This window comes from Pedobacter terrae (assembly GCF_036946585.1).
In the GTDB taxonomy this organism is placed as follows: domain Bacteria; phylum Bacteroidota; class Bacteroidia; order Sphingobacteriales; family Sphingobacteriaceae; genus Pedobacter; species Pedobacter terrae_C.
Window position 1 is genome coordinate 173,014 of sequence record NZ_JAQIIV010000005.1, and the last position, 57,671, is coordinate 230,684.

The window sequence follows — 57,671 nt, forward strand, 5'->3', positions numbered from 1 at the left end:
TCTTAATCATAAAAGGTTGATTACGCTTGAGCAGTTGGATATTTTTCGCAACAGGCAATATGCCCTTGATGATTTTGACGGATATAGTGGAGATTATACCGGCATTGTTCCGCCCATGGTGCCTAAGACATATTTAAATTATAGACTGTTATCTGATGAAGCATTTCAGACCTTTTTGGCACAATATAAAAGGGAAAGTTTTGATGATGGCAGATCAAAAATGGTAAATGTAGTGATCAAAAACTCATCACTACTAAGTACACTGGTAAAAATCCTTTTAAAATCTTTCGCCTTTGATGATGAGCGCCTAAAAGTAGCCAGAAACCTTTACAAAAACGTTGCTGATCCTCAGGACTATTTTACCCTGTCTGATATCAAAGTTTTCCGATCTAATAAAGATGAATTTTTAAAATATTTGGAGAAAGAGTAATTCAACCTATCTTTATTAGATGACGGCTGCAAAAATTAAGGCATCGATACATCAAGTGGTTGATGCCTATAAATCGAAATTATCGAATTACCCTGAAGATATTTTCCAGATAACGCCACCAATTTCTGGTTGGAGTTATGGCGAAGTATATTCACATATTTTTGATTCAAGCCTACTTTCGTTAATTGCCTTTGAACATGCCGCAAACGGCAAAGGCGAAAGCAAACCGACTCATTTGATAGTAAAACTGATATTGTTACTGGGTGCATTACCTCCTGCACAAAAATATAAAGTCCCCAAACGGTTGGCAGAGCGGGTAAAGAAAATCAGTAAAACAGAAGCCCTTAGTTTTATTCAGGCATTTGAAAAATCTTTAGCCGATAATTACCTCTTGCTTGCGAATACGAAATCCAAAAGCAAAACAAAACACCCCAGGTTGGGCTATTTAAATGCTAAACAATGGCTTAGGTTTATAGAAATACATTTAAAACATCACCTAAAACAGTTAGAAAGGATAGAGAAGAGCTTTCAGGCGTAAATTAATTTTGGCACATAGTTGGATAATTCTAAATTCTTTGTGGATGAAATGCGCTTGTTACCTCTCCATCCATATTGTACTTTGTGCCTCTAATCCCAATGAAAAGAAAGAGAGTGACTAGTTGCTATCCTAGGGCCTTAAGTTGAAACTGCCTAGTCAAAAGTACGGGAAATAAAAAGTAAAGCTGAGTCCTATTAAGACAATAAAATATTTTGAATTTAGTGTTCCGTACTTAACGCACATTTTTTTACATCTTTGCGTTGATGAAATTACCCGCCATAAAAGGTTTTGATGAAGAAGCATTTAACAAGTATTTAAAGAATACGGGGTGGTTAATGCTGGCTAGAGTTGGAAGTTTAGTGATTAAAATCTTGGTAGGATTTGCTATTACCAATTATTTGGGAAAGACGTTAAATGGCATCTTAAATTACCCTACAGCATTCACTACTTTTTTTATAGCTGCTGCAGCTCTTGGTCTTGATGGTTTTACTACTCGAGAACTTCTTCGCAATCCTGAAAATAGAGATCGTTTACTTGGAACTGCGTTTTGGCTTAAGATCGTCGGTGGACTTTGTATTATTCCGCTCATATATATATCATATATCCTTTGGAATATACATAAGCCTGTTGAAACACCACTCAGTTATATTCTAATTGTAGGACTTACAGGAATCACTCAAGCTTTCTATATTACTGACAGTTATTTCCAATCTAAAGTACAGGCCAAATACGTAATGCGAGTACAAGTATTCGGTAATATTATTTCTGCATTAATAAAATTAGTATTTATCTTCTTAAAATTAAATGTTAAATGGTTTGTTTTTGCTTTATTGCTTGATACCATTATTTTAGCGATAGGATATATCTATTTTTACAAAATAAAAGTAGGAAGCATTTTTAACTGGATATTTGATTCAGTGTTGGCGAAATATCTAATTAAACATTCATGGCCACTCGCTTTATCTGCTGTTTTAGTTTCAATATACATGAAAATTGACCAGCTGATGGTTGAAAATTATCTCGGAAATGGGGCTTTAGGGATTTATTCAACAGTTGTACAGTTAAGTGAAAGTTGGTATTTTATTCCAGTAGCAATAGTAACTTCCGTATTTCCTGCAATTATGAATGCGAAAAGAGATAATCCGGAGCGATATAATAAGCGTTTACAAAACATGTATGATATTATGGTTTGGATAAGCCTGAGCGTAGCACTCTTCATGACTTTCGCCTCGCCTATCATATATCATATAGTTTATAAGCCAGAATTTTGGGATGGCGCTCATGTATTAACCGTTCATGTATGGGCAGGTATATTTGTTTTCTTAGGTAGTGCAAGTGGACAGTATCTTATAGCAGAAGGATATACTAAGTTATCAATGCTCCGAACAGGAATGGGGGCTGTGGTGAATATCACTTTAAATATAATATGGATACCAAAATTTGGTATAATGGGAGCTGCGCTAGCCACTCTCATTGCTTACTTTATAGCTACCTTTTTCATTTTATTAATCCCGAAAACACGTCAACAAGGTATAATGATGTTAAAATCGTTATTTTTGGTCACCGCATTTCAAAAAATATTTAAACGTTGAGTACTCTTAAAGCATTAAGCACATTAATTGCAAAGCCAAGCAGGCTTAAGGCACTATTATCATACGGGCACAAAGGCTACCTAAACAGCATTGGTTGGTTTACTGCCTTTGATAAGAAACAGGCCGTAGACGGACAAGGGAAAGCTTTGCCTTGGGTAACCTATTCATTTATTGATTTCATTAAAGAGCGGATAGATAAATCACAGCGCATTTTTGAATACGGCTCTGGCAGTTCGACTATTTTTTACGCAGAAAGAGCTGGCTCGGTAACTTCTGTGGAACACGATAAAGGCTGGTTTGATAAAGTAAAAAACACAAGTCCGGACAATGCCGAAATGATATTCTGCCAGTTAGAGCAAGATGGAGAATACGCAAAAAAAAGCAATGCTGCTTGGTAAAAAATTCGATATTATCATCGTTGATGGCCGCGACCGTGTAAACTGTTGTAAGTATAGCGTTGCTGCTTTATCAGAAAACGGTGTACTGGTTTTGGATGATAGTGAACGTGAGGTTTATCAGCCCGCACGCACGCTATTAAAAGCCCAAGGTTTTAAAGAAATTAGCTTTAGTGGTATATCTCCTGGCCTTTTCTATGAAAAAGCGACTTCGGTTTTTTATAAACAGGATAATTGTTTAGGTATTTAACCCATCAGGATCATGTTAAGCGAAGAAGTAAAAACGGCCTACGATAATTTTTATACCAATAGTGATGTGGCATGGAGAATGCTCGGTGCCAAATATAAAGCCCAGAACATTGTTGAGGTATGCAAAGGGCTAAAACCCCAAAAAGTGCTTGAAGTTGGCGCTGGCGATGGCAGCATTTTACATTTTTTAAATGAATGGCATTTCGCCACAGCGCTTTATGCTTTAGAAATTGCACAAAGTGGTGTCGACCTGATAAATGACCGCAAGCTACCCAACTTAAAAGAGGCCCAAACTTTTGATGGTTATAAAATTCCGTATGATGATAATACATTTGACTTGGTTATCCTGGCGCATGTTTTAGAGCACGTAGAGCACGAAAGGTTACTTATCAGGGAGTTAAAACGCGTAGCTAAATATATTGTAGTAGAAGTGCCGAAAGATTATCGTTTTGATGTGGATAAGCGCATAAAGCACTTCCTGGATTATGGGCACATCAACATGTATACCCCAACTTCGCTCAGGTTTTTACTGCAAAGTGAAGGATTGGAAATTTTAGCCGATAAAATTTCGATGACTGCAACTGAAACTGTAAAATTTAATGAGTTTATCAATAAAAAAACACCCAAAACATTTTCTAAAAACCTAAAAATAGAGCTGGAATACAGGATAAAGAAAACCTTGGGTAATTTATTTGGAAGGAAAAAACAGGAACAGTACGCGAATGCGTATACTGTACTAACCCAAAAATCAGATCAAGATCTGCAGATATTTTAGGTGGTAAAAGGGAATATATAGGGTAAGAATACCAAACTTATATGTCCTTAAACTTCTTCAATAGTAAGGCTCTAACTGAATATACCGTTATTTTAAGCTGAGTTTTACCGAGCCATTTGTTAACCGTCCCAATAGATTATAAAGGGTTAATAATTGATTCAGAACTAAGGTGTGACTTACTAGTTGAGGATTCGCTATTTGTTGAATTTAAAGCTGTTGAAAGTGTAGCACCAATCCATGTAGCCCAACTGTTGACTTGTATGAAGTTATTAAAATTACCCCTTGGATTAATGATAAACTTTAATTGTTTACATATCTTTTCAGAAGGCCAAAAAACATACGCAAACGAAAGATATGAATCAATTTATTAGTATATTTTTACCTGAACTTATATGTGCCTTCAATTTCTTTTATGGTGAAAGATGTGGCCAACTTAGTATTATGGTTAACTCTATAAATCTTAACTTGTAAAACAAAAATGCAAAACCTTGCCCCTATAGCACTTTTCGTATACAACCGTCCGCAGCACACTGCGCGAACGTTACAATTTCTGCAACAGAACGAGCTGGCAGCTCAAAGCCACTTGTATATTTTTTCTGACGGGGCTAAGACTGCTGCAGATAGGGAAAAAGTTACCGAAGTAAGAAAAATCATTAAAAAAGTAGAAGGCTTTAAGTCAGTTCAAGTGGTTGAAAGCAAGGCAAATGCAGGCTTAGCGAATGCGGTAATTACAGGAGTTACCCAATTGATTGAAGAATACGATCAGGTAATTGTGTTTGAAGATGATCTTATTACCTCACCACATACTTTAGCCTATTTCAATAATGCCTTAAATCACTACCGCGAGGAGGAAAAGGTAATGCACATTGGCGCTTACATGTATCCTTTAATAGCCGATGATCTTCCTCAGTCCTTTTTCTATAGGGCAGCCACCAGTTGGGGCTGGGCAACATGGGGAAGGGCATGGAAAAATTTCGAACCAGATATAGATGTTCTTCTTAAACAGTTTGATAAAAAGAAAAGAGCTGCTTTTTCCATTGATCATAAAATGAACTTCTGGAAACAGATGCAGGAGTTTAAAAAGGGGAAAAACAACAGCTGGGCCATAAGATGGTATGCTTCTATATTTTTAAAAGGCGGTATCACACTTAACCCATCACAATCACTCGTGAACAACATTGGCCACGATGGCACGGGCGTACATTCAGGAATAAATGATATTTATAATGTCATTATCAACCCCAAACAAATTGTTGAATTTCCAACCGTAATAGCTGAAGATCCCATTGCCTATCAAGCCATCAAACGCTTCCTCACAAAGCGAAAAGGTAATATGGTTACACGGGTGAGGCGTTTTGTAAAAGAAAAACTCACACAATATTTTTCCAAAAAATAATAACAGCTTCAATACTCCATCTTATAAGCTATAGCGTAGTGTTGTAGGCAATTAAAAAAATGACAAACTTTTTCTGATTGCCCATGTTGATTTTATACATCGAAACTATAAAAATAAAAAACATGAAAACGACAACAGAAACAGCAGAAGTATTAAATGATTTGATTCAAATTAATAATGATCGTATTGAAGGTTATGAAAAAGCACGTCAGGAATTAAAGGATGAAGATGCCGATTTGAGGACGTTATTTTTGAATATGATAAGCGAAAGCCAAAAATATAAAATGGCGCTGGCAACTGAAGTATCTGCTTTGGGCGAAGATATTGAAACAGGAACTACCAATTCAGGTAAAATTTATAGGGCCTGGATGGATGTAAAAGCACTATTTACCGGCCACGACCGCAAAACAGTGTTAAACAATTGTGAGTTTGGTGAAGATGCTGCACAAAATGCCTATAAAATGGCTTTAGAGTCAGATGATATCCCTTCAAATATCAGAGAGTTAATTTCAGACCAAAAAGCAGCTTTAAGACAGTCGCACGATGAGATCAAAAGATTACGTGATGCCCAGGCTTAATTAGCAAATAATTACATAATGAAAAACCTCCTTTGATCATAATCAGAGGAGGTTTTTCATTTATTATTTCGACTGGAGCATCGCGGAATGCCCGCCTGTGCGGACAGGCCTGCCCGTACAGGCGGGGAGAGATCTATCTCAACAGATTCCTCGGCTTCAATGCGTTTTCGCTCGAAATGACGATTTTTTGACGTAAAAATCAGTTAAGATACTACGATTCCAATTCCTTATCCAAATGTTCAGTAACACGTTGAATGGTATTATCAATCGTATTACTTAAAATAGTAAGGTAAGAACCTTTTTTAGCCGTATCAATGGCAATCTGCAAACAAGCAGTGCTTTTATTGTTTACAATAATCTCCTTATTAGGGTCAACTTCTTTTATCCCTTTAATCAGCAAATCAACCAGTTCCTGCTGTTGTCTGCCACGAAGATATTTTTCCTGGCAAATATAAATCTTGTCAAACATCTGTGCAGAAATACGGGCAGTTTCCAAAATATCCTCGTCTCTTCTATCTCCTGTTGCGGAAATAATCCCAACCTGTTCTGTTGCCTCAACACCCTGCAGGAAACCTTTCACACCATTAAATCCATCAGGATTGTGCGCAAAATCAACCAATACGCTAAAATCTTTGAACCTGAAGACATTCATCCTACCTGGTGTATGCGCCGCAGAAGGGATAAAGGTTTCTAATGATAAACGGATATCTTCTGGTTTATAACCCCATAGATAAGTTGCAAGCGTTGCCGCTAGTACATTCTGGATCATAAAATTTACAGAACCTCCAAAGGTTAAAGGAATGTGGGTGGCTTTATCTACCCTTAATTTCCAATCACCGGTTTTGATAGTGATGTATCCATTTTCATAAATGGCCGCGATTCCACCTTTTTTACAATGCTCTTTTACCACAGGATTATTTTCATCCATACTGAAATAAGCAACATTGCACCGTGCATCTTTAGCAATACGAACACAATAACCGTTGTCTGCATTTAGCACAGCCCAACCTTTGCGACGTACGGCTCCGATTACTACGGCTTTAACCCGGGTTAAATCGTCAAGATTGTGGATATCAGAAATACCTAAGTGATCTTCCTGGATATTGGTAACCACACCGATATCGCAGGCATTAAACCCTAAACCTGCCCTTAAAATTCCGCCACGGGCGGTTTCCAAAACGGCAAATTCTACTGTAGGGTCTTTTAAAATAAATTCCGCACTCACCGGCCCTGTGGTATCGCCTTTCATTAGCATGGTATTGTGTACATACACCCCATCACTGGTAGTGAAACCTACACGTTTGCCATTGCTACGGATAATGTGTGCAATTAATCGGGTGGTGGTGGTTTTTCCATTGGTTCCTGTTACGGCAATAATGGGGATCTGTGATAATTTACCCTGTGGATAAAGCATATCAATTACCGGTGCTGCAACGTTACGTGGCAAACCTTCGCTCGGCGCCAGGTGCATTCTAAAACCCGGAGCAGCATTAACTTCTAATACCACCCCGCCATTTTCTGTTAAAGGCTGGGTGAGGTTCTGCGCCATGATATCGATACCACAGATATCCAATCCGATTACTCTTGAAATCCTTTCGCAAATGAAAATATTCTGTGGGTGAACAATATCTGTAACATCAATGGATGTCCCTCCAGTACTTAAATTGGCGGTCGATTTTAAATAAACCACTTCCCCTTTATCCGGAATGGTTTCTAACGTATATTCTTTTTTGGCTAATAAATCCAATGTATCACGATCTACAGCTATTTCCGTTAGCACATTCTCGTGTCCATAACCACGACGTGGGTCTTCATTTTCCTGATCAATTAATTCCTGGATGGTATGAATCCCATTTCCTTTTACATGCGCCGGATCGCGTTGTGCCGCCGCGACCACTTTATGATCGATGACCAGCACACGGAAGTCAAATCCGGTAATGTATTTTTCAATAATTACTCTTCTCGAATAGGTTTTAGCATATTCAAATGCTGCCACAGCATCTTCCATTGTTTTCACATTAATGGTGGCGCCTTTACCATGGTTGCCATCAAGCGGTTTGAAAACTAAAGGAAAGCCAACTTTTTTAACGGAAGCTTCAAGATCATCAGGATTTGAAATGGTTACCCCTGAGGCTACCGGAATAGCGGCTTCCGTAAGCAAACGTTTCGTTTCCTCTTTATTACTGGCAATGTCTACGGCAATACTGCTGGTTTTTTCGGTCATGGTAGCCCTAAAACGCACCTGATTTTTACCATAGCCCAATTGTACCAACGAACTTTTGTTCAATCTTATCCAGGGAATGCTTCTTTTTACCGCTTCCTCTACAATCGAACCAGTACTTGGGCCTAAGGCTTCCAGTTCACGTATCTCCTTCATTCTTCGGATATCGTGTTCCAGATCGTATTCCTCATTATTGATCAAAGCTTCGGCAATTCTAACTGCTGCTTCTGCAGAGTAAACCCCTACTTTTTCTTCCAGATAACTGAAAACCACATTATAAATCCCTTCGGTTTTGGTCATGCGTGTTCTGCCAAAGCCAGTCTCCATACCCGCGAGTGTCTGAATTTCGAGCGCAATGTGTTCAATCACATGCCCCATCCAGGTTCCTTCTTTTACACGGGTAAAAAAGCCACCTTCAACACCTTTTGAGCAACGGTGGGTAAACATGCTCGGCAACAGTTTCTCCATCCTTTCGCTAAACCCTTCGATTACATTTGTTGGTTTTTGCTCCAAATCTTCCAGGTCCAGTCGCATCTGGATCAATTTCTTCCGGTTAATAGACCATATGTTTGGTCCTCTTAATACTTGTATATTTAATATCTTCATGTAATGTTTTGTTCGTTTATTCTGGCTAAGCGGATACTTCAGAATCGCTCTTTTTACTCCATATTAAGAATGAAATTGATGACTGTAAATTATACATTTATTTTGAAAATAGACGTTTCATTTAGCTAAATCAATTTTAAGGTGTATTTGTTTTATTTTCAAGAGCAATCCTGTTAATTTTAGGTTATAATATGTTAACTTTTGTTAATAATTTGAATATTCTTTACAAAAAAAGTCGTGTTTTTTATCTTAAGCCTATATATTTGGGTTTTTCGATACAATTATAATACACAAAGAATGATTCCGAAAGGTAAACTCATCATCATTGGTGGCGCAATAAATACAGGTAGCTTTGCAGAAACTCAATTTGGACTGCCTGAAAACATGAATTTTTTCGAGCGTGGAATTTTGAAACGGATTACTACAGAATCATTAAGAGATACGCAATCTCGTTTCGAGATCATCACCACAGCATCGTTAATGCCCGAGAAGGTGGGTGAAGAATATATTAAGGCTTACGCACAATTAGATGTACATAACGTTGGCGTTCTTAATATTACCAACCGTGAAGAAGCCAATTCTGATGAAAATTACGAGCGTATCCAAGCTGCAGAAGTAATTATATTTACCGGTGGCGATCAGCTCCGCCTTTCTTCCATCTTCGGCGGTACTAAAACCCATCAAATCCTTTTAGAAAAATATAGAAACGAACCTGTGGTTATTGCAGGTACCTCGGCTGGGGCAGCGGCAAGCTCTAAAAACATGATTTATCAAGGTAGCAGCAAAGATGCTTTACTTAAGGGAGAGGTAAAAATTACTGGAGGATTAGGCTTTATTGACGATGTTATTGTAGATACACATTTTGTTCAACGTGGCAGGATTGGCCGTTTGTTGTATGCTGCTGCCAGTAATCCTGGCATTTTAGGGATCGGACTTGGTGAAGATACCGGGCTTTTCATTTCTGATGGCCATAAAATGGAAGCCATAGGCTCTGGAATGGTAATTTTAGTGGATGGTCGCACCATGGCCGATACCAATTTAACCGATGTAGAAATGGGGCAGCCAGTTTCTATTAAAAATATGGTGGTGCATGTAATGTGCGATGGAGATATATACGATTTAACAGACCATAGCCTGGTAATCCATCATCCAAAGGTTGTTCCTGTAGCATAATTCAGTTAGCAGTTAACAATGGGCAATTTTCAGTTTGGAGTTATTCAATCTTGATACTTGCTACATAATACTACAATATTCAAAAAATGAAACTAATCATACATGGCGGTTTCTTCAGCGAATCGTCTACCAACCAGGAAATGAAAAAAGCTAAACAAGACGCTTTAGCTTCAATTGTTACGCTCGGACACGAATATTTAAAAACACATACTGCTTTAGAAACCGTTGTTTATACAGTTGCATTGTTAGAAGATAACGAACTGTTTAATGCCGGTATAGGTTCACAGATCCAAAGTGACGGAAAAGTTAGATTAAGCGCAGCCTTGATGGATGGCAAAACCGAGAAATTTAGTGGTGTAATCAATGTCGAAGATATTAAAAACCCTATAAATGTTGCAGAGAAACTGCTCACACATGATGACCGGGTGCTTAGCGGCGACGGTGCCCAGCAATTTGCCAGAACAAACGGATTTGGATATTTCGATCCGATTACCCCACAACGCCAATCAGAGTATGAAGCTAAATTAAACCAAAAGAATAATAAAGGCACGGTGGGCTGCGTAGCGCTAGATGCAAACAGAAACATAGCCGCAGCAACCTCTACTGGCGGAAAAGGATTTGAAATTCCCTGCCGGGTGAGCGATTCGGCAACCGTGGCCGGGAACTATGCCAATCCATATGCAGGTATTTCCTGTACAGGAGTAGGTGAGGATATTGTAAGTGGGGCTTTAGCTGCAAAGATTGTAACCCGCGTTACCGATGGTTTTTCTTTAAAAGAGGCATCTGATAAATCTTTTGCAGAACTTAAAGCTTTTGATGGCTTTGCAGGTATTGTAGGTATTACTGCTGCAGGTGAAGTTTACCATTGCGACTCGCACCCTTACATGGTCTGGGCAGCTTTTGATGTTAATTTACAGGTATTTAGCTAAAATTAGATTTAAAGTATTATTTTTGTTGCATGACCAAAATTGTATTGGCTTTAATTGGCCTTTTTGCAACAGTACAACTACAAGCTCAAAATCTAGATAAATCTGAGATCCAGGAACCTAACGGTAGTGCGATCAGTATAGCAGTATCTAAATTTGAGTTGGAAGATGGAAATTCCTTTTTTGAGGAAGCAGAAGATTTTGAACGAAAAGGCGATTACAACGAAGCCCTTACCCTATTCGGCAAGGCAGCTTTTGAATATAATTCCGTAAAAAATTTCAATAGGTATGGGCTTGCAGTTATCAAGATGAGCAATATGCATTATCAACTTGGCCGTTTTGCCGATGCGGAGCAAATCCTTTTAAACGTAGCGCTAAAAAATTATTCCAAAACTGGGAATAGGGCAGGAATAATGAATACTTATAACCTTTTAGGAAAAGTTTACCTGGCTAATACCAAGTATACACAATCGATGTGGTTCTATACCCAGCAAGGTATCCTGGCGAAACAATTAAAAAGCAACAATGCTTATATCGAATCTATTCTGGGCATTGTTCAGGTAAAAATTAAAAAGAAAGACTTTACGCTTGCCCTGAGAGATTTAAAATCGGCTGAATGGCTAGCTAACTCCATTAAAACCACGCAGTATAAATCACAGATTAAAGATGCGAGGGAAATGATTGCCAATAAAACCACTGGCAAAAAGGTAAATCCGAGCTAATTTAAGCAACTAATTTTTCTACAAATTCATCGTATTAAGTCATAATATGGCCCATAACAGGCTGTAATTAAACAAATTTTGCGTTTGGGTAAAACAAAAAATAATAGGCAACGTTCTACATAAGAATTGTTAAATAAAGAGCTTTTAGTTAGATTTGATCAAATTTTAACAAGAGACGGTAATAAAGCTGTCTCTTTTTTGTTTTTTTTGCTAAAATGGTATCATATTGGCTATATAGAATTGGAAATGGATTTTAAATCATTTAAAGAAATGTTAAAGAGGATATTTTTTGTAATTTTTACTGCGGCAGTACTGGCTTGTCATGCTGCCCCTAAAACTCAGCCAATGGTTGAGGGGGTTACCAATGTGAAACCTGATGAGCAGCAGCAACTTGTTATCAAAGAGGTTGTAAATTTGATTGAGAGTTACAATTATAAAAAAGTTAAGATCAATGATTCTATTTCCTCAATCGTTTTAGATAAGTATATCAAGTCTTTAGATCCAGGTAAAAATTACTTCCTGGCATCAGATATCAAAGATTTTGAGAAATACAGATATACTTTAGACGATGATTTTAAAAATGGCGACTTGAGCGGCCCATTTTTCATCTACAACGTTTACGCTAAAAGGCTTAATGAATACTTTACCTATTCGCTGGCACAGATCAAGACTAAATTTGATTTTAACCAAAATGACACTTATGTCTATGATAGGGAGAAACAACCTTGGGCAACTTCTTCTACAGCTTTAAATGACAACTGGAAAAAACGGGTAAAATACGAACTGATTAATTTAAATTTAGCCGGTACTGCCGAATCTAAAAATATCGAAACATTGACTAAACGTTATAAAAACTTACAATCGCAAACATCAAAAACCAATAACCAGGACGTTTTTCAAATTTTGATGGACGCTTTTACCGAATCCATTGATCCGCATACCAATTATTTTAACCCAACCAATGCAGCGGCATTTAACGAAGACATGTCACGCTCTTTCGAAGGTATTGGCGCCCGTTTACAATTAGAAAATGAAGTTGTTAAGATTTCTGAAATTATTGCTGGGGGACCTGCGTTTAAGGGAAAACAGCTAAGTGCGGGAGACCGTATTATCGCAGTTGCACAAGGCGATGGTGAGTTTGTTGATGTTGTAGGCTGGAGATTAGATAACACGGTTTCGAAAATCAAAGGTCCGAAAGGAACAAAAGTGCGCTTGAAAGTAATACCTGTGGGCAAAGAAATGTCGTCTAAACCGGTAATCATCGAATTGGTTCGTGATCGAATTGTTTTGGAAGAAACATCTGCCAAAAAGAAAGTTAAAACCATTAACAGCAATGGCAAGGACTACAAAATCGGGGTTATTACCCTACCTGCATTTTACGCCGATTTTAAAGCAGCAAATGCGGGCGATAAAAACTACAAAAGCACCACCCGCGATGTTAAAAAATTGATTGACTCATTAAAAACATACGATAAGGTAAATGCTATTGTAATGGATTTACGCGGAAACGGCGGAGGTTCATTGGTTGAAGCCATATCGTTAACCGGATTGTTTATCGATAAAGGACCTGTTGTACAGGTAAAAGATTTACGCGGCAAAATCGAGGTAGATGAAGATGAGAATAGTGGTGTGGCCTGGGACGGTCCGTTTGGTGTAATGGTAGATCGTTTAAGTGCATCAGCATCAGAAATTTTTGCAGGCGCTATACAAGATTACGGCCGCGGAATTATTATGGGTAGCCAAACCTATGGTAAAGGTACAGTACAATCTTCAATCGACTTAAATAAACTGGTTAACCCTGGCATGCTACAAAGATTAGCAGGATTAATTTCTAAAGATAAAACTATTGGAACCTCACCTAGTAGTGCCAACCCAGCAGATATTAATTTAGGCCAGATTAATTTAACCATGGCTAAATTTTACCGTGTGGCCGGTAGCAGTACACAGCACAAGGGTGTAACTCCTGATGTTGTTTTCCCTTCCATTTACCCAATGGATAAAATTGGAGAAGATACAGAGCCATCTGCCTTGCCATGGGATGTGATTCCAAGTTCGAACTTTAAAGCAGTTGCCAATTTGAGTGCCGTTAAAGCACAGTTGATCAAAAATAGCGAGCAACGTGTTGCAAATTCATTGGATTTTAAATACCTGAAACAAGATGTTGCAGACCTTAAAAAACGTGATAGCGAAGTTTCGGTAACTTTAAACGAGGCCAAGCTAAAAGCTGAACGCGATGCGCAGGAAGCTAAAACACTGGCAAGACAGAATGAATTAAGAGCCTTAAGAGGATTGCCAGCCCTTAAAAAGGGTGCGAAAGTTACCAAACAAGATGCGTTTGATTTCATTGAGGATGAATCGCTAAAAGTAATGGGCGATTTTATGCAACAATCTGGCAGCTATGTAATGAACCTAGGCTTAGTACAAAAGAATAATTAAGAAATATGTTTCAACATAAAGGCCGCTTTAGCAAAACTAAAGCGGCCTTTTTTGTTATCTGGTTTCAGAGTTACCGACTTTCAGGCAATGTGCTTACTAAAATTGATAACCTTCCCTGGTGTCGGATATTACGATCCGGCACTGAAATACTTATCGTTGATCTGATCAGTTGTTAGATGGTAACATCTGGCAGCACAGTTAACAACCCAATCATTAAAGTTCAGAGTTGTCAGCTTTCGAGCAAAGTGCTTATTAAAGTTGACAACCCTACCTAACGTCTAAATGCTTACTTATTAGCAGTAGGCTCGTTTTGTTTGCTTAATTGCATCGCCATCATTTCTTTCATGGTTTTGTTCATCCCTTCAGTACTTCCATCTAAAAAGATCACGTTGCCTTCGCTATATTCTGCAAACTGTTTAATGGCTTCTGTCCACATGGTAAATAAGATTACTGAAGTATCTAAATTTGCCTGTTTCATTTCATGTGCAGCATTGGTCATACCTTTTGCAACTTCTTCTCTAAACAATGCGATACCCTGCCCGCGTAATTGGGCAGCTTCACGCTCTGCTGTAGCAGCAATTTTAATCGCATTACCATCCGCTTCTGCGGCTTTGGTTTTGGTAATCAATAAAGCCTGTCCTTCGTTTTCAGCTGCGGCCTTTAAGTTGTTTGATGCAACCACGCGGCTCATGGAGCGCATAATTTCTTCATCAAAAGTAATATCGTTTAACTGAAGATCCTGAAGATGGTAACCCCATCCATCCAACACCTGATCAATCTGTTCCTTAACATGAAGCACAATTTCATTTCGCTGGGCCAATACGTTTGCCTGCTTTTGCGTAGCCACATATGCCCGGATAGATCCTTCGATGGTCCTGATCAAAGCCTGCATCAGATTGCTCGCATCAACAAATTTAAAGGCTACATTTTTGATGGTTTCTTCATCCTGATTGATTACAGAGTAAAGCAACATGGCTTTGAAGTAAACATTCGCCTGATCTTGCGTTACAGCCTGAAAAGAAAGTTCAACAGAGCGGTTTTGGATTGATATCCGAGAATAAATCTGCTCTATTAAAGGAATTTTAAAGTTTAAACCGGGTCTTAAAAGCCTTTGGTACTTACCAAACACGGTAACTACCGCAATAGTTCCTTGTTTAACGGTAACAAATGAGCTTAGCAGTATAATCACTCCAATTACTACTAAAATATAAACGGTGTATTGCATAACTAGATTTTTTCATGAAGGTATAAAAATTCATACAAACTACACCTGCATTTTGTAGCTTTAAGTTTTCTAACTAACTTATATCAATCGAAACCATCATGATTTTTTGAATTCTGCAGTGGAATAAATAAATCTGATGACTAAAAAAAAACAAAATTTATACAGATGAAAATTAAATTATTTCTTCCAGCGGCAGGCATTTTGCTATTTGCGGCGTGTCAGAATAAAAATCATCAGGAGACTGATGTGGTAAATACACGTACCGAATTTTTTGATAAGGCTGGCATGGACACTACTGTAAAGCCTGGTGACAACTTTTTCCTTTATGCCAATGGAAAATGGATGAAAAACACGGAGATTCCTAAAACCGAAACTGGTTGGGGCTCTTTTTACACCTTATATAACGATAACCTGAAAAATCTGAAAAACATTCTCGAAAATGCTTCAAAAGCTAAGGCAGCAAAAGGAAGTGCTGAACAGAAGGTTGGCGATTTTTATACCAGCGGAATGGATACGCTTACCATTGAGAAGTTAGGCATTGAACCCATAAAGCCACTTTTAAGTAAAATAGATAGGATTAAAAATGATCAGGATTTAATCAATTTTATTGCCGAAGGCTATAAAAATGGTGAAGGTGATTTATTAGGCTTTGGCGTTGAACCAGATGATAAACTAAGCGCTAAAAATGCGTTGTCATTTACACAGGCTGGCATTACTTTACCGGATCGCAGTTATTATCTCGAACAGGATGATAAAGCAAAAAAAATCAGAGCCGAGTATATTAAATACATCACCAAAATCTTTACCCTTTCTGGCGATTCTGCAAACGCAACTAAATATGCCAACGATATTCTAAAATTGGAAACAGCAATTGCACAATCTCATTCCACGCCTGTTCAACTGCGCGATCCACAGAAAAACTATCATAAAATGACGGTGGCTGATTTCCAAAAGCTGACCCCAAACATGGATTGGAAATCTGTGCTACACAAACTGGGTGCAAACACGGATACCGTTATTGTCAGACAGCCAAAATACTACCAAGCCCTTTCAGTCTTGTTAAAAAGTCAGCCTATAGCAATCTGGAAAGAAAAATTAAAATTTGATGCGCTGAACGAATCGGCAAATGCCTTCACCAAAAAATTCAGAGATGCGAGATTTGATTTTTTCTCTAAAACACTCTTTGGTCAACAAGCACCTACGGAGAGATGGAAAGCCATTGTAAATGCCACCGATCGCAATTTAGGCGAACTATTAGGCCAATTATATGCCGAAAAGTATTTCAAACCTGAGGCCAAAGAACGTATGTTAACCCTTGTAAACAACTTACAGAAAGTATATGAAGAAAGAATTCAGAGGTTAGACTGGATGACACCAGAAACCAAAAAGAAAGCTTTGGAAAAACTGAATGCCTTTATCAAAAAAATCGGTTATCCAGATAAATGGAAAAAATATGATGATGTAGAGGTTTCGAAAAGCACCTATTATGCAAACCTTCAATCGGCAAGTAAACATGCCTATAAAGAAATGATGGATAAACTCGGCAAAAACGTAGATAAAACGGAATGGGGAATGACGCCACCTACTGTTAATGCCTATTACAATCCATCTTTCAACGAAATTGTTTTTCCAGCCGGAATTTTACAGTTTCCTTTCTTTGATTTTAGCGCAGACGATGCGATTAACTATGGTGCAATCGGTGCAGTGATTGGTCATGAGATGACACATGGTTTCGACGATCAGGGCCGCCAATATGATGCAATGGGCAATTTAAAAGAATGGTGGACCAAATCCGATGCTGATCAATTTAAAGCGAAGGCCGGTAAAGTAGAAAAATTTTACGATAAATTCTCGCTATTAGACAACCAGCATGTAAACGGTTCATTAACATTAGGCGAAAACCTGGCCGATATTGGAGGATTGAACATTGCATATGACGCTTTTAAGCTAACAGAACAAGGGAAAAGTGATAAAAAGATTGATGGTTTTACACCTGACCAACGTTTCTTTTTAAGTTTTGCACAGGTATGGCGAATTAAAACCCGGGATGAAAGCATGCGTGTAAGGTTGAAAACGGATCCACATAGCCCGGAGATGTTCCGAGTGAACGGACCGGTGTATAACATGGAGGCATTTTATAAAGCGTTTAACATTCCTGCAACCGCAAAAATGTATATTGCGCCAGCAGACCGGTTAGGCGTTTGGTAAAATTTAAAAGCATAATTTTAAAATATACGTTTGCAAATTATGATCCCGGAATTGATCAACTCTTAAATTCCGGGATCAACTTTATTTTGCAGTTGATATTATTGCAACAACCTCCATTCACTTAATTGCAAATCTACACTCCCATTATTGGCAGTAATAAAAAGCTTATAATATTTGTATGCGGTAGTGTTTGAAATCAATATTTTTTTTGTTTGCCTTCTTAAGCTAAAAGTTTCGTTACTACGGATATCGAGTTGAGTATAATTCGTACCATCGTTAGATCCCATAAGTTTCCAGCTTTTCGGATCACGATCCGGTGCATCGTTCCCTGCAGTAATAGTATATCCTTTTACTACCTGACTGCCAGGAAAAGTGAGTTGTGCCCAAAAAGTGTTAGGGTAAGCTCCCAAAAAGAACTTGGTATTATAATAACTATCCGAAAGTTTAGCAGAACCTTCAGCTGCAGCAGCACCGCCAGCATTTTCGTTACTCACACTCACAACTGCCTGGCTGCTTATATCTTTCAGGTATGTTACACCGGGAAAGGCAGTTTTTGCCGCATTTAACTGTGCCACCCAATCATTACCCTGCTCATCCAGGTTACCAAAAGCGCTTAAGGCAAGTGGCTTTAAATCCATTCCGGTTGCGCCGCTCCAAAAGTGGATGAACTCGCCATAATTCATTGATCTTGAAAAGCGCTGTATATTGGTTTGTCCATTATTAACTGTTTGTTTAGGAAAATACTGTGCTAGCAAGCTGAAATACTTATTTAGTGAAGATGCATCGCCCTGTTGCGAGTAGATAGGAAAAAACCAGTCTCTAAACCAATACGTTTGCGCACGTGGATAGCTTTCCGATCCATTGGCGACCAAATTATACCAACGTTGCACATCAGCCGAACGGTTAAGACCAATGTAAACATCATAAATGTAAATTTCCATCCATTTACTATCGTGCCATATACCAAAGGCAGGCGAATTAAGTACATTGCGTGAAGCACCTTCTACAATATGACCCACCTCATGTGTGGTAAGATCCAGATCGTTACCTGTCCCGCTTAGCCAGGCACTTGTGCTCGAGGATCCCACATCGATTACATTTCGGTAATCGTGGCTGGCATCCATGTAAGTGCTGGGATGCCCCCCGCTATATTTTCCGGTATGAAAAATGGCCCATAATCGAGAGTCTGTACCAAACGACCCATATTTACTTTTGGTGTAATTCCAAACCTGAGCTAAATACGTATTGGGCCAGGTAACCGTACTGCTTACATCATTATCGTGGTAAACTACAATGCTCGTATCGTGGTAAAACCGTTGCAATACCTGCACATGGTCAAACCAATGTTCTTGCCAGGTAAGCGGAGGATCGGCAAGCAGGGTGTTGTTCACCTTTGCCACGGCAGTTTTTGTAATTGCAGGTTGAGATTCTTCCAGTCCTTTTTTGGAACAAGAGAGTAAAGCTGAGAAAATCAGCATGCCCAAAAGGATAATCCGTTTGTTTTTCATCTGTTTAGATTGTTTTAATGTTAGAAGGGATCTCTTAAAGTGGTTAGTAAGATCACAATCTATTTCATTGGGGTTAATATTTAGGTTGAGTTGATTCCTTAAATTATGTAATTGTGTTTCCCCTGCTGTTCTCTATTCACAAAATGATAAATTGATATATTTGGCTTTACTAAAACGTTTTATAAATAAATGAAAATTTAATCCACCTGTTTTGAGGTGGATGATACCTAAAGTTAGACTTTCGGATTACAAAGTCATTATTGTACTTTAAATATTACAATTAAACAAAATAGAAACTACTCTGTAAAATTTCATCAAACAAAAAGTTTGAAATCCTTGTTTGATGTTAAAAACAGATCATGAACGTAAAACGAACTTTCGGAACGATATTAACCATTTTAGGAATTATCGGCTTAATTTATGCCGGATATGGCTTTGTTAACCACAGTCAAAACAACAGGGGATTGCTGGTTTATGGAATAATCGGATTAATTTTCTTTGTATCGGGCATTGGCCTGGTAAAAAATACAAAGGATGAAGGCTAGATCAAGCTTTCATCCTGAATATTGGCACACTGAAATTAATTGAGCTGTAAGCATCCAATCGCAGTAATGTCACTGTTTTTTCTTCTGTTTGATGATCTGGTACTGGCTAAAGGCAACCAAACAACCTGCAAGGATAATAATTCCTGCAGATAATAGGTTTTTAGGATTTTGATTGATGTAGTAAGCTGCTGCCAACACTAAAATTGCTGCAGCAATACCTATAATGTAATGAAGTATTAATCCTGTTTTCATACGACAAATATTCTGAAATAATTTGAAATTGATGTCGCAGAAGATTAATCTTTTAAACTGATTCTGTTATCAGCAAATTTCAGTTGATGACCAATGAAATCAATATCTGTCAGTTCTTTAATCCTTTTGAAGGCGCTATAGTTATCATCCAGGGTTAAACGGTTAATTTTATCCTGTTTGATAGAGACAACATCGGCATAGAGAAAATCACCTTTTGCATTTATTTTTAGCTGAAGTAAAGGTGCAATACCATTATTGCCTTTTAAACTGAACATTCCATAGGTACAAAAATTACCCAAACTGTAAGCAATGAATTTATTCTTATAAACCTCAACGGCACGGGTTACATGCGGACCATGTCCAAGTACAACATCGGCACCGGCATCAATAACCGCATGTGCAAAGGCATAAACGTTACCCCGGTTTTCTTTGTAAAAAATTTCGTTCTTGCGCGGAACGTGTTCAAATCTTGCACCTTCACCTCCACCATGAAAAGAAACAATTACAATATCGGCTATTCGTTTTAGACGGGCCACCAGTGCGTTTGCACTATCAATCTTATTAATCGATACTGTATTTTCATTTGGCGCAAATGCACAGAAGGCATACTTGACACTATCTTTTTCAAAAACTTCAAAAGGTTTGTTTACCTGCCCGGCATAATGGATCTGTAGCGAATCTAAAATCTTTGCGGTGTTTTTCCTTCCCCTTGCATCAAAATCACCAACGTGATTATTGGCGATGCTCAAAACATTAAATCCCGCTTCTTTATATATCCCGGCATAGCGCTCCGGCATTCTAAAAGCATAACAGTTGTTCGGATTAATGCCATTACATTTGTTTGAATGGCCTGAGTTCAGAAAACAGCCCTCAAGGTTGCCAAAAACGATATCTCCTTTTAATAAACCATCAACCGCCTCGAAACTGTTTACAGCATCGTCAGGAGGGAGGTTGGCTTTGGTAGGAAAAGCAGAGCCTAGCATGATGTCTCCAACAGCGATAATGGAAATGGTATCCTTAATTTTCCTGATTACGGTATCCTGCCTGGTTACTGGTATGGTAACCTGTGCATTATTGCTGGTGCAACTAATCAGGATTATAACAACTAAGGGTAAGATTAGGATGGTATTGATGCGCTTCATTAGGTTTTTATTGTAATCGTCATCTCGACTGGAACGTAGTGGGATGCCCGCCTTTGCGGACAGGCAGGGAGAGATCTATTAGATAGATTTCTCGACTACGTTGCATTCCGCTCTAAATGACGGATTGGAATTGTGTTCAATAAAAAATCCCCCGAAATTTCTTTAGGAGGATTGTAATTTTATTTGGGCAACCGTTAACTGAATATTGTGAACTGTTAACTGCCAACTGAATTATTCTACTGTAAACTCTTTCTTAAACGATTCTAAAACGCGGCCACCTTTGTAAAAGTAACGGCTGTAATAAGGTTCGTTAAGGTTACTGATGACCACCCCACGAGAACTTGATGCATGTGCAAATCTGTTATCGCCCAGGTAAATGCCTACATGCGAAATGCTTCTGCTTTTAATTTTGAAGAAAACCAAATCGCCTTCTTTTAAATCTTCTTTTGATAAGGGATCTACCATGCTGAAAATATCGCGTGAATTTCTTCTGATGGTGGTGTTGAAAACTTTATCGTAAATGGCTTTAGTGAAAGCCGAACAATCGATGCCTCTTTTGGTGTTTCCACCGTAACTATATGGCGTTCCGATCCATTCGTAAATAAACTTGTACAGCTTTAAATTCGAAGTTGCATCTACTGCAACACCCATTACCTGCGAAAAATATTGCGATGCAAGGTTATCAGGATCATTTAATTCTTTACCAGATTCTTTTGTTTTTGTCTGCGCAAATGCGGCCGAGAGCGTACAGATAGCAATTAGAGTAGAAAACAAAAATTTTTTAATCATGTTATACAGTTATGTTTGGGTATTCACTTACACATTAACGTACACCACATGGGCTTATTGTTGGTTGTCAAAAGTATTAATTATACAAATGTTATCCAAATGTAATGTTAGAAAAAATGAAAGTTATCAACATTCACGTCTTTTAGCCGCCCGTTTGATTACAATTTTCTCAGAAAAGCCATGAATTTTATTAAATGTTTCTTTTTAAATTTTTATCATTAACTGTAAAAATCCATTATTTTTAAATTATGGATATGAGTAGATATGCAGAATTAAATTTCAGATTAAATTGATTCCATATTATCATAAAGGGAATTGATTTAATTATAAAAAATCCATGTTAAACCGACATTGACAGCAGCGGATTATATTTAATTGTAAAACAACTGTTAAATCTGATTATAACCCTAATACTATGATGTTTTTACATCAAAAAGTGTCAAAAATTGCAATAAAAAAATTAGATTTGCTGTCGCAAAAAAACAAATACCCTAAAATGAGTGCAGTAGAAATAAATAAAGATACCTGGTTAAAGTGGTTCGAGTCGATGTTGCTGATGCGCAAATTCGAAGAAAAAACTGGCCAGTTATACGGACAACAAAAAATACGTGGCTTTTGTCATTTATACATTGGGCAAGAAGCTGTAGTTGCAGGTGCAATATCTGCAATGCAAAAAGGTGATTCAATGATTACAACATACCGTGATCATGCTCACGCCTTAGCTTTAGGAGTTAGTGCCGATAGTATTATGGCAGAAATGTACGGTAAAGCTACAGGTTGCTCTAAAGGTAAAGGTGGTTCAATGCACATGTTCAGTAAAGAGCATAACTTCTACGGTGGCCATGCAATTGTTGGTGGTCAGATTCCATTAGGTGCCGGCGTTGCTTTTGCAGAAAAATACAAAGGAACTGATAACGTAAATATTTGTTACATGGGCGATGGTGCGGTGCGCCAGGGTGCATTAAACGAAACTTTCAACATGGCGATGCTGTGGAAATTGCCTGTTATCTTCGTTTGCGAGAACAATGGTTATGCCATGGGTACTTCAGTGCAACGTACCACTAACATGACTGATATTTATAAAATAGGTTTAGGTTTTGATATGCCATGTGCACCAGTTGACGGTATGGATCCGGTTGCGGTACACAATGCTATGGACGAAGCCATTCAACGTGCACGTAAAGGTGAAGGACCTACTTTCTTAGAAATGAGAACTTACCGCTATCGTGGTCACTCGATGTCAGATCCTGCAAAATACCGTACCAAAGAAGAATTAGAAGATTATAAGGCAAAAGATCCTGTTGAGCTAGCCAGAGAAACTATTTTGAGAGAAAAATATGCAGATCAGGCCTGGATTGAAGAAATAGAAGCTAAAGTAAAAGGAATTGTAGATCAGGCAGTAAAATTTGCTGAAGAATCTCCTTGGCCTGATGCATCTGAATTATACAAAGATGTATATATGCAGGATGACTATCCTTACGTAATGGACTAATATTAATAAGATTTCAATTAATTAGATATAATGGCTGATGTAATTAAAATGCCCAAAATGAGCGACACCATGACCGAAGGGGTTTTGGCGAAGTGGCATAAAAAAGTGGGCGATAAAGTGAAAAGCGGCGATGTTTTGGCAGAAGTAGAAACTGACAAAGCAACAATGGATATGGAATCTTATTGGGATGGCACTCTTTTATACGTTGGTGTAGAAGAAGGTCAGGCTGTTCCTGTTGATGCCATCATGGCCGTTATCGGTAAAGAAGGCGAAGATTATAAAGCGGCTTTAGAAGCAGAAAAGTCAGGAAGTCAGGATTCGGCAAGTCCGGAAGCTGAAAGCAAAAACGAGGCTCCTAAAGCAGAAGATAAAAAAGAAGAAGCAACCCCTGCACAAGGTGGTGGTTTAAGCGAAGAAGAATTGGCTGCTAAAGGTGTTACAGTGATCCGTATGCCTTTGTTAAGTGATACCATGACTGAAGGCGTAATTGCTGAATGGCATAAAAAAGTTGGTGACAAGGTTAAAGATGACGATGTTCTTGCTGACGTGGAAACTGACAAAGCAACTATGGAAGTTATGGGATATGCAACCGGAACGCTATTGCATATCGGTGTGGAAAAAGGTCAGGCTGCCAAAGTAAATGGAATTATTGCTATTGTTGGCCCTGAAGGGACTGATGTAAGCGGAATTTTGGCAGGCGGTTCAGCACCGGCTCCTAAAGCTGAAAGCGAAGCACCAAAAGAAGAAAAACAAGCTGCAAGTGCTGATTCAAGTTCATCTGCTCCTGTTGCAGAAAATTCTTCAGATAGCCGCGTTAAAGCATCTCCTTTAGCTAAGAAAATAGCTAAAGACAAAGGTATTGATTTATCGCAGGTTGCAGGAAGTGCAGAAGGTGGCCGTATCATTAAAAAAGATATCGAAAACTTTAAACCAGCTGCAACGCCTGCAAAAACAGAATCTGCATCAGCTCCGGCTGCAGAGAAAGCTGCTGCACCAGCGCCAGTGATTCCTCAATTTGTAGGTGAAGTTAAATTTACTGAACAGCCAGTTTCGCAAATGCGTAAAGTAATTGCAAAACGTTTAGCAGAAAGTTTATTTACAGCGCCACATTTCTATTTAACCATTAGCATTGATATGGACAACGCAATGACTGCACGTACAGCTATTAACGCAGTTGCTCCTGTTAAGGTTTCTTTCAACGATATTGTGATTAAAGCGGTTGCCGTTGCATTGAAAAAACACCCGGCTGTTAACTCATCGTGGGGTGGCGATAAAATCAGATTTAACGAACATACTAACATTGGTGTAGCCATGGCCGTAGAAGATGGTTTATTGGTGCCTGTAGTACGTTTCGCCGATGGCAAATCTTTATCACATATCTCTGCTGAAGTAAAAGATTTTGGTGCTAAAGCAAAATCCAAAAAATTACAGCCAGCAGACTGGGAAGGTTCTACTTTCACCGTATCTAACTTAGGTATGTTTGGTATTGATGAGTTTACTTCAATCATCAACTCTCCAGATGGTGCAATTTTATCTGTAGGTGCAATTCAACAGGTACCCGTAGTTAAAAATGGTGCTGTTGTTCCTGGTAATGTAATGAAACTTACTTTAGGTTGCGATCACCGCGTGGTTGATGGCGCAACTGGTGCACAATTCTTACAAACATTAAAAGGTTTATTAGAAGAGCCAATCAGGTTATTAGCCTAACCAGTTAGCAATTTACAGTTTTCAGTTTATACTGACTACATAATAAGAAGCCATCCTAAAAAGATGGCTTTTTTGTTTTTAAGTTTTAATGAAAACTTTCCCGCAGATTCCGCAAAGAATGCAGATATTCAAATATGCGATTTCTTAGTAACGAGCCCGAAACTATTTATCAAAGGCCATTCACTTTTCGTCACATAGAACTGATATATCTGATGAATTTGATAAGAAATTCTCGCAGATTTCGCAAATAACGCAGATATTCAGTTATACGATTTCCAGGCGATGGCCAGAAACATTTATCAAAGTCCATTCACTTTTCTCCATATAGAACTTGATATATCTGATGAATTAAAATTAACAAGTAACCCAAGTTTTAGCCCAGAAAGTTTGAGATACGTAAGTACTTGTTTGTGATGAACTGGAGCAACAGTTTCTACAGAATTAATTTCGATAATCACCAAGTCGTTTATCAATAAATCTATTCGATAGCCAGTAGCTAATATTATGTCTTCGAATACAATTGGTAATTGTACTTGTCGTTTGACTTTTAAACCACATTCATCTAAAACATAAGATAACACTGTTTCATAAGCAGATTCTAATAAACCTGGCCCTAATGCATGGTAAACCTTAAATATTGCACCCCTAATTTGGTAGGAGATATCATTCTCATCCATAATAAAAAATGTTTAATCTTTTTAAGCCAGGATGATTAATTAAAAATACCATAATCCAATTAATAATAAAAGTAATGTTGGGCTCATTGAACAATAAGATAATTCTGCGCTGATCTTCTTAAATCTGCGGGAAAAAATCATTATGCCCTGTTTCGTGTCTGCACGAATCGCTCATCCAAATTCGTCAAATATTTAAACCCTTTTCCAATTACATTGTTAACTATTGAAACACCCAAAAATCATGGACAAAGAAAAATTGATACAAGAAGCTTATCTGGTTGCACATACAATAGAAGAAAACGACGATTTTCCCAACAATCCAAATTTGCCCTTGATGATATATAAAGGTACATTCAGGTTACAACCCGATGATACTGCAGAGGTAATAAAAAAGGTTTTTGCACAAAATGGTTACACCAATTCCTGGGTGGATGGCATCTTCGATTATCACCACTATCATAGCAATACACACGAAGTCATGGGGGTATTTTGTGGTAAAGCCGATGTACAGTTTGGTGGCGAGCACGGTGTTTGCATTGAGTTGGATAAAGGTGATGTCGTAATCATTCCTGCCGGAGTAGCCCATAAAAAACTAAACTCAACCGATGACTTCACGGTTGTTGGCGCGTATCCGAATGGCGCGGATTATAATATTAAATATGGCAAGGCTGAAGAGCGTCCTGAAGCAGATGAAACCATTGCGAAGGTAAAAAATCCCGATAGCGATCCTGTTTACGGAAGCAAAGGGCATTTATTTGAATGCTGGTATGGGCAGAATTGCGGAAATGTGTAAAACTCTTTTGTTGCAACCGTCTAAAATTCTTTAATTTTCGGGTTTTAAATACACTATCCCTCGTATAAATGAATTTTCGATATATATGTTCAGCATTAGCCCTCTCTGCAACTTTATTAACTGCCTGCTCGGGCAAAAAATCTGAAGAGAAAAAGGAAGCTGATAAAAAAGTCCGTAGCAAAGAAGACGACAAGTCGGATAGCCTTTTATTGGTTTATAATCCGCAAAAAGGCGACAAATGGATTGCTGACTTTGTAGATAACCTTCATAAAAAATATGGATTTAATGGTAATATGCTGGTAGCAAAAGATGGAAAAATTCTTTATGAAAAAGCGATCGGCTGGGCCGATTACCTACACCGCGACAGCTTAAAGATCAATTCGGAGTTCGAACTGGCTTCCATTACCAAAACATTCACTGGTACAGCAATTATGCAACTGGTTGAAGCCGGGAAACTTTCATTAAACGATGATGTAAAAAAGTTCTACCCTAACTTCCCATATGATGGCATTACGGTAAAGCTGTTACTTTCGCACCGTAGCGGTATGATGAACTATGTTTATTTTATCGATGACATTTGGCGTAAAGAAAAACGTAATATGAAAAAAGGGGTTACCAATCAGGAAGTGATGAACGTTATTGCCGAGCGCAAACCTAATCCATACACCAAACCCGATAACCGGTTCCATTATAACAACTCAAATTTTATGGTACTGGGTGCCATTATAGAAAAAGTAACCGGACAGCGTTATTCTCAATATATGATGGAACATGTGTTTAAACCAGCCGGGTTAAAACATACACATGTATATAGTACAACAGAATATGAAAAAATCCCGGTTGATGTAGTTGGCCACGACCGTACCTGGCGTTACTCTGTAGCGCAGAACTTTTTGGATGGCCCCGTTGGGGATAAAGGCATTTATAGTACCGTACATGATTTAGTATTATTTGATAAATATTTAAAAAACGGTAGATTATTGACTAAAAAAAGCCTCGATTCTGCTTATTTAGGTCGCAACAAACCAGTAAATGGCCATTTTAACTATGGTTATGGCTGGAGAATGTTCGATGGCGAGAATATGGACAAAGTGGTATACCATACGGGTTGGTGGCACGGTTTCCGCCATATTTATGTAAGAGACTTAAGTAAAAATATTATCGTTATATTTTTAGGCAACTTAACAAATGGCAGCTTAATGCATTTGGATGATCTTTACAAGCATTTGAATATGCCAATTATACGTAAAGGTGCATACCATGGCAACGGCAGTTTGCCAGGCTCAGACGAAGATTAGATTTATGGCAAAAACAAAATGGATAATCGGACCAAGTACATTAACCATCTATCCTAAAAGAAATTTAAGGATTATTGGTATCATTTTTTTTGTACTATTTGCAGCCTTCATTTTCTTTTTGTCAAGATCAATGCAAGGTTATTCTACTGGTTTTACTTTTGGGTATTATGGCTTTCTTTTATTAATTCCTTTAATGCTGATCTTTGCTGCCGAAACAAAGGTAATTTTTGACGGAAGCAGCAGGATTTTATATAAAAGGATTGCGTTTTTACCAATTGGGTCAATTCCCTTTGATGATATCGCCTCAGTAGAACCATACGAAATTTTAGGAAGCAGCTTTAATTATAAACTGTTCAGAAAAAGTAACCGCCACGGCAGGGGCTTACAGGTTTCTGCCGGATACAGCAAAGCATCTGATGCTAATCTGATCGCGTTTCAACAGGAGGTATTGCCAAAAATTGATGAACTCGTTTTCGCTTATGCACCGGCAAGCCCTAAACAGACCATTTACGATTTTAAATTTTTCAGAGAAGAGGGTGGTGTTTACCTATTGCGCGATAACAAAATCGGAAGTTTTATTTTTGGATTGATTTTCATCGGAGCTACGGTTGCTATATTGTTTAGTCCAGATTTTTTTTCAGGGGAAGGATCCTTTCAAAAAGTACTAATTACTTATTTCCCGGCGCTAATCGGCTTGGCACTTCTTTTCGCAGCTACCTCCAATGTCCGCTTTGATAAAAACCAGAGGAAGGTGATCCGTTCAACCTTTAAGGGCCGTTTTAATAAAGAATATCCCTTTGATGACCTGATCCGTTTTCAGGTGATCCGTAAAACCACCAATTTTATTTATTCTGGTACTGAAGTTAGGGCAGAGATTTTTTTGCCTGCCAAAAACAAAACCATCACTTTAAACCTTAAAAGCTTTATAGGCACTAAAAAAATTGAGCACTTCCTTGATGAGGCCAATACGATTTTAGGCCGGATTTAGTTTCATTATAAAAGAAAACGATTATGTTCGACAAATTATTTGCGGCACAACAAAAAGCCGAGGAAATTAAAAAACGCCTGGATACCATATCGGTTTATGGCGAAGTTGAAAATGGAGCCATAAAAATTACGGCAACGGCAAACAAAACCATTACCGGGGTTGCTATTGATGAAGACTTTTTAAAAGGCGCTGATAAAGAAGAATTGGAAGAGCTGTTGCTCACCGCTATCAACAAAGCGATTGCAAGCGCCGAACAAGTAAGCGCAGCAGAAATGCAGGCATCAGCACAAGATATGTTAGGTGGCTTGGGCGGCATGTTTGGCCAATAATATATCATCAAAATTAATTCTGGTACTTAAGTCAACCTATTTGATACTAAAACCATGAAATATACTTATTACGGCCAGTCATGTTTCTTATTGGAAACAGCTGGTAAAAAACTTTTATTCGACCCGTTTATATCACACAATCCATTGGCGAAAAACATCGATATTAAAGCGATTGAAGCTGATTACATTTTGGTGAGCCATGGCCATGCCGACCACGTAGCCGACCTGGTTGAATTGGCTAAACAAACCAAGGCTACGGTGATTGCGATGCCTGAGGTTATTGACTGGGTTTCAAAACAGGGTGTAGAAAAATTACACGGAATGAATTTTGGGAAATTCACATTCGATTGGGGAACCGTAAGAATGGTACCTGCCACCCATTCATCTAGCCTACCTGATGGAAGTTATGGTGGAAATCCTGCTGGTTTTGTGCTTGAAGTGGACGGCAAACAAATTTATTTTGCAGGTGATACAGGTTTAACCATCGAGATGAAAGTTCTGGCTGACATTTACAATCTGGATTATGCCATTTTACCCATTGGAGGAAATTATACGATGGATGTTGATGATGCTTTGATTGCAACGAAATATTTCGATTGCGACAAGGTAATCGGCGTACATTATAATACTTTTCCTGTGATTGAAATTGATACCCAAACTGCATTAGATAAATTTGTACGGGAAAAGAAAACTTTGTTATTACCAGCAATTGGTGAAACGATAAGTTTATAGTTTAATGCGCATTATAAATACGCCGCTCGAACGGTCGTGATTGCAAATCACGACCAACGAAAGAACCGTCATTTCATCTGAAGTGCAACGAAATGGAGAGATCTATCTCGAGGTAGATCTCTCCGCTACACTGCGTTCCGGTCGAGATGACGATTTTTTTTTGCGGCGTGCACGCTTAGAAAGTAATCCATGTGGTCTGAAAACAAAAAAGGGCCTCCAATTTCAACTGGAGACCCTTTCAAATTATAAACCTGAACCTAGTTCTTTTTAGCAGCAGCTTTATTTGCTTTGTAACGCATATCTGCGGTTCCATCTTTTTTGGTTGGACCAGCAACTTTAGTTACTGCTTTTGCTTTATTTTCTTTAAAACGCATATCTGGTGTACCGTCTGCTTTTACTTTAGTAGTCGTTTTAGTTTCTACTTTTTTAGCTTCTTGTTTTGCACCTGCTTTAACTGGTGCTGCTGTGGTTTTTACTTCTTTTTTTACAACGGTTTTAGCTTTAGCCGGAGTAGCTGTTGCCGGTGTTTGAGCAAATGCTGTTGTTAAACCAAATGCTGCGATTGCGATTAAACTCAATAACTTTTTCATAATTTTTAGATTTGTTTTTAATTGTTATGAAGCTTCTTCGTTTCACTCCGAGGTTTCATAATTTTTGTTTTACTCGTTTATTTTGCTGATATAAAATTCCTGAATCGATATGAAGTTTTAATGAAGATCACAAACATTTTTATTTAAGATAGGTGCGCCCAGTGTATTATCATTTTAATGTGCAGCCAACCAGTTTTCACCCTCGCCAATTTCTACCACGATTGGTACAGTTAATTTAATGGCATTAGCCATCTTATCCTGTATAATTGCTTTTATCACTTCTTTTTCAGATTTAACCACGTCAAAAACCAACTCATCATGTACCTGCATGGTCATGGTTGATTGCAGGTTTTGTGCTTTCATCTCTTTGTGGATATTGATCATGGCAATCTTGATCATATCGGCTGCAGAGCCCTGTATAGGCGCGTTAATGGCATTTCGTTCAGCAAAGCCCCTTACGGTTTGATTCGCCGAGTTAATGTCTCTTAAATAACGTCTTCTTCCCATTATGGTTTCTACGTATCCATTTTCTCGTGCAAAATTCATGGTATCACTCATGTAACGTTTAATGCCAGGGTATTGTGCGAAATATTGTTCAATAATATCGGCTGCTTCCTTACGCGGAATACCTAAATTCTGCGATAAACCAAAGGCAGATTGCCCGTAAATGATTCCAAAGTTTACCGCCTTGGCATTTCTACGTTGTGTTCCATCTACTTCTTCAATACTTACGCCATATACTTTGGCTGCAGTTGCTGTGTGAATATCAATCCCCTTGCTAAAAGCATCAAGCATGTTTTCTTCCTTACTGATCTCGGCAATAATGCGCAATTCTATCTGCGAATAATCGGCCGATAACAAAATGTGGTTTTCATCCCTTGCGATAAAGGCCTTGCGTACTTCTCTTCCCCGCTCGGTACGGATGGGGATATTCTGCAAATTAGGATTATTGGAACTTAACCGACCGGTTGCGGCAACGGCCTGATTGTAGGATGTATGCACCCTGCCCGTTTTAGGATTAACCATAAGTGGCAGCGCATCTACATAGGTTGATTTAAGTTTCTGTAACTGACGGAAATCCAAAATATCTTTTACAATATCACTTTTACTGGCGAGGGCCGTTAAAACATCTTCACCGGTTTGGTACTGCCCGGTTTTGGTTTTTTTGGCTTTAGGGTCTAGCTGAAGTTTATCAAATAGAACTTCTCCCAATTGTTTTGGTGAAGCCAGGTTAAATTTAATTCCGGCTTTGTCATACACATTCTGTTCAAATTTGATAATTTCAGTCTCCAGCTCTTTAGAATAGGCCTGTAAAGTTTCGATATCAATTCGAACGCCTTCTTTCTCTATATCTGCCAATACATAAACCAAAGGGTTTTCAATTTCCTCGGCAAGTTTAGCTGCATTTAATTCTTTTAATTTTGGTTCAAAAATGTGTGCCAGTTGCAATGTTACATCAGCATCTTCAGCAGCATAATCTACCACATCAACCACAGGAACATCACGCATGGTAAGCTGGTTTTTACCTTTTGCCCCGATTAGTTTGGTAATAGAAATTGGCGAGTAACCCAGATAGTTCTCTGATAGCACATCCATCCCATGGCGGGTGTCCGGATCAATTAAATAATGCGCCAGCATGGTATCAAAAAGCTTTCCTTTTACCGCTATGCCATACCATTTTAAAACCAGGATATCGTATTTGGTATTCTGACCGATTTTCTCAATATTCTCATTTTCCAATACCACTCTAAATTCATCAACAATTAACTGCGCTTCTTCTCTTTCAGCAGGAACCGGAATATAATAACCTATTCCAGGTTTAATAGAGAATGACAAACCCACCAAATCGGCCATGTTTGCATCCGTACCAGTCGTTTCGGTGTCGAAGGAGATCCGCTGCTCAGCAAGTAACAATTTAATCAGATCGGCACGCTGCTCAGCCGAGTCAACCAGCTGGTAATCATGTTCGGTATTATCAATGGTTTTAGCAGGCAGTTTTTCTTCGGGCTCTTCTTGTAGCGTATTGGTGTACTGGATGGCTTCTCCTGATTGATTGCCAAATAAATCTGTTTGTGTACCCTCTTGAAAACGTGCTGTGGTTACCGAAAATTCATCACCAAATACCCTGCGCCCTAAAGTCCTGAATTCTAATTCAGTAAATAATGGTTCTAATAAATCGCGGCTCGGATCACAGAGTTCTAAACTGGCTTCATCCAGTTCAACCGGAACATCCAATAAAATGGTAGCTAGTTTTTTGGATATCAAACCTTGCTCAGCAAAATTTTCAACGTTTTCGCGTTGTTTTCCTTTTAGCTCGTGTGAGTTGGCAATAATGTTCTCCATCGAACCATATTGTTTAATCAGCGCTTTTGCGGTTTTCTCCCCAATCCCCGGAATACCAGGAATATTATCTACGGCATCACCCCATAAACCCAAGATATCAATTACCTGTAATACGTTTTCGATCTCCCATTTGGCCAACACTTCTTTTACTCCCAATATTTCCATATCGTTGCCCATACGGGCAGGTTTGTAAATGAAGATATTTTCAGAAACCAACTGTGCAAAATCCTTATCAGGTGTCATACAATAAACCTGATAACCCTTTTGTTCTGCTTTTTTGGCCAGTGTACCAATAATATCATCTGCCTCGTAACCATCAGAGGTAATTACAGGAATATTAAAACCGGTAATCAATTTAAGTACATAAGGCATGGCTGCAGCCAAATCTTCGGGCATGGCCTGGCGGTGTGCTTTATAGGCTTCAAAAGACGTATGCCTTTCAGTAGGTGCATCGGTATCAAAAACAACTGCAATATGTGTTGGTTTTTCTTTCTTTAGAACATCCAATAAGGTATTGGTAAAGCCCATTACTGCAGAAGTATTAATGCCTGTTGAGGTAAAACGCGGATTTTTACTTAATGCAAAATGCGCCCTGTACATCAGCGCCATACCATCTAGGAGAAAGAGTTTTTTATTCATGTGATTACACTGATTTAATGATTACACCGAAAAGATGAAATCTCTGATAAATTAATCAAAGTTAATAATCTACAGAACTATAACACGAAATTTTATGAACTGTATCTTAAAACCCGTTAAATTGCGTTTGTTTTTAAATTGCATAGATATGAAAAAAGCCACAGCCCTGTTATTACTGATTTTTGCATCGGCATCTACCATTTTTGCACAAGATTTTATCGTTAAAAACAACGACGATGTTATCCGTGGAACGATAAAAGGCACGGATTATTTTTCTGTTTTTATCAGTGCCAATGATGAAGCCGATGTGATTTTGCCAGCAAAGGACGTTAAAAATTTCTTCTGGAATGGAGATAGCTTTGTGAGCAAAGGTTTTGCAAATGGGCGCAATTTCGAATATCGTTTTGTTAAGGTAATCGAAATGGGAACTGTTAATCTTTATTCTTTTGGTGGAGGAACCCTGGTACCCTCAGGCAAAAGAGAAAAAGGTAAAATTCAGACCTTCCATTGGGATTGGAACAGGCACCGGAGGTTTTGGTGGCATGGGTATGGGCGGGGGCATCAGCATCGGCGGTGGACGTAACACCGCACCAGAAAGACCTGCAGGCGCACCTGCTGTTCGCTACTTTATCGAAAAACCTGGTGCTGGGCCTTTACAGGAGGTGCCGATGAAAGCAATAACTGATGACTCCAAAAAACTGGAAGTTAAAAATATCCTGTTACAGAAAATAGGCGATCAACCGGCTTTAAAAGCTAAAGTTGAAGCCGGAACAGATTTTAATAGCAGAGCTGTTATTGAATGGGTAAAGGAGTATAACGCGACAAAGAAATAGAGCTAGGATTAACAATAGATTTTAGGATTGCAAGATCGTTTCTGATCAACTATTAAACCAAATTACCTTGCGCAACAGTTTAACAAGTGGTCGTTTATCATGCCAGTTGCCTGCATAAATGCATAGCAGATGGTTGTGCCAAAAAACTTGAAGCCACGTTTTTTCATGTCTTTACTGATTTGGTCGGATAGTTCGGTTCTTGGCGGAACATCGCTCATTTTCTCCACGTTGTTTAAAATGGGCTTACCATCCGGAACAAAATTCCACATGTATTTAGAAAAACTGCCAAATTCTTGCTGGATCTTCATAAACAGCCTGGCATTGGTAATGGCACCATTCACCTTTAAACGGTTACGGATAATACCTTTATCGTTCATTAACCTTTCTACATCTTTGTCGGTAAAAGCGGCAACCTTTTTCACATCAAAACCTGCAAAGGCTTTACGGTAGTTTTCGCGTCTTCTGAGAATAGTAATCCAGCTTAAACCAGCCTGTGCACCTTCTAAAATTAAAAATTCAAATAAAATTTGATCATCGTCAACAGGTTTTCCCCATTCTTCATCATGGTATTTAATATAGAAGGGATCGGAAGTGGCCCAGCTACAGCGTTTTGAGTTTGGAGTTTTTAGTTGGTAGTTTGGGGTTTCCATACAAAATGCTAAACAGGTTTAATAAAAAATTTTTCTGGGTTATTCATCATATAAACCAAGAGTTTTGCAACTTCTTCTGCTTGGCTATTTAATAAACTAAATTCATCATCAGAGATGTAATTACATGCCAAAGCGAATTCCAGCCAAGTTTGAGTTTCTCCATTTTCCGTGTCAGCATCGGAAAGCTTACTCACAAAATGGTTTGGATATTTCCTCTTTCTATAGGCTTCCGCCAAGTTTGCACAAACACTTCTCGAACATCTCCTAATTTGATCTGTTAAACTATATTTTTCTTCTGGCGGAAACCTTTTAGAAATATAGAAAATTTCCATGGAAAGCTTAAATCCTTTCTGATAAGCTAATAAATCTTTAATCGTTCCCATATATAAATATAAGAAAATTCAATCCTACATTCTTATATCTGAATGCATTCCCTTTCAAAGTCATGACTCCGATCTGGAACATGCAAGGAACTCCAAACGCTAAACTCCCAACTCCGAACTTAGTTCATCCCAATACTCCACAGCCCTCCTGTAATGAGGAATTACAATGCTACCACCAACTAAATTTGCGATCATGAAAATTTCGTTCATTTCATCATGGTTTACACCTGCATCGAAACATTTGCCCAGGTGGTATTTGATGCAATCATCGCAACGCAAAACCATAGAAGCAACAAGCCCCAACATTTCTTTAGTTTTAACATCCAAAGCGCCATCGGCATAACTGGTTGTATCAAGCGCAAAAAAACGTTTGATATTTGTATTTGCTGTTTCCATAATCCTATCGTTCATTTTTTCACGATAGCCGTTAAACTCTTCTACAAGCTTTCCCATGTATAATTAATTATTGAATGAAAATTTTTTGAATGAGAGCGTGACGATAATACTAATTTATTCAATCAAGGTTGATTTCTTCCAACGGATTCCAGAATACTTTTTTAAAGTTGACCACCTTATCGTTTTTTACTTCAACACCTTCTTCTTTCAGTAATTCTTCCATTAACTCCGGTGGCTTAAAATGGAACTTCCCGGTAAGCAGCCCGCTGCTGTTTACTACCCGATGTGCAGGCACCTGGGGATGAGCGGTTCCAGCATAGAGCATGGCATGCCCAACCATTCTTGATGATTTCGCTGCACCTAAACTTTTTGCGATAGCCCCATAAGAAGTAACCCTTCCTTTCGGGATTAACCGGGCAATCTCATAAACCTGTTCGTAAAAGTTGGTATTCATTATTCAAAAGAAAATTGAATATAATTAATATTTTTATCGTGCAACAAGTATTTTTTCTCGTAATAGGTTTTGATCGACAGTACCTCATCAACCAGATCTGAAGTATACAGATGATCGGTCTTTTTATGTACAGGCAAATTCAATTCTGCAACTTTTTCGCAAGTGTAAGCATACAACTGATCGTTATCTGTCTTCAAGTTAACATATCCGCCCGGTTTCAACACCAGCTTATAACGGTTCAGGAATGCCGGAAAGGTTAAACGTTTTTTCTCGCGGCTATCCTGTAGCTGTGGGTCGGGAAAGGTGATCCAGATTTCGTCGATCTCTCCTTCATTAAAATAATCCAGTAGGTTTTCAATCTGTATCCTTAAAAAAGCAACGTTATCAATCCCATCTTCAATGGCCGTTTTGGCCCCTCGCCAGATGCGGTTACCCTTGTAATCTACCCCAATAAAGTTCTTCTCCGGAAATAACCTGGCCAGATTTACCGAATATTCGCCTTTTCCACAGGCCAGTTCCAGCACAATAGGGTTTGCATTTTTAAAATGTGCCGAAGCCCAATTTCCCTTTAAAGCTTTCCCTTGTTCTAATTGATATACGTTTGCAAATGTTTCAATTTCAGCAAAACGCCTAAGTTTATCTTTACCCAAAAGTTTTTTCTGCAAAAATACAATTAAATCGATAATTGGAGTTTCTTTTGCCATAAAGATTAGCGCCAATTTTGTTCAGGAATCGTATTTTTGTAATCTATAAAAATTACAGTGGAAAAAAAACGAAAAAATATATATTGCAGGCCATCGTGGCATGGTCGGTTCGGCCATTTACCGCAAACTGCAAAAGGAAGGTTACGAAAACATCATTACCAGAACTTCAGCAGAGCTTGATTTGCGCAACCAGCAAGCGGTTACCGATTTCTTTGCAGCAGAAAAGCCAGATTATGTTTTTCTTGCAGCAGCAAAGGTTGGCGGCATCGAAGCCAATAATACCTACCGGGCCGATTTTCTTTATGAGAACTTAGCTATACAAAATAACGTAATCCACAATGCTTACATAAACGATGTTAAAAAATTGATGTTTCTTGGCTCAAGCTGTATATATCCTAAAATGGCTCCGCAGCCCTTGAAAGAAGATTATCTTTTAACAGGCACATTAGAACATACCAACGAACCCTATGCCATCGCCAAAATTGCAGGGATCAAAATGTGTGATGCCTATCGCGATCAATACGGCTGTAATTTTATCTCCGTGATGCCAACAAATTTATATGGCTTTAATGATAATTACCACCCTCAAAATTCGCATGTTTTACCCGCTTTGATCCGCAAGGTACATGAAGCAAAAGTAAATGACAAAAAAGAAGTTGTGGTTTGGGGTTCGGGTTCACCCATGCGCGAATTTTTATTTGCCGATGATTTAGCCGATGCCTGCTATTTCCTGATGCAAAATTATAATGAAGCAAATCTAATCAATATTGGCACCGGACACGATTTAACCATCAAAGAACTGGCTTTAATGATCAAAGAGGTTTTGGGTTTTGATGGCGAACTGGTATTCGATGCTACTAAACCAGATGGTACACCGCGTAAATTAATGGATGTGAGTAAACTCCACAGTTTAGGCTGGAAACATAAAATTGAACTTAAAGAAGGCATTGCCCTGGCTTATCAGGATTTTGAAAGCCGGTACTAAAACAAATTTTGCAAGGGCGTGTAACTACTCGCCCTTGTATTTTGCACCTTATTTTTGAGCAGCAGGGTCGTAAATGGCTACTGCTACCCGACTATCTGCACAACCGTAATATAAAAACCATTTCTTTTTGAAAAAAACCAATCCTTCTATAAAGACCGTACCAGAGGGGTATTGTCCACTTTTTTCGAAAGGCGCAGTAGGCACAAAAAAAGGTTGATCGAGCCGTGCAATCACTTTTGAAGGGTTTTTGAGATCAAATAACACCTGCCCAGCCGAATAGGTGTTGGCTACATAATTAACATCTCTTTCGGCGTCGCCTCTATTTTTGCCATTATATAAAACTAGAATACCTTTATCTGTAACAACGGCCGGCGGACCGCATTCGGTAAGGTCGCTATCAAAATATTTTTTCCGCGGTTTCACAATTAAATCCAAGTCGCCTGCCGTATTTAAAGCCGGTTCCCAATTGATGAGATCAACAGAGGTGGCAATATTCATGAAACGTTCGCCCCAGTACATCATGTACTTACCGTTTATTTTGGCAATGATCTGTTTACCGTTTTCTAACCTCGTCACAATTGAGCCAGATTTACATTTGAGATCCTTAAATTTACCATTATAAGCTTTACTAAATGCGGGGCCATGTTTGGTCCAGTGTTTTAAATCTTTGGAAGTGGCTACAGCTAGTCGGAAGATATTTCGGTTCCATTGTGTATAGAACATGACGTATAAACCCTCTGCCGTAACGGCAATGCGAGGATCTTCACACCCCCCTGGCCATTCGTTTGCTTTTTGCTCATCTTCATCTGGATAGAGTACTGGTTCCGGATTACGCTTCATTTTAATGCCATCACTGCTTTCAGCAATCCCTATTCGGGAAGTACGCATACCTATCCCAGTGCCAGAGCGATCTTCACTGCGATATAACACATAAATCTTACTTTTATATACAGCCGCAGCGGGATTAAAGACATCGCTGGCCTCCCAGGCTATTTTCTTCTTGAGTATGGGATCCATAAAAACACTTTCTGTGTTTGGCGAAATAATGGGATTAACATTTTCTGGTCGTAAAAATGGCCCAAGTGCCCATTCTGGGAGTTTATCCTGGGCATTTGCCGCAAAGGCTAGCAGAAGAAAAACGACAAAAAGATATAGGCGAAAAATGGCTCTGTTCATGAAACTAAAATACTAATTAATATGCTTAGCTGGTGATAGTATAATTACCCAAAATTAAATCAATCAGATTAAAATGGCTGTTCAATCTTTTGTTTAAATGGTTCATTTTAATGGAAAATTTTAGTTCAAATTATTCAAGTTTAACGATATTATAAACACAAACAGTTTTCGGTTATAGTTAAAATTGATATATTTGAATTGATTAATCAATTTTACCTATATGACATTAGTTCAGCTTGAATATATTGTTGCCGTAGATACCTATAGAAGTTTCGTAACTGCTGCTGAAAAATGTTTTGTAACCCAGCCTACCTTAAGTATGCAGGTGCAAAAATTAGAGGAATTGATTAGTGTTAAAATTTTCGATAGGAGCAAACAGCCTGTTAGTCCTACAGAAATTGGTGCGCAGATTATTGCCCAGGCCAGAATTATCTTACAGGAAAGCGGAAAAATTAAAGAGCTGATCAGCAGTCAGCAGCAAGATGTAATGGGCGAACTGAAAATCGGGGTAATCCCTACCATTGCGCCATATTTATTGCCAGAGGTGATTTCGGCTATGCTGGATAAGTACCCTGAATTAAGACTTCTAATCTGGGAGTATACCACTGAAGATATTATTCATCATCTAAAAACCGGCGTACTGGATTGCGGTATTTTGGCTACACCACTTACTGATCCAAACATTACCGAAACGCCGTTATACTATGAAAACTTTGTCAGTTATATCAGCAAAAACAGCAAACTGTACAAAAAGAAAGCGCTTGATGCCGAAGACCTGAACGAAGAAAATATTTGGCTCTTAAATGAAGGTCATTGCATGCGTAATCAGGTATTGAACATTTGTCGTTCGACCAAAAATAACAGGTTACAGGGACTTGAGTATAATACAGGCAGCGTTGAAACCCTGGTGCGTATGGTCGATTTAAATGGGGGCGCAACGCTGTTACCCGAACTGGCTATATCAGAACTAAATGCGAAGCAAACCAATAAGGTACGTCATTTCAAATCACCTGAACCTGTGCGCGAGATTAGTTTGGTAACCCATAAAAACTTTATTAAAAAGCGAATGCTTAATGCTTTGAAAGAGGAGATTTTGGCAATTATTCCAAAGGCAATGAAGCAGAAAAAGAAAAAAGATGTGGTTGGGATTTAACTTCTTGCGAAGTTTAAAGGGATAGAGTGTAGTAAAAATTTAGCAAGTTTTTAATACGATCGTCATTGCGAGAAGGCTTTTCAGCCGACGAAGCAATCTTTCCCGTTAATGATCCCTGCTATAAAGATTGCTTCGTCGTTCATCCTCGCAATGACGACTCTTTATATTATAGGATTTCTGGAATTGATTTATTTCGCAACCTCTCTACCCTCACCCACATGATCTGCCAGCGTATAACCTTTTGCAGCAGGATTTTTATCTTCTAAAAAGATCAGAATGATTAATTAAAAATACTATTGATTTTGTTTTTCTACCGGTGGTGCAGATAGCAACCCTTTGATGTCACTCTCCACTTCTTCCTCTTCGCCCTTTTTCTTTTTCTTGTTCTTAGATTTTAATCCCTTGCCACTTAAACGTTCCTCAATAATTTTATCATATTCGGTTTGTTGCTCCGGCCTTAAAACGTTGCGGATATTTTTTGAGGTTTCGTTCTGAAGTTTGTAAAATTTATCTACATCCTCCTCACGCGAGTTACCTGTCTGTTGTCTTTTAATTAAATCAGCTTGTTCTTTAGCCTGGTTATACGTATAACTATAAATGACACTTTTTTGCGTACCATTCAATTTTAACCGTTTCTCCAGATCATCTACATTCTTTTGGGCAATTTCTGCCGGGGTAGGTACTTTATTCTGTTGTGCATGCACCAGTATATTTACGCCAACAACCATTAAAAATAAAATGACAAGCCTTTTCATTCTGAATATTTTATATGCGAAGTTACTTAATTATCTTAAAACAAGAAAGTCCCGATCTGCACCGGGACTTTTCTTAAATTTTTATAGAATGTAAGCTTATAAAGCTTTTTTGTAAAGTTCAGCAACTGCATCCCAGTTGATTACATTCCAGATTGCCGCTAAATAATCAGGGCGTTTGTTTTGATACTTTAAATAATAAGCATGTTCCCAAACATCGATACCCAAAATTGGTGTTCCTTTTACTTCAGCAACATCCATTAAAGGATTATCCTGGTTTGGCGTTGAAGAAACCTGAAGTTTTTTATCAGCACCTACCGATAACCAAGCCCAGCCTGAACCAAAACGGGTAGCGCCAGCTTCTTGTAACTTCGTTTTAAGATCAGCAAATGAACCAAATGTTTCATTAATTGCTTTAGCTAAATCGCCAGTCGGCTCACCACCTTTGTTCGGGCCTAAAATGTTCCAGAATAATGAGTGATTATAGTGTCCACCACCATTATTTCTAACAGCCGCAGGGTATTTTGAAATGTTTTTTACAATTTCTTCGATGCTTGAATTTGCCTCCGGCTTACCTTCTAATGCTTTGTTTAAGTTGGTAACGTATGCCTGGTGGTGTTTATCATGGTGAATTTCCATGGTAGTTTTATCAATATGCGGTTCTAATGCATCGGTTGCGTAATGTAACGCAGGTAATTCAAAAGCCATAATGTTTATGTTTAAAGATTTAAAAATGTTTCTTGTAGCAAATATAACATTACAACGTTAAGATTTGTTCATGTTATTATCATCAAATGGTTTTGTGGGTATTGGCATTGATTAAAAATTATAATAATCACCAAGATATTAGTCATTTACATAGTGCAAAAAAAGGTTGGCCTACGTCATCTATTTGATCATCTATATGACCCGCTGACCATTAACTATCAACTATTGACCATTAATTAATTATAGAAATGGGAAGCTATCTTTTCTTCGCAAAAAAATCCTTCATCAATGTGCCGCATTCTTTTGCCATTATACCACCTTTAAGCTCAGTTTTTGGGTGAAGCAGGTTTGCATTTTTGGAAATAAATCCTCTTTTCTCTTCTCGGGCACCATACACAATGCGGCCAATCTGCGTCCAATAACTTGCGCCCGCACACATTACACAAGGTTCAATGGTTACATATAAAGTACAATCTCTTAAATATTTTCCTCCAATAGTTTGTGCAGCTGAAGTGAAAGCCTGCATTTCGGCATGTGCGGTTACATCATTAAAGCGTTCGGTTAAGTTATAACCACGGCCAATAATCCTGTTTTTGCTTACTACGATAGCACCTATCGGAATTTCATTTTCATTTAAGGCTTTTTTTGCTTCTTCCAAAGCTAATTTCATATAATGAATATCTTCTTCTTCAGGATCGGTATTTTCGAAATTGTAAAAACTCATGTTGTAAATATAGCTTAATAATGACCAAAAAACTTCCGAAGTTTTGGTGGCCATGGCGCGGTAACTTCTGAAGTCTAAGCTGAAACTTTAGTTGGGTTTTGGAGCGTAATGTTACTGCTAACCGGTTGCTTCAGCCCTGCTTTTCGTTTCAGGTACGCACTCGTGCCTCGCTTGCGGTCTTTCCACTTCAATCAGGGCTATTGAACAAAAGCCTGTGCTAATGGTGAACAAATAGAGAACAAACTTCCGAAGTTTCCAAGAGCAAATGTCTGGTAAAACTTCAGGGTCTAAAAGCATTATATCAGTTTACTTCCGTTCGGCACTTTACGCTCTACCGTAGTTAATACGATATCGCCATTTTCATCTGCAAAACCGGTAACTAAAAATTCGGACATAAATTTTCCGATCTGCTTTTTGGGGAAGTTAACCACTGCAACAATCTGTTTTCCGGGTAATTCTTCCAACGTATAATGTTTTGTAATCTGCGCACTGCTCATTTTAATGCCAAGTTCGCCAAAATCTACTTTTACTTTGTATGCAGGTCTTCGCGCTTCCGGGAATTCGAAAGCCTCTAAAATGGTCCCAACTCTTAATTCTACTTTTTCAAAATCGCCCCAGGTAATCTGTTCCATAAATAATCTAATGTATTAACGGCAAAACTATAAATTATTAAATTATTCGCCATTGCGAACCTCAAGAAAAATAATTTCTATTCAAACGGTTGCATTTATTCAACTGATTTTATAAAAAATTTGCGTTTTATATTTTTCCCACTATCTTTATGCAACCGTTTGCATAACCAGATATTAAATTAATATGAAAGCATGTATTTACTAGGGATAGATTTAGGTACCTCATCCATAAAAGTTGCCATAGTTGATGCAACTACTCAAAAAAAACTAGCCACCGTTCAATATCCTGAAGAAGAAACCGCCATTAAATCTTTACGGTCAGGCTGGGCAGAACAATCACCAGATGATTGGTGGGAGAATATTCAACAGGCCATCCTCAAATTAAATTCGACAGGTTTTTTTGATCCAAAAGAAATTAAAGCCATTGGTATTGCATACCAAATGCATGGATTGGTTGTGGTAGATCAAAATCAGCAGGCGCTCCGCGATAGTATCATCTGGTGCGATAGCAGAGCAGTTGAACTGGGAAATGGTGCTTTTGAGGCAATTGGTCAAGAAAAATCCTTAACACATTTATTAAACTCTCCCGGCAACTTTACGGCATCGAAACTGGCCTGGGTAAAAACCAATGAGCCGGAGATCTATAACCGCATCGATAAAATTATGCTCCCTGGCGATTTTATCGCCATGAAATTAACCGGAGAAATCACAACAAGTATTTCCGCCCTATCTGAAGGAATTTTTTGGGATTTTGAAAACCACGAAATTTCTAAAGATGTAATGGATTATTATGGTATTTCGTGCAGCCTCATCCCAACCGTAAAACCCCTGTTTTCTGAACATGGTTATCTAAAAACCGATATTGCAAATGCATTAAATTTAACTGCCGGTATCCCGGTAGCTTATAAATCTGGCGATCAGCCAAATAATGCACTTTCGCTAAACGTGTTAAAACCTGGGGAAGTTGCCGCTACAGCGGGAACATCGGGGGTAATTTATGGTGTAAGCGATGAACTTACTTACGATCAACAATCAAGAGTGAACACCTTTGCGCACGTAACCTACTCAGAAGAAAAAAAGCACACCGGGGTTCTGCTCTGTATTAATGGTACGGGAAGTATGTACCGTTGGGCAAAACATAATTTTGCACCACAGTCTACCTATGCTGAACTCAATATCCAGGCCTCAAAAGCACCAATAGGCAGTAATGGTTTAAAAGTACTTCCATTCGGCAACGGCGCAGAAAGGATGTTGAACAACCAATACACTGGCGCAGCGTTATTGGGTATTGACTTAAACCTGCACAATCAATCAGATATATTCAGGGCGGTACAGGAGGGTATTGCGTTTTCTTTCCGTTATGGATTGGATATTATGCGCGAAAATGGCATGCAGCCTAAAGTGATCCGCGCTGGAAAGGCCAATCTATTTTTAAGTGATGTATTTGCACAAACTTTTGTAGATGTTACGGGCATTCCGGTAGAACTTTACGAAAACGACGGCAGTGTAGGCGCAGCCTTAGGGGCAGGTATTGGTGCCAGCATTTTTAAAAGTGCAGAAGAAGCTTTTAGCAACCACGAGGTAATCAAAACCTTAACACCACAACATTCAGCTGTATATGAGCCAATCTATCAGGATTGGAAAAAAATATTAGAGAAAGAATTAGCAAAATAAATTTGACTCATGGTTTAATGGTTCATAGATCAGTTAGCTGTTAGCTATCGACCAAAGACCAGGGACTAATAGACCATGAGCCATCAACCAAAAATAAAAAAACAAAAAACATGACAAAAGTAGTAACCGGAGCAACGGAATTTTTCAAAGGCATTGGGCAAATCAAATTTGAAGGGCTGGAAAGCGATAATCCATTAGCATTTAGATGGTATGACGCCAACAAAGTAGTAGCGGGCAAAACCATGAGCGAGCATTTTAAGTTTGCTTGTGCTTACTGGCATTCATTTAATGGTAATGGTGCCGATCCGTTTGGAGGCGCAACACACGTTTTTCCGTGGGATGAGAAAAAAGATGCAGTAGAGCGTGCAAAAGATAAAATGGATGCTGCTTTTGAATTTATCACCAAAATGCAGATCCCATATTATTGTTTCCATGACGTGGATGTGGTAGATTATGGCGATGACGTTGCCGAAAACGAGCGCAGATTACAGGCCCTTGTTGAGTATGCGAAACAAAAACAAGCCGATAGCGGTGTAAAACTGTTATGGGGAACAGCCAATTTATTCAGCCACAAGCGTTACATGAATGGTGCATCCACCAATCCGGATTTTCATGTACTGGCACATGGCGCTGCCCAGGTTAAAGCAGCTCTAGATGCAACCATTGCCCTTGGTGGTGAGAATTATGTTTTCTGGGGTGGAAGAGAAGGCTATATGAGCTTACTAAACACCAATATGAAGCGTGAACAGGAACACTTGGCAAAATTCTTACATACTGCTAAAGATTATGCACGCAAACAAGGGTTCAAAGGAACATTCTTTATTGAACCGAAACCATGTGAGCCTTCTAAACACCAATACGATTACGATGCCGCGACAGTAAAAGGCTTTTTACAAGAATACGATCTATTGACTGACTTCAAATTAAATTTAGAAGTAAACCATGCCACACTTGCCGGTCATACTTTTCAGCATGAGTTACAAGTTGCAGTAGATAATGGCTTGTTAGGTTCTATTGATGCAAACCGTGGTGATTACCAAAATGGCTGGGATACGGATCAGTTCCCGAATGATATTAACGAATTAACAGAAGCCATGTTGATCATTTTAGAAGGTGGCGGCTTACAAGGTGGCGGTGTAAACTTCGATGCGAAAATACGCCGTAACTCTACTGATCAGAAAGACTTATTCTATGCTCATGTAGGTGGCATGGACATCTTCGCACGGGCATTAATTACTGCAGATGCCATTCTTCAAAAATCTGATTATAAAAAGGTAAGAGCTGATCGCTATGCCTCATTTGATAGCGGAAAGGGTGCCGAATTTGAACAAGGGAAATTAAGTTTAGAAGACTTAAGAAATTACGCCGCAGAAAATGGCGAACCAGAGGTACGCAGCGGAAGACAGGAATATCTTGAAAACCTCATTAACCGATATATCTAAATTTATCTCTATAAAAATATATTACCCGCGGTTCGTGCCTGCACAGACCGCGGTTGTATTTAAACTAAGCAAACTTAAAATATCTCTACTCCAGCCGGGTACGCACGCTATTGCGAATGCTAATCAAATTACCCATCTTAGCCTAATAATCTTTATTTTGAGGAAGTTCAAAATTAATAAACGTCATTTTAACATTTTTTAATTTAAAAAAAGCGGAGATTAATTTATGATTTTGCTACATTTAGATTTCTAAACCAAATAACTTAAATGAAAGTCACAGATTACATTATTTTTTTAGCCTACTTTGCCATTGTTGCAATTTATGGTTTTTGGATTTACCATCGTAAAAAGCAGAAGCAGATGAGCAGCAAGGATTATTTTCTTGCAGAAGGTTCACTCACCTGGTGGGCAATTGGTACATCTTTAATTGCCTCGAACATCAGTGCCGAGCAATTTGTAGCCATGAGCGGCGATGGATTTAAAATGGGATTAGCCATTTCCACCTATGAGTGGATGGCAGCTGCAACATTGGTTATTGTAGCCACATTCTTTATTCCCGTATATCTTAAAAATAAGATCTACACCATGCCACAATTTTTAAGTCAGCGTTATAATGGTACCGTAGCCATGATCATGGCTGTGTTTTGGTTGTTATTGTATGTGGTGGTAAACTTAACTTCTATCCTATACCTGGGTGCACTCGCTGTGAGCAGTATTTCGGGTATCGGCTTTTGGTATTGTATGATCGGTCTTGCCATTTTTTCTGTAATTATTGCATTGGGCGGTATGAAAGTAATTGGTTACACGGATGTAATCCAGGTAGCGTTTTTAATTTTCGGCGGTTTAGCAACTACTTATTTGGCCCTTAATTTAGTAAGTGATCATTTTGGTGGCCATGGCGTATTAGATGGTTTATCGTTTTTAAGAGAAAAGGCACCAGATCATTTCCACATGATCTTTAAGAAAGATAGTGCCAATTACGCCTCATTACCAGGTATGACGGTATTGCTTGGTGGTATGTGGATTGTAAACTTAAACTATTGGGGCTGTAACCAATACATCACCCAGCGTGCTTTAGGTGCTGATTTGAAAACAGCACGAGCAGGTATCTTATTTGCTGCCTTTTTAAAGCTTTTAATGCCGTTGATCGTAGTATTACCAGGTATCGCAGTATATATGTTGTATACAGAAAAAACAGGTATTGATGTAAATTCAATGATGCCGGGTGGAGAACTTCGTCCGGATAGGGCTTATCCTACTTTATTGAATATTCTACCTACAGGACTTAAAGGTTTATCTTTTGCGGCTTTAACCGCAGCAATTGTTGCTTCACTGGCGGGTAAAATCAATAGTATCTCTACCATTTTCACCCTGGATATTTTTAAGAAACACATTAATGTTGAAGCTAGTGAGAAAAAGCTGGTAGGCACCGGACGCGTAGTTGTAATTGTTGCAATGGCCATCGCAATCGCCATTTCGCCTTTCTTAGGAATCGATAAAAAGGGTGGTTTCGAATTTATTCAGGAATATACAGGTTTTGTAAGTCCTGGTATTTTTGCCATGTTTATTTTAGGTTTCTTTTGGAAAAAAACTACTTCAAATGCAGCTTTATTTGCAACTATAGGTGGTTTTGGTTTATCGGTATTGTTAAAATTCTTGCCAGGAATGATGGATTTATCTTTCCTTCACAATTTTGGATTCTCGGTAGCCAATGCAGATGGCGTTTATGAAATACCTTTCCTGGATAGAATGGGAATTGTATTTGTAGTTTGTATAATCGTGATGTTTGCCATCAGTATGTTCGAAAATAGCAAAGGCGATAAATCTAATGGTTTAGAGGTAGATTCGAGCATGTTCAAAGTACATCCTTCGTTTGCCGTTGGATCACTGATTGTGTTCGGAATTTTAGTTGCCCTTTACTCTACTTTCTGGTAAGATTAAAAAACCAATAATATCCAAAGGCTTGCGATGAAAATTGCGAGCCTTTTTTGTTGGTCCGCTACCGTTCCCATGAAGAGAACTGAACAATCCCTATACTTTACGCTTAGCTCAACGGAGGGGCCAGGTATAGATAGAGTAAAAACACTCCATTTAACAAACCTACTTTTATTAATTTATTTTAGGGTCTTTCCTACAAAAATAAGATGCTGACCACGTAGTAGCTACAAGACAATTGAAAATACTACCTCTACTTGTAAAATAAATTCAGCGTGACGAGACGCCTAGCCTAGATGCTTTAAATCATATTTGCTGAAAACATTAATCGGACTCAGGTTACTGGCTTACGTACTGTTTATAAAGAGAGAGCTGGTCAATCCATAGAGATGCTATGCTTAACTCTACGGACAGAAATAGGCAGACACAAACCGAGGCCATTCAGTTGCGCTAACCCTACGAACAGTAAAGGCAGGGAATTATTGTGCGCAAGGTCCGTCGGGGATCTCCTTGCTTATTTTAATCACCTTAGTAACCACCAGGGTAGAATCGAAATCGGCCGCGACGGTAGCAGTATCCGTTTTCGTAAAATAACCTTCTAACTCCACATATACTGGTTCATAAGGCTTTTCGAAGCCTAAATTGCTATATGATAACTCTAATTTTTTCACACTATCCGTAACCCAAAATTCGCGGGTATCTTCACACAATGTAATTGATTTCATTTCAGGGCCAAATGTGTATAAACCCTTTACAACTTTAAGATTGTTCTTTTCTCCCTCGGCTTTATCATTCCTGTTACAAGCTGTAGCAGCTACGCCAAGGAGCACAACGAGTACAATTGCTTGCTTAAATAACTTCATTTTATATAGTTTGATTAATTTGATCTATCTTTTTAACGCTTAAATTGGATGACAAAGCAGATGCCAAAAATGAGAAGATACTTACCGTAACAAAAACTAAAACAAAATCTTTCCATTTTAGTGCAATCGGATAAGAACTTACGAGTGTTTTGTTTACTTCATCACCCATTTTAATCAACCCATAGGTATGTTGAAAATAATAAAATATAATCCCTATGATTAGTCCCAATACACAGCCAGACATGGTGATCATCATACCCTCAAATAAAAATATACGCTTGATCAATTTCTTCCCTGCGCCTAAACTGCTTAAAATAGCAACATCTTTTACCTTATCGATTACTAACATGGTTAATGACCCTATTATATTAAATATAGCAATAATCAGGATAAAAGTAAGGATAATATATACTGCCCATTTTTCGGTATTTAAAATATGATAGAGTGACTTATTTTGCTCGGCCTGATTTCTGACTTCATAATCTTTACCGGCCTTTTCGATTATTTCGTTTTTAAAATCGTCTACATCAACACCAGGCTGTAGATTAATCTCGATAGCAGACACATTTTTTTCTTCTCCAAGTAGCTCACGGGCAAAATCTAGCGGAACGATAATGCCATTGTCGAAATCTTGCTGCACCTCAAAAACACCACTTACCCTAATATTCTTTACGACAAAATCATCGGCCGGATTTATTGTATTTACCGCGATATCTTTCTTTGGAGAATAAATTTCAAGTTCGGTAAAAGGATCAACCGTATTAACAGCCAGATAACTTTGTAAGGCCGACCCGATTACTGCATTATCACCGCTCTTATTATGCAGTATGAAACGACCTTCTTTAATAGTACTGTCTAATTTGGCGTTCTTCAAATAATCTAAACTTACGCCTTTAACCATCCCAACAGCTTGCTTGTTATTGTATTTTAACAAAGCATTTTCCTGCAACACTTCGGTAAAAGCAGCAACATCTTTATTTTTTTTTAACTGGTTAAAATAGCTGGTATTCGGATCAAAGGTTTTGCCCCTTGTTGGTGTGATCGCGATTTGTGGGGTAATGGTATCGAACATATTTAACACCACTGTTTCTAAACCGTTAAATACCGAAAGGATAATTATTAAAGCTGCGCTTCCTACCATTACACCTACCATTGATATGCCCGAAATCAGGTTAATGGCATTGGTTGATTTTTTGGCAAAAAGATACCTCTTGGCAATGTAAAACGATGTATTCACAGCAGTAAATATAGTTAAAATGTAAGATGGCTTTGATTTAAGATGGAAAATATAAGATGGAACACTACCATCATACCTTTTACATCATCCATCTTACCTTAAAAAAACGGGTTATGTAGTTTTTCAAAACCAATGCTTGTTGCTGGTCCATGGCCAGGATAAACTTTGGTTTCATCAGGTAAGACAAAAAGCTTATCGGAAATGTTTTGGATTAATTGCTGGTGGTTGCCACCCGGCAGATCCGTACGCCCTATACTGCCGTAAAAAAGCACGTCGCCACCTATTAAAATATGATCAGCCGCACTGTAAAAACAAAGGTGTGCCGGCGAATGTCCGGGAGCAAAAATCAAGTCCAGTTTGCTGTTGCCGAAAGAAATACTTCCTGTTTCAGGCAAAAAAGTATCTGGCAAAGGAGATATTTCATACCGGGTAAAGCCCATCGATGGTGCATAACCGGGCACGGCATTTAAAATTGGTAACTCACCTTCATGAAACTGTGGTTTTAAATCATAGGTTTCGGACACAAATTTATTACCGAAAACATGATCAAGATGGCAATGCGTATTGAGCAATAAAACAGGCGTTAAATCTTCCTGTTTGATGAAAGCTGCTAATTCATTTTGCTCAAACCCCTCGTACATGCCCGGATCTATAATGGCACATGCTTTAGTTTCATCATAAAGCACATAGGTATTTTCGCTGTACGCGTTAAATGTGAAAGTTTTTACTGTAATCATAAGTCTTTAAAAAAAGCCTGTTCAAATAAACAGAACAATAAATTAATTTTTCCACCTGAAAGTAGAAATTAAGGTGTCGATATCTTTTTTAATAAACTTAACAACAGGTTCAATAGAATCGTATTGTGGACGTTCATTAAAATACAAAGCACCTCTGAAATAATGTTTGGCACTGTCAGTTAGGAAAAACTGAACAGAAGAGGCCGTATTCCCCTCAATGGCGTAGTAGATGCCATAAACTTTACGGTTAGGGTAATTGATCATTTTTTGATCAATCGCACTTGCCTTTATGGTATGTTTGAAAGCAAGTTTGCGTGCATCCTCTACCATTTCATCATACTCTCTCTTACCAGAAATATCATAATAAGTTAAATGCAAGAAGCCATTAAACTGTTTAAAATGCAAATTGTACCAGTTTTTTTGGGCATCGCGACTTTGATCTTTCTCTACCGTCGAGTAAGTAGGGTATCTAAAAGTAAAGGGAACTGCTTCGGTAAATGTTTTATAATCTTTTTTAGGGAATACAATCCTGAAATAAGCCTTTGGTTTCGGACTATAATCGTGATCCTGGCAAGCTGTTATAAACAATAGCAGTAAAAATGGAACACAGATCAGTAGTTTTAATTTCATGGCATTTCATCGAAGATTTTTTCCGTAATAGCCAGGAGCAGGCTATTATCGCTTCTCAAAATTACGAGAAGTTTATCATTATTTATTCCAGACTGACCAAGCTTTTTCAGCTTGTTTGTACAGCATTTCCAAACCATTTTTTATCGTTGCACCCTGTTCAGCAGCTTTGGCTAAAAATGCAGTCTCTAGCGGATTGTATACTAAATCGTAAGCCAGATGCCCAGGTCCCAGTAAATTGTATTCAATTTCAGGAAAAGTATCGATATTTGGCGCCATTCCCAAAGGGGTGGTATTGATTAATAATTGATGTGACGACAAAATTTGTGGTGTAATTTCCGAATATAGAATAGCATTGGGAGCAGGAGTTCTTACCACCACCTGATATTGGATATCCAACTTCTCTAAAACATATTTTACTGCCTTTGCAGCGCCACCATCTCCAAGAACGAGTGCTTTGGTGTGTTGTGGTCCCAACATTGGCTTCAGTGATTCTTCAAAGCCGTATGCATCGGTATTATAACCTTTCAAATAGGTTTCACCTTCAAAGTTTTTGATTGAAATACAATTTACGGCACCGATTTTTTCTGCAGCCTCATCTACCTCATTTAAATAGCACAGCACGTTAACTTTATGCGGAATGGTTACATTAAGGCCACATAGTGATGGATTCTCAACAAGCAGATCAGCCAGCGATTTAATATCTGCGATAGGGAAAAGCTCATATTGATGATTGATAATACCTTCATTTTGAAATTTTTCCGTGAAGTATTTTTTCGAAAAAGAGTGAGAAAGTGGATAACCGATTAAACCGTATGTTTTCATATTGATATAACAAGTAAACCTTACAGGTTTAAAAACTGTAAGGTTTATATTAACTATACGCCCCGCAATGACGGATTTTGTCTTTATTTTACCTGGTTCAGGAAATAGTCGAAAGTATCTCCACGTAACCCTAAACGAATGGTTTCTAAAGGAATTACTTCTGCCGGAGCAATATTACCCAGGTTTACATTACTACCAATCAACTTAATAAACCAAACCTGCTGTTCTTTTTGCGGAGCTTCCCATATAATGGTTTCTTCAGGAATCTGCGTTAAAATTTCATCAACCAGCCCTTCCCTCACTTCACCGCTTCCACGGTAAATACCCACGTTGCCGCCTTCGCGTGCTTCGGCAATTACCTTCCATGAACCCGCATCAATTTCGGCTTTCATTAATTTAATCCACTTATACGGTGCAAATATTTTAGCGGCATCTTTACTGCCAACTTCAGAAATTACAGTGACCTGCTTGGAAAGTTCGCTTATATAAGCACATTTTTTGTCATGTTCAATTTCGATAGAACCATCAGATACTTCTGCATATTCCATTCCATATTGATCTAAAACACGCTGGTAATCTGAAAACTGGTTACGGATAATAAAAGCCTCAAATAAGGTTCCACCGAAATAGGTAGGAATACCTGCACTTTTATATAAAGCTAATTTTTCCTTGAGGTTTGGTGTTACATGCGATGTTGCCCAACCTAATTTTACGATATCTGTATGTATGCCGGCAACTTCAATAAAATCTTCAACCTGGCGTAGGCTTAATCCCTTATCCATAACCATTGTTAAGCCCTTTTGGCGTGGTTTAGTTGGACGTTCGGGAACGTTTAATAATGGATAATTCATATGCGTACAAAAGTGAAAAAAATTTTCAGATTTATCAGTTAAATTTTTCTCACAAGGTCGTTACCTAATATATCGGTTTATAACACTCAAAATAGCACTATTATCCTGTAATTGCGGTAGATATTCAAATAAAATATAGTGTTTATCCGGGTCGGTTGTTAAAGCGGTTTCTAAATATCCCAATGCATCAGCATAGTTTCCAATGGCAAAAAGATAAGCTACCATTCTATAATACAGTTCTGCAGCTTCCGGGTTATTCTTAATGGCCTCTGCCATTGTTTCAGCAGCTTCCAATAATTTTCCCTGTTCGTAAAGCACGGTACTAAAATCCAACCAGGCTTCAATATCCAAAGGATTAAACTCCAATACTTTTTCGTACGCTTCGATCGATTCGTCAATCTGGCCCAACTTATAATAAGCATCTGCCATGGCGAACCAGAAATCTGCATTCTCCGCTTCTAAATCAATCGCTTTTTTATAAAAGTGCAGCGATTCAAAATAACGTTCTTCAAAATTCAGTGTAACCCCAATCCCAAACCAGGCATCAGCCATTTTAGGGTCCATTTTTACCGATTTTTTATAGTAAGAACGGGCTTCGTCCATCTTTTCCAGTTTCTCGTAACATTCGCCAATGGCACAATAAGTATCGGCATTAGGCTGTTCGTATTCAAAAGTCTGTTTATAAACTTCTATAGCCTCATCATATTTATCAAGCTGTACCAGCGCATTTCCCTTGTTAAAATAGGCTGAACTGAAATCTTCTTTAATCAAGATGGCATAGTCATAAGCATCGATCGCTTTTTCAAAAAGATTCAACTTGTGGAAACTATTGCCCAAATTGTACCAGGCCGCATAAGAATACGGATCAGTATCAATATATTGCTGATAAAATTTGATGCTTTCTTCTTGTTTGTCTAAAACATCGTAACAGAAAGCAAGCTCATACAAACCGTCTTGATTTTCCATATTTTGCTCTAAACTCAGCTTAATATAGGTAATGGCGCTTTCGTAATCGCCCATGCTCTGGTAAACATAAGCCATCTGTAGTAATATTTCATCCGTACTTTCGGCCAGTCCCAGGGCTTTTTCATAATTTTCCAAAGCCTCGTCAAAACGTTCGGTATTCTGGAAAATATTACCGCGCAGCAAATAAATGTCTGGCTCAGATGGTTCTAAAAGCTCAGCCTGTTGCAAAGCAACAAAAGCCTTTTCGTTGTTGTTCGTTAAGATGTAGAGGTGAGCCTGTTTAATTAAAAAAATTGTGGCATAAGGATGTTGACTGATAGCGAAATCAACTACCTGCAAAGCTTTGACCGGATCATTTTTCTCAATGTAAAAATCTACAATGTATTCGAATGCCCCTGCATCGAAAAAATACTGATCCTGGTTTCGCAGCATTTCTTCGTAACGTTCTACCGAGCGTTGTGCATCTTCGTTGGATTCAAAAAAGAATTCTTCTTCCATATATTATAGTATTAAAGAACCGTGCCAATTAGCAGAAAAATACATGATAAGTTTAACAATTTTAATTATCCGTTTTTAAAATAATTATTAACATCAACAGATATAAAAACTGTAAACAACTGAATATAAAGCCTGTTAACTATTATTAAGATGTGTGGATAATCGATAGATTTATTGCAACATCGCGGTTCCTTTTCCCTTCTTTCACAAAAATACTATAAATTTATGTGATATACTAATGAAGAAGTTATGAAAGGATTAACCGTTTTTGCCCTGTTTCTAATATTTTTTATTGCAAAAGGCTTCGCACAAAATGATGAAGAGCGTATGGTTAAAAAAACCATAACGAATCTTTTTACCGGCATGAGGGACGGAGATAGCTCATTAACCAGAAGTGCCTTTGCGCCAGCAGCAATAATGCAAACCATTGTTAACAAAGAAGGAAAAGTGAGTCTACGTTCAGAATCTCTTAACAGCTTTATCAAATTTATCGGCACGCCGCACCAGGAAAAATATGATGAGCGTATTGTTTTTACCAAAATCTTAATAGATGGCCCGTTGGCATCCGTTTGGACAGATTACAAATTTTACCTGGGCGAAAAATTTAGCCATTGCGGGGTTAATTCTTTTCAGTTGGTAAAAGGAGATCAGGGTTGGCAAATTGTCTATATTATTGATACAAGGAGAAAAGAAGATTGTAATTAGGGGTTATTTAGGTAAAAGACATTCTCGCCAAGAATTAATTAATGTTCTTTTTTGCCCAATCCAATCTGCGCTGATCAGGTGTAGTTGTTACCTTAAAATTTTCGAAGGTAGCATTAAAACCTTTACCATCTGGGCAAGCCGCTACAAGTCCCACCATTACGGGTGTATTGTCTTTAAAATAGCAAGTGCGCAGCATGGTATATTTTTTATCATCCAGTGAATAGAAAATCTCAACGGCATCCAGTTTTCTAACCGCTTTCATCCAGATTGATGCCGGTGCTTTTTCCAATTCTACCACACTCCAATCGCTGGTTTTATGTGTTACTACAGCACTTACGTTCTGTTTGCCATCTACAAATTCAACACCAGCTTTAATCCATTCCTCTTCGTTAATACGGAGCATTAACCCCATCTGATCAAAAGTGGTTACATAATTTCCTGTGATTTTCACTTTCACCTCAAATTCGCCACCGTAAGTAGCATAGTAAAAAGGTGCATCGTCAACAGTGAAACCATAATGAGATATCCTCCAATAATCGGTTTTGGCAGGAACAAACATGCTAAAGGTATTTTTATCTTTAATCTCCCATTTTTCGGGTTCGTTAAACCAGCTCATTTTTGCTAAACTCTGGGCATAGGATTTTATGCTCATTAAAAAAGATAGTATCGCAATTGTGGCAAGAGATTTAAGTTTCATCTGTGTGTTTGTATTTGTGTTCTGCAAACATAAAACTGCATTCAATTTTGAGAAAGGACATATATCACTATTTTAATGTGATGATTATCACGCAAATATTTACCCAAAACAAGTGTATCAGATTTAAAAATCTTGAATAAACAGTACATTTGTTTGTATCAGAAACATGGAATTAGATTTTTTAAGAGCACACATTCATCAGATCGTTTGTTTAACAGATGAGGAATTTCAGCATGCTGCATCTTTTTTTACCAGGCGGAAATACAAAAAACACCAGTATATTATTCAGGCGGGTGATGCGGCAAGCCAGGAACATTTTGTAGTAAAAGGAATTGTAAAATCTTCTTATACAGACCATGAAGGAAAAGAATATATTTTACAATTGGCCATGGAAGAATGGTGGTTTTCTGATCCTAATGCTTTCAATACCGGGATGCCAGCCACTTTAAATGTAGACTGCATAGAAGATACTGAAACGCTTTCCATCTCTTTTGAAAATAAGGAAAAGCTCTGCGCTTCCTCTCGCAAAATGGAGTACTTTTTTAGAAAAAAATATACCACTGGCAATATGGCTTTGCAAAAAAGAGTATTGGCTTTGTTAAGCAACAATGCTGGCGAGCGTTACAAGCAATGGCGTAACCAATACCCATCTTTGCAAAAAAGAATCCCGAAAACCCTTATTGCATCTTACCTAGGCGTAACCAGGGAAACTCTAAGTAGGTTATCGCTTTAGCATTTCAGCTGTTTCTATGTCTCAAGAGTTTTAACACAGGGGCATAGGGGAAAAAGCACTGAATAAATAGGAGTGGATCCTAAGCAAAAAATTAAACCATCGCCAAGTAGCTATCTACTAAGAAGCAATGATAAGCGCATTACAATAAGCGTAAAAAGAGGCGACCAACTTTTTGATTATACCGTGCCGATGGGGAAAATTAGCCCTAGCCTATCGAAACACCGCTGCCGAAAAAGCAGAAGCTTTCAAATTGATTAATCAAGATATAGGTTATATGTACCCGGGTAAATATAAAAACGCTCAATTACCTGAAATCAAAAACTTTTTAACAATACAAAAGGCGTTATCGTAGATATGCGTTGCTATCCTTCCGAATTTATGCCATTTACACTTGGTAATTATATCAAAAATGAAAAAGCCCATTTGTTAAGTTTACTGCTGGTAACATCAGTTATCCAGGTGCTTTTAGTTTTGGATCCCTTATAGAGAATGGGCAATCATCAAGCGACACATACAAAGGTAAAGTAGTGGTAATTGTAAATGCAACAAGCCAAAGCCAGGCAGAATACACTACTATTGCTTTTCAAAGTTCGCCTAATGTAAAGGTAATCGGAAGTACCACGGCTTGCGCCGATGGAAATGTATCGTCAATTGTGCTGCCAGGTGGGTTAAATACAATGATTTCAGGCTTAGACGTGTTCTACCCTGATGGTTCGCCAACACAAAGAGTAGCAGTTAAAATCGATTATAAAATCTATCCAACCATTACGGGTATCTCAACAGGAAAAGATGAACTGCTGGATAAGGCTATTGAAGTATTAAATGCTAGTTGGTAAAATCTATTTCAATATAAAATTTCTATAATCTATAATGAATAGTCCGATAACAAAAAAAACACGTTTTTAAATTAACGTGTTTTTTTTAGCCTGTGTGAGTCTATGATGATTATATGCTCAAAAAAGAATAATTATTAAAGCTATTTAAAAACAGTTTAAAAACATTCTACTTCCCAAAACCGCGACCAGGTTTGGCCTGCA

60 protein-coding genes (2 of these 60 only partly in view) are annotated in these 57,671 nt (G+C 38.2%); 32 read left to right on the forward strand and 28 right to left on the reverse strand.

Translation table 11 applies throughout. The features are described from left to right. The 9 genes from PGN18_RS09775 to PGN18_RS09810 form a co-directional block, all read left to right on the forward strand. A protein-coding gene (locus PGN18_RS09775) for a DUF4476 domain-containing protein (protein ID WP_335319304.1) crosses the window boundary here: on the forward strand, nt 1-430 show its 3' portion. It extends 80 nt beyond the left edge of the window; the window shows 430 of its 510 coding nt (coding positions 81-510); its start codon lies off the left edge, out of view; its stop codon occupies nt 428-430. A 19-nt stretch (nt 431-449) separates the two neighbouring features. Beyond that, the gene (locus PGN18_RS09780) at nt 450-968 is read left to right on the forward strand and encodes a DUF1569 domain-containing protein (RefSeq protein WP_335319305.1); all 519 of its coding nucleotides are present in this window, start codon (nt 450-452) and stop codon (nt 966-968) included. Between the two features lie 263 nt (nt 969-1,231). Further along, nucleotides 1,232-2,560, forward strand: coding sequence for a flippase (locus PGN18_RS09785; RefSeq protein ID WP_335319306.1), 1,329 nt, complete (start codon nt 1,232-1,234; stop codon nt 2,558-2,560). After that, nucleotides 2,557-2,958, forward strand: a complete 402-nt coding sequence (locus PGN18_RS09790) for a hypothetical protein (RefSeq protein WP_335319307.1) — start codon at nt 2,557-2,559, stop codon at nt 2,956-2,958. Before PGN18_RS09785 ends, PGN18_RS09790 begins: the two co-directional genes overlap by 4 nt. Next, nucleotides 2,945-3,205 (forward strand): hypothetical protein, encoded by a 261-nt coding sequence (locus PGN18_RS09795; RefSeq protein ID WP_335319308.1) that lies wholly within the window; start codon nt 2,945-2,947, stop codon nt 3,203-3,205. The genes PGN18_RS09790 and PGN18_RS09795 overlap by 14 nt, the downstream gene beginning before the upstream one ends. A gap of 12 nt (nt 3,206-3,217) precedes the next feature. Next, nucleotides 3,218-3,979 carry a class I SAM-dependent methyltransferase gene (locus PGN18_RS09800; RefSeq protein ID WP_335319309.1) on the forward strand — a complete coding sequence of 254 codons (762 nt, stop codon included), beginning with the start codon at nt 3,218-3,220 and terminating at the stop codon, nt 3,977-3,979. Between the two features lie 116 nt (nt 3,980-4,095). Beyond that, nucleotides 4,096-4,350: a GxxExxY protein gene (locus PGN18_RS22400; protein WP_442955349.1), complete on the forward strand. Its 255-nt coding sequence runs from the start codon at nt 4,096-4,098 to the stop codon at nt 4,348-4,350. 107 nt (nt 4,351-4,457) lie between these two features. Next, a complete protein-coding gene (locus PGN18_RS09805) occupies nt 4,458-5,375 on the forward strand; it encodes a sugar transferase (protein ID WP_335319311.1) in 918 nt (305 codons plus the stop codon). A gap of 122 nt (nt 5,376-5,497) precedes the next feature. Continuing rightward, nucleotides 5,498-5,953 (forward strand): PA2169 family four-helix-bundle protein, encoded by a 456-nt coding sequence (locus PGN18_RS09810; RefSeq protein ID WP_335319312.1) that lies wholly within the window; start codon nt 5,498-5,500, stop codon nt 5,951-5,953. Between the two features lie 211 nt (nt 5,954-6,164). Here the strand turns inward: PGN18_RS09810 and cphA are convergent, their stop codons facing one another. Beyond that, nucleotides 6,165-8,780 carry a cyanophycin synthetase gene (cphA, locus tag PGN18_RS09815; protein ID WP_335319313.1) on the reverse strand — a complete coding sequence of 872 codons (2,616 nt, stop codon included), beginning with the start codon at nt 8,778-8,780 and terminating at the stop codon, nt 6,165-6,167. A 297-nt stretch (nt 8,781-9,077) separates the two neighbouring features. On the opposite strand from cphA, the gene PGN18_RS09820 reads away from it, so the two are divergent. The 4 genes from PGN18_RS09820 (at nt 9,078) to PGN18_RS09835 (ending at nt 14,037) form a co-directional block, all read left to right on the forward strand. Next, a complete protein-coding gene (locus PGN18_RS09820; RefSeq protein WP_335319314.1) occupies nt 9,078-9,953 on the forward strand; it encodes a cyanophycinase in 876 nt (291 codons plus the stop codon). Nucleotides 9,954-10,039: 86 nt separating this feature from the next. Next, nucleotides 10,040-10,882 carry an isoaspartyl peptidase/L-asparaginase gene (locus PGN18_RS09825; protein ID WP_335319315.1) on the forward strand — a complete coding sequence of 281 codons (843 nt, stop codon included), beginning with the start codon at nt 10,040-10,042 and terminating at the stop codon, nt 10,880-10,882. A gap of 29 nt (nt 10,883-10,911) precedes the next feature. Continuing rightward, entirely contained in the window at nt 10,912-11,601 is a 690-nt protein-coding gene (locus PGN18_RS09830) for a hypothetical protein (protein ID WP_335319316.1), read from the forward strand. A gap of 246 nt (nt 11,602-11,847) precedes the next feature. After that, entirely contained in the window at nt 11,848-14,037 is a 2,190-nt protein-coding gene (locus PGN18_RS09835; RefSeq protein ID WP_335319317.1) for a carboxy terminal-processing peptidase, read from the forward strand. Between the two features lie 286 nt (nt 14,038-14,323). Here the strand turns inward: PGN18_RS09835 and PGN18_RS09840 are convergent, their stop codons facing one another. Next, the gene (locus PGN18_RS09840; protein WP_335319318.1) at nt 14,324-15,262 is read right to left on the reverse strand and encodes an SPFH domain-containing protein; all 939 of its coding nucleotides are present in this window, start codon (nt 15,260-15,262) and stop codon (nt 14,324-14,326) included. A 165-nt stretch (nt 15,263-15,427) separates the two neighbouring features. Here PGN18_RS09840 and PGN18_RS09845 point away from each other — a divergent pair, with 165 nt between their 5' ends. Further along, nucleotides 15,428-17,470: a M13 family metallopeptidase gene (locus tag PGN18_RS09845; protein WP_335319319.1), complete on the forward strand. Its 2,043-nt coding sequence runs from the start codon at nt 15,428-15,430 to the stop codon at nt 17,468-17,470. A 98-nt stretch (nt 17,471-17,568) separates the two neighbouring features. Here the strand turns inward: PGN18_RS09845 and PGN18_RS09850 are convergent, their stop codons facing one another. Next, the gene (locus tag PGN18_RS09850; protein WP_335319320.1) at nt 17,569-18,978 is read right to left on the reverse strand and encodes a discoidin domain-containing protein; all 1,410 of its coding nucleotides are present in this window, start codon (nt 18,976-18,978) and stop codon (nt 17,569-17,571) included. A 359-nt stretch (nt 18,979-19,337) separates the two neighbouring features. On the opposite strand from PGN18_RS09850, the gene PGN18_RS09855 reads away from it, so the two are divergent. Beyond that, nucleotides 19,338-19,523, forward strand: coding sequence for a hypothetical protein (locus PGN18_RS09855; RefSeq protein ID WP_335319321.1), 186 nt, complete (start codon nt 19,338-19,340; stop codon nt 19,521-19,523). 69 nt (nt 19,524-19,592) lie between these two features. Here PGN18_RS09855 and PGN18_RS09860 read toward each other — a convergent pair whose 3' ends face one another. The 3 genes from PGN18_RS09860 to PGN18_RS09870 all read right to left on the reverse strand — a co-directional run bounded on the left by PGN18_RS09860 (nt 19,593) and on the right by PGN18_RS09870 (nt 21,706). Continuing rightward, entirely contained in the window at nt 19,593-19,775 is a 183-nt protein-coding gene (locus PGN18_RS09860) for a hypothetical protein (RefSeq protein ID WP_139222276.1), read from the reverse strand. Between the two features lie 44 nt (nt 19,776-19,819). Beyond that, nucleotides 19,820-20,917: a CapA family protein gene (locus PGN18_RS09865; RefSeq protein WP_335319323.1), complete on the reverse strand. Its 1,098-nt coding sequence runs from the start codon at nt 20,915-20,917 to the stop codon at nt 19,820-19,822. A gap of 231 nt (nt 20,918-21,148) precedes the next feature. Further along, nucleotides 21,149-21,706, reverse strand: a complete 558-nt coding sequence (locus tag PGN18_RS09870; RefSeq protein ID WP_029274974.1) for a C40 family peptidase — start codon at nt 21,704-21,706, stop codon at nt 21,149-21,151. 496 nt (nt 21,707-22,202) lie between these two features. Between PGN18_RS09870 and pdhA the strand changes: the two genes are divergently transcribed. Both pdhA and PGN18_RS09880 read left to right on the forward strand, forming a co-directional pair. After that, nucleotides 22,203-23,198 (forward strand): pyruvate dehydrogenase (acetyl-transferring) E1 component subunit alpha, encoded by a 996-nt coding sequence (gene pdhA, locus PGN18_RS09875; RefSeq protein WP_335319325.1) that lies wholly within the window; start codon nt 22,203-22,205, stop codon nt 23,196-23,198. 30 nt (nt 23,199-23,228) lie between these two features. Next, entirely contained in the window at nt 23,229-24,905 is a 1,677-nt protein-coding gene (locus tag PGN18_RS09880) for a 2-oxo acid dehydrogenase subunit E2 (protein WP_335319326.1), read from the forward strand. A 299-nt stretch (nt 24,906-25,204) separates the two neighbouring features. Here the strand turns inward: PGN18_RS09880 and PGN18_RS09885 are convergent, their stop codons facing one another. Next, the gene (locus PGN18_RS09885) at nt 25,205-25,582 is read right to left on the reverse strand and encodes a GxxExxY protein (RefSeq protein WP_335319328.1); all 378 of its coding nucleotides are present in this window, start codon (nt 25,580-25,582) and stop codon (nt 25,205-25,207) included. 241 nt (nt 25,583-25,823) lie between these two features. Here PGN18_RS09885 and PGN18_RS09890 point away from each other — a divergent pair, with 241 nt between their 5' ends. The 5 genes from PGN18_RS09890 to PGN18_RS09910 all read left to right on the forward strand — a co-directional run bounded on the left by PGN18_RS09890 (nt 25,824) and on the right by PGN18_RS09910 (nt 29,722). Then, a complete protein-coding gene (locus tag PGN18_RS09890; protein ID WP_335319330.1) occupies nt 25,824-26,375 on the forward strand; it encodes a cupin domain-containing protein in 552 nt (183 codons plus the stop codon). Between the two features lie 68 nt (nt 26,376-26,443). Then, the gene (locus tag PGN18_RS09895) at nt 26,444-27,673 is read left to right on the forward strand and encodes a serine hydrolase domain-containing protein (RefSeq protein WP_335319331.1); all 1,230 of its coding nucleotides are present in this window, start codon (nt 26,444-26,446) and stop codon (nt 27,671-27,673) included. 4 nt (nt 27,674-27,677) lie between these two features. Further along, nucleotides 27,678-28,661: a hypothetical protein gene (locus PGN18_RS09900; RefSeq protein WP_335319332.1), complete on the forward strand. Its 984-nt coding sequence runs from the start codon at nt 27,678-27,680 to the stop codon at nt 28,659-28,661. A gap of 23 nt (nt 28,662-28,684) precedes the next feature. Beyond that, entirely contained in the window at nt 28,685-28,990 is a 306-nt protein-coding gene (locus PGN18_RS09905; protein WP_335319333.1) for a YbaB/EbfC family nucleoid-associated protein, read from the forward strand. 54 nt (nt 28,991-29,044) lie between these two features. Beyond that, complete coding sequence (locus tag PGN18_RS09910; protein ID WP_335319334.1) at nt 29,045-29,722, forward strand: metal-dependent hydrolase; 678 nt, start codon at nt 29,045-29,047, stop codon at nt 29,720-29,722. Nucleotides 29,723-29,979: 257 nt separating this feature from the next. Here the strand turns inward: PGN18_RS09910 and PGN18_RS09915 are convergent, their stop codons facing one another. Together PGN18_RS09915 and polA are read right to left on the reverse strand one after the other, a co-directional pair. Beyond that, the gene (locus PGN18_RS09915; protein ID WP_335319335.1) at nt 29,980-30,312 is read right to left on the reverse strand and encodes a hypothetical protein; all 333 of its coding nucleotides are present in this window, start codon (nt 30,310-30,312) and stop codon (nt 29,980-29,982) included. A 174-nt stretch (nt 30,313-30,486) separates the two neighbouring features. Next, entirely contained in the window at nt 30,487-33,294 is a 2,808-nt protein-coding gene (gene polA, locus PGN18_RS09920; RefSeq protein WP_335319336.1) for a DNA polymerase I, read from the reverse strand. A gap of 148 nt (nt 33,295-33,442) precedes the next feature. Here polA and PGN18_RS09925 point away from each other — a divergent pair, with 148 nt between their 5' ends. Next, nucleotides 33,443-33,877 (forward strand): hypothetical protein, encoded by a 435-nt coding sequence (locus tag PGN18_RS09925; RefSeq protein ID WP_335319337.1) that lies wholly within the window; start codon nt 33,443-33,445, stop codon nt 33,875-33,877. Continuing rightward, nucleotides 33,837-34,127, forward strand: coding sequence for a hypothetical protein (locus PGN18_RS09930; RefSeq protein WP_335319338.1), 291 nt, complete (start codon nt 33,837-33,839; stop codon nt 34,125-34,127). Before PGN18_RS09925 ends, PGN18_RS09930 begins: the two co-directional genes overlap by 41 nt. 62 nt (nt 34,128-34,189) lie before the next feature. Here the strand turns inward: PGN18_RS09930 and PGN18_RS09935 are convergent, their stop codons facing one another. The 5 genes from PGN18_RS09935 to trmB form a co-directional block, all read right to left on the reverse strand. Next, a complete protein-coding gene (locus PGN18_RS09935) occupies nt 34,190-34,777 on the reverse strand; it encodes a DNA-3-methyladenine glycosylase I (protein WP_335319339.1) in 588 nt (195 codons plus the stop codon). Between the two features lie 8 nt (nt 34,778-34,785). Beyond that, nucleotides 34,786-35,160 carry a four helix bundle protein gene (locus PGN18_RS09940; protein ID WP_335319340.1) on the reverse strand — a complete coding sequence of 125 codons (375 nt, stop codon included), beginning with the start codon at nt 35,158-35,160 and terminating at the stop codon, nt 34,786-34,788. A 99-nt stretch (nt 35,161-35,259) separates the two neighbouring features. Next, a complete protein-coding gene (locus PGN18_RS09945; RefSeq protein ID WP_335319341.1) occupies nt 35,260-35,613 on the reverse strand; it encodes a carboxymuconolactone decarboxylase family protein in 354 nt (117 codons plus the stop codon). A 61-nt stretch (nt 35,614-35,674) separates the two neighbouring features. Next, the gene (locus PGN18_RS09950) at nt 35,675-36,010 is read right to left on the reverse strand and encodes an MGMT family protein (protein WP_335319342.1); all 336 of its coding nucleotides are present in this window, start codon (nt 36,008-36,010) and stop codon (nt 35,675-35,677) included. Beyond that, a complete protein-coding gene (trmB, locus tag PGN18_RS09955; RefSeq protein ID WP_335319492.1) occupies nt 36,010-36,660 on the reverse strand; it encodes a tRNA (guanosine(46)-N7)-methyltransferase TrmB in 651 nt (216 codons plus the stop codon). Before trmB ends, PGN18_RS09950 begins: the two co-directional genes overlap by 1 nt. Before the next feature lie 130 nt (nt 36,661-36,790). On the opposite strand from trmB, the gene fcl reads away from it, so the two are divergent. After that, nucleotides 36,791-37,699: a GDP-L-fucose synthase gene (fcl, locus tag PGN18_RS09960; protein WP_335319493.1), complete on the forward strand. Its 909-nt coding sequence runs from the start codon at nt 36,791-36,793 to the stop codon at nt 37,697-37,699. 48 nt (nt 37,700-37,747) lie between these two features. Here fcl and PGN18_RS09965 read toward each other — a convergent pair whose 3' ends face one another. Continuing rightward, entirely contained in the window at nt 37,748-38,875 is a 1,128-nt protein-coding gene (locus tag PGN18_RS09965; RefSeq protein ID WP_335319343.1) for a glycoside hydrolase family 130 protein, read from the reverse strand. A 220-nt stretch (nt 38,876-39,095) separates the two neighbouring features. On the opposite strand from PGN18_RS09965, the gene PGN18_RS09970 reads away from it, so the two are divergent. Next, on the forward strand, nt 39,096-40,028 hold the full coding sequence (locus tag PGN18_RS09970; RefSeq protein WP_335319344.1) for a hydrogen peroxide-inducible genes activator: 933 nt from the start codon (nt 39,096-39,098) through the stop codon (nt 40,026-40,028). A gap of 293 nt (nt 40,029-40,321) precedes the next feature. On the opposite strand, the gene PGN18_RS09975 is transcribed toward PGN18_RS09970, so the two are convergent. From PGN18_RS09975 to PGN18_RS09990, 4 genes are all read right to left on the reverse strand, one after another. Continuing rightward, nucleotides 40,322-40,783, reverse strand: coding sequence for a hypothetical protein (locus PGN18_RS09975; RefSeq protein WP_335319345.1), 462 nt, complete (start codon nt 40,781-40,783; stop codon nt 40,322-40,324). Nucleotides 40,784-40,879: 96 nt separating this feature from the next. Beyond that, nucleotides 40,880-41,488, reverse strand: a complete 609-nt coding sequence (locus tag PGN18_RS09980) for a superoxide dismutase (RefSeq protein ID WP_335319346.1) — start codon at nt 41,486-41,488, stop codon at nt 40,880-40,882. 256 nt (nt 41,489-41,744) lie between these two features. Further along, nucleotides 41,745-42,212, reverse strand: coding sequence for a nucleoside deaminase (locus PGN18_RS09985; RefSeq protein WP_335319347.1), 468 nt, complete (start codon nt 42,210-42,212; stop codon nt 41,745-41,747). 296 nt (nt 42,213-42,508) lie between these two features. Beyond that, on the reverse strand, nt 42,509-42,844 hold the full coding sequence (locus tag PGN18_RS09990) for a tRNA-binding protein (RefSeq protein ID WP_335319348.1): 336 nt from the start codon (nt 42,842-42,844) through the stop codon (nt 42,509-42,511). A gap of 192 nt (nt 42,845-43,036) precedes the next feature. Between PGN18_RS09990 and PGN18_RS09995 the strand changes: the two genes are divergently transcribed. From PGN18_RS09995 to PGN18_RS10005, 3 genes are all read left to right on the forward strand, one after another. Further along, nucleotides 43,037-44,518: a xylulokinase gene (locus PGN18_RS09995; protein WP_335319349.1), complete on the forward strand. Its 1,482-nt coding sequence runs from the start codon at nt 43,037-43,039 to the stop codon at nt 44,516-44,518. Nucleotides 44,519-44,628: 110 nt separating this feature from the next. After that, the gene (xylA, locus tag PGN18_RS10000) at nt 44,629-45,960 is read left to right on the forward strand and encodes a xylose isomerase (RefSeq protein ID WP_335319350.1); all 1,332 of its coding nucleotides are present in this window, start codon (nt 44,629-44,631) and stop codon (nt 45,958-45,960) included. 267 nt (nt 45,961-46,227) lie between these two features. Beyond that, a complete protein-coding gene (locus PGN18_RS10005; protein ID WP_293784247.1) occupies nt 46,228-47,895 on the forward strand; it encodes a sodium/sugar symporter in 1,668 nt (555 codons plus the stop codon). Between the two features lie 479 nt (nt 47,896-48,374). Here the strand turns inward: PGN18_RS10005 and PGN18_RS10010 are convergent, their stop codons facing one another. The 7 genes from PGN18_RS10010 to PGN18_RS10040 form a co-directional block, all read right to left on the reverse strand. After that, complete coding sequence (locus tag PGN18_RS10010; protein WP_335319351.1) at nt 48,375-48,758, reverse strand: hypothetical protein; 384 nt, start codon at nt 48,756-48,758, stop codon at nt 48,375-48,377. Between the two features lies 1 nt (nt 48,759). Beyond that, nucleotides 48,760-49,995 (reverse strand): ABC transporter permease, encoded by a 1,236-nt coding sequence (locus PGN18_RS10015; RefSeq protein ID WP_335319352.1) that lies wholly within the window; start codon nt 49,993-49,995, stop codon nt 48,760-48,762. 98 nt (nt 49,996-50,093) lie between these two features. Continuing rightward, nucleotides 50,094-50,732, reverse strand: coding sequence for an MBL fold metallo-hydrolase (locus tag PGN18_RS10020; protein WP_335319353.1), 639 nt, complete (start codon nt 50,730-50,732; stop codon nt 50,094-50,096). Nucleotides 50,733-50,774: 42 nt separating this feature from the next. Then, nucleotides 50,775-51,362: a gliding motility lipoprotein GldD gene (gene gldD / locus PGN18_RS10025; RefSeq protein WP_335319354.1), complete on the reverse strand. Its 588-nt coding sequence runs from the start codon at nt 51,360-51,362 to the stop codon at nt 50,775-50,777. Nucleotides 51,363-51,440: 78 nt separating this feature from the next. Then, nucleotides 51,441-52,184, reverse strand: coding sequence for a shikimate dehydrogenase family protein (locus PGN18_RS10030; RefSeq protein ID WP_335319355.1), 744 nt, complete (start codon nt 52,182-52,184; stop codon nt 51,441-51,443). 83 nt (nt 52,185-52,267) lie between these two features. After that, complete coding sequence (locus PGN18_RS10035) at nt 52,268-53,035, reverse strand: phosphosulfolactate synthase (protein ID WP_335319356.1); 768 nt, start codon at nt 53,033-53,035, stop codon at nt 52,268-52,270. A gap of 60 nt (nt 53,036-53,095) precedes the next feature. Next, nucleotides 53,096-54,499: a tetratricopeptide repeat protein gene (locus tag PGN18_RS10040; protein WP_335319357.1), complete on the reverse strand. Its 1,404-nt coding sequence runs from the start codon at nt 54,497-54,499 to the stop codon at nt 53,096-53,098. Nucleotides 54,500-54,748: 249 nt separating this feature from the next. On the opposite strand from PGN18_RS10040, the gene PGN18_RS10045 reads away from it, so the two are divergent. Further along, nucleotides 54,749-55,204, forward strand: coding sequence for a nuclear transport factor 2 family protein (locus tag PGN18_RS10045; protein WP_335319358.1), 456 nt, complete (start codon nt 54,749-54,751; stop codon nt 55,202-55,204). 34 nt (nt 55,205-55,238) lie between these two features. Here the strand turns inward: PGN18_RS10045 and PGN18_RS10050 are convergent, their stop codons facing one another. After that, nucleotides 55,239-55,901, reverse strand: coding sequence for a DUF1349 domain-containing protein (locus PGN18_RS10050; protein WP_335319359.1), 663 nt, complete (start codon nt 55,899-55,901; stop codon nt 55,239-55,241). A 166-nt stretch (nt 55,902-56,067) separates the two neighbouring features. On the opposite strand from PGN18_RS10050, the gene PGN18_RS10055 reads away from it, so the two are divergent. After that, nucleotides 56,068-56,634, forward strand: coding sequence for a Crp/Fnr family transcriptional regulator (locus PGN18_RS10055; RefSeq protein ID WP_335319360.1), 567 nt, complete (start codon nt 56,068-56,070; stop codon nt 56,632-56,634). 482 nt (nt 56,635-57,116) lie between these two features. Beyond that, nucleotides 57,117-57,470: a S41 family peptidase gene (locus PGN18_RS10060; RefSeq protein ID WP_335319494.1), complete on the forward strand. Its 354-nt coding sequence runs from the start codon at nt 57,117-57,119 to the stop codon at nt 57,468-57,470. 155 nt (nt 57,471-57,625) lie between these two features. Here PGN18_RS10060 and PGN18_RS10065 read toward each other — a convergent pair whose 3' ends face one another. Next, on the reverse strand, nt 57,626-57,671 hold the 3' end of the coding sequence (locus PGN18_RS10065; RefSeq protein ID WP_335319361.1) for an aldose 1-epimerase family protein. Its footprint extends 821 nt past the window's final position; the window shows 46 of its 867 coding nt (coding positions 822-867); the start codon falls outside the window, past its right edge; the stop codon is at nt 57,626-57,628.

What these genes read in the sequence shown, in the direction of transcription:
- PGN18_RS09860 (WP_139222276.1), bottom strand. Translation starts at nt 19,775, where the DNA reads ATGAAAACAGGATTAATACTTCATTACATTATAGGTATTGCTGCAGCA.
- polA (WP_335319336.1), bottom strand. Translation starts at nt 33,294, where the DNA reads ATGAATAAAAAACTCTTTCTCCTAGATGGTATGGCGCTGATGTACAGG.
- PGN18_RS09780 (WP_335319305.1), top strand. Translation starts at nt 450, where the DNA reads ATGACGGCTGCAAAAATTAAGGCATCGATACATCAAGTGGTTGATGCC.
- PGN18_RS09840 (WP_335319318.1), bottom strand. Translation starts at nt 15,262, where the DNA reads ATGCAATACACCGTTTATATTTTAGTAGTAATTGGAGTGATTATACTG.
- PGN18_RS09930 (WP_335319338.1), top strand. Translation starts at nt 33,837, where the DNA reads ATGGGTATGGGCGGGGGCATCAGCATCGGCGGTGGACGTAACACCGCA.
- PGN18_RS10005 (WP_293784247.1), top strand. Translation starts at nt 46,228, where the DNA reads ATGAAAGTCACAGATTACATTATTTTTTTAGCCTACTTTGCCATTGTT.
- PGN18_RS09845 (WP_335319319.1), top strand. Translation starts at nt 15,428, where the DNA reads ATGAAAATTAAATTATTTCTTCCAGCGGCAGGCATTTTGCTATTTGCG.
- PGN18_RS09825 (WP_335319315.1), top strand. Translation starts at nt 10,040, where the DNA reads ATGAAACTAATCATACATGGCGGTTTCTTCAGCGAATCGTCTACCAAC.
- PGN18_RS09910 (WP_335319334.1), top strand. Translation starts at nt 29,045, where the DNA reads ATGAAATATACTTATTACGGCCAGTCATGTTTCTTATTGGAAACAGCT.
- PGN18_RS09975 (WP_335319345.1), bottom strand. Translation starts at nt 40,783, where the DNA reads ATGAAAAGGCTTGTCATTTTATTTTTAATGGTTGTTGGCGTAAATATA.
- PGN18_RS10050 (WP_335319359.1), bottom strand. Translation starts at nt 55,901, where the DNA reads ATGAAACTTAAATCTCTTGCCACAATTGCGATACTATCTTTTTTAATG.
- PGN18_RS09980 (WP_335319346.1), bottom strand. Translation starts at nt 41,488, where the DNA reads ATGGCTTTTGAATTACCTGCGTTACATTACGCAACCGATGCATTAGAA.
- PGN18_RS09785 (WP_335319306.1), top strand. Translation starts at nt 1,232, where the DNA reads ATGAAATTACCCGCCATAAAAGGTTTTGATGAAGAAGCATTTAACAAG.
- PGN18_RS09855 (WP_335319321.1), top strand. Translation starts at nt 19,338, where the DNA reads ATGAACGTAAAACGAACTTTCGGAACGATATTAACCATTTTAGGAATT.
- PGN18_RS09895 (WP_335319331.1), top strand. Translation starts at nt 26,444, where the DNA reads ATGAATTTTCGATATATATGTTCAGCATTAGCCCTCTCTGCAACTTTA.
- pdhA (WP_335319325.1), top strand. Translation starts at nt 22,203, where the DNA reads ATGAGTGCAGTAGAAATAAATAAAGATACCTGGTTAAAGTGGTTCGAG.
- PGN18_RS09915 (WP_335319335.1), bottom strand. Translation starts at nt 30,312, where the DNA reads ATGAAAAAGTTATTGAGTTTAATCGCAATCGCAGCATTTGGTTTAACA.
- PGN18_RS09850 (WP_335319320.1), bottom strand. Translation starts at nt 18,978, where the DNA reads ATGAAAAACAAACGGATTATCCTTTTGGGCATGCTGATTTTCTCAGCT.
- PGN18_RS09905 (WP_335319333.1), top strand. Translation starts at nt 28,685, where the DNA reads ATGTTCGACAAATTATTTGCGGCACAACAAAAAGCCGAGGAAATTAAA.
- gldD (WP_335319354.1), bottom strand. Translation starts at nt 51,362, where the DNA reads ATGAAATTAAAACTACTGATCTGTGTTCCATTTTTACTGCTATTGTTT.
- PGN18_RS09950 (WP_335319342.1), bottom strand. Translation starts at nt 36,010, where the DNA reads ATGAATACCAACTTTTACGAACAGGTTTATGAGATTGCCCGGTTAATC.
- PGN18_RS09805 (WP_335319311.1), top strand. Translation starts at nt 4,458, where the DNA reads ATGCAAAACCTTGCCCCTATAGCACTTTTCGTATACAACCGTCCGCAG.
- PGN18_RS10040 (WP_335319357.1), bottom strand. Translation starts at nt 54,499, where the DNA reads ATGGAAGAAGAATTCTTTTTTGAATCCAACGAAGATGCACAACGCTCG.
- PGN18_RS09830 (WP_335319316.1), top strand. Translation starts at nt 10,912, where the DNA reads ATGACCAAAATTGTATTGGCTTTAATTGGCCTTTTTGCAACAGTACAA.
- PGN18_RS10010 (WP_335319351.1), bottom strand. Translation starts at nt 48,758, where the DNA reads ATGAAGTTATTTAAGCAAGCAATTGTACTCGTTGTGCTCCTTGGCGTA.
- cphA (WP_335319313.1), bottom strand. Translation starts at nt 8,780, where the DNA reads ATGAAGATATTAAATATACAAGTATTAAGAGGACCAAACATATGGTCT.
- PGN18_RS09995 (WP_335319349.1), top strand. Translation starts at nt 43,037, where the DNA reads ATGTATTTACTAGGGATAGATTTAGGTACCTCATCCATAAAAGTTGCC.
- PGN18_RS09870 (WP_029274974.1), bottom strand. Translation starts at nt 21,706, where the DNA reads ATGATTAAAAAATTTTTGTTTTCTACTCTAATTGCTATCTGTACGCTC.
- xylA (WP_335319350.1), top strand. Translation starts at nt 44,629, where the DNA reads ATGACAAAAGTAGTAACCGGAGCAACGGAATTTTTCAAAGGCATTGGG.
- PGN18_RS09880 (WP_335319326.1), top strand. Translation starts at nt 23,229, where the DNA reads ATGGCTGATGTAATTAAAATGCCCAAAATGAGCGACACCATGACCGAA.
- PGN18_RS09935 (WP_335319339.1), bottom strand. Translation starts at nt 34,777, where the DNA reads ATGGAAACCCCAAACTACCAACTAAAAACTCCAAACTCAAAACGCTGT.
- PGN18_RS09900 (WP_335319332.1), top strand. Translation starts at nt 27,678, where the DNA reads ATGGCAAAAACAAAATGGATAATCGGACCAAGTACATTAACCATCTAT.
- PGN18_RS09990 (WP_335319348.1), bottom strand. Translation starts at nt 42,844, where the DNA reads ATGGAACAGATTACCTGGGGCGATTTTGAAAAAGTAGAATTAAGAGTT.
- PGN18_RS09835 (WP_335319317.1), top strand. Translation starts at nt 11,848, where the DNA reads ATGGATTTTAAATCATTTAAAGAAATGTTAAAGAGGATATTTTTTGTA.
- PGN18_RS09940 (WP_335319340.1), bottom strand. Translation starts at nt 35,160, where the DNA reads ATGGGAACGATTAAAGATTTATTAGCTTATCAGAAAGGATTTAAGCTT.
- PGN18_RS09965 (WP_335319343.1), bottom strand. Translation starts at nt 38,875, where the DNA reads ATGAACAGAGCCATTTTTCGCCTATATCTTTTTGTCGTTTTTCTTCTG.
- PGN18_RS09985 (WP_335319347.1), bottom strand. Translation starts at nt 42,212, where the DNA reads ATGAGTTTTTACAATTTCGAAAATACCGATCCTGAAGAAGAAGATATT.
- PGN18_RS09970 (WP_335319344.1), top strand. Translation starts at nt 39,096, where the DNA reads ATGACATTAGTTCAGCTTGAATATATTGTTGCCGTAGATACCTATAGA.
- PGN18_RS10035 (WP_335319356.1), bottom strand. Translation starts at nt 53,035, where the DNA reads ATGAATTATCCATTATTAAACGTTCCCGAACGTCCAACTAAACCACGC.
- PGN18_RS09945 (WP_335319341.1), bottom strand. Translation starts at nt 35,613, where the DNA reads ATGGGAAAGCTTGTAGAAGAGTTTAACGGCTATCGTGAAAAAATGAAC.
- PGN18_RS09890 (WP_335319330.1), top strand. Translation starts at nt 25,824, where the DNA reads ATGGACAAAGAAAAATTGATACAAGAAGCTTATCTGGTTGCACATACA.
- PGN18_RS09885 (WP_335319328.1), bottom strand. Translation starts at nt 25,582, where the DNA reads ATGGATGAGAATGATATCTCCTACCAAATTAGGGGTGCAATATTTAAG.
- PGN18_RS10030 (WP_335319355.1), bottom strand. Translation starts at nt 52,184, where the DNA reads ATGAAAACATACGGTTTAATCGGTTATCCACTTTCTCACTCTTTTTCG.
- PGN18_RS10045 (WP_335319358.1), top strand. Translation starts at nt 54,749, where the DNA reads ATGAAAGGATTAACCGTTTTTGCCCTGTTTCTAATATTTTTTATTGCA.
- PGN18_RS09865 (WP_335319323.1), bottom strand. Translation starts at nt 20,917, where the DNA reads ATGAAGCGCATCAATACCATCCTAATCTTACCCTTAGTTGTTATAATC.
- PGN18_RS09800 (WP_335319309.1), top strand. Translation starts at nt 3,218, where the DNA reads ATGTTAAGCGAAGAAGTAAAAACGGCCTACGATAATTTTTATACCAAT.
- PGN18_RS09925 (WP_335319337.1), top strand. Translation starts at nt 33,443, where the DNA reads ATGAAAAAAGCCACAGCCCTGTTATTACTGATTTTTGCATCGGCATCT.
- PGN18_RS09810 (WP_335319312.1), top strand. Translation starts at nt 5,498, where the DNA reads ATGAAAACGACAACAGAAACAGCAGAAGTATTAAATGATTTGATTCAA.
- PGN18_RS10055 (WP_335319360.1), top strand. Translation starts at nt 56,068, where the DNA reads ATGGAATTAGATTTTTTAAGAGCACACATTCATCAGATCGTTTGTTTA.
- PGN18_RS10020 (WP_335319353.1), bottom strand. Translation starts at nt 50,732, where the DNA reads ATGATTACAGTAAAAACTTTCACATTTAACGCGTACAGCGAAAATACC.
- PGN18_RS09820 (WP_335319314.1), top strand. Translation starts at nt 9,078, where the DNA reads ATGATTCCGAAAGGTAAACTCATCATCATTGGTGGCGCAATAAATACA.
- PGN18_RS09795 (WP_335319308.1), top strand. Translation starts at nt 2,945, where the DNA reads ATGCTGCTTGGTAAAAAATTCGATATTATCATCGTTGATGGCCGCGAC.